Origin of the sequence: Mesorhizobium sp. B263B2A (assembly GCF_020165775.1) — a bacterium.
Lineage (GTDB): Bacteria > Pseudomonadota > Alphaproteobacteria > Rhizobiales > Rhizobiaceae > Mesorhizobium > Mesorhizobium opportunistum.
Map to the genome: position 1 here is coordinate 1 of NZ_JAIUIU010000028.1, position 57,671 is coordinate 57,671.

Below are 57,671 nucleotides of genomic sequence, written 5' to 3' on the forward strand. Positions count from 1 at the left end.
CCCGTATCGCCGGTCGCACCTGTGGCTCCCGTTGCACCAGTAGAGCCGGTTGCTCCGGTCGAGCCAGTCGCACCGGTTGCACCAGTCGAGCCCGTGGCTCCGGTGGAGCCTGTCGCTCCAGTATCGCCAGTTGCACCTGTGGCTCCGGTGGAGCCTGTCGCTCCAGTATCGCCAGTTGCACCTGTGGCTCCGGTTGCGCCTGTCGCTCCGGTACCACCGGTCGCACCGGTAGAGCCGGTTGCACCAGTCGAGCCAGTCGTACCAGTAGAGCCGGTCGCCCCGGTCGAACCTGTGGCACCTGTATCACCAGTTGCACCTGTGGCTCCGGTTGCGCCGGTCGAGCCAGTCGCACCGGTAGAGCCGGTTGCACCAGTCGAGCCCGTCGCTCCGGTCGAACCTGTGGCGCCAGACGAACCTGTGGCACCTGTATCGCCGGTCGCACCTGTGGCTCCGGTCGCGCCGGTTGCACCTGTCGAACCCGTGGCGCCGGTCGAGCCAGTTGCACCCGACGAGCCGCTTGCGCCAGTAGAGCCGGTCGCGCCTGTAGAGCCCGTGGCTCCGGTCGAGCCGGTTGCGCCAGTCGCGCCCGTTGCTCCGGTTGCGCCTGTGGGACCAGTGGGGCCTGGAGTGCCGGCACTGGCGACGCTTAAATTGCCTCCATCAAAATGATCGCCATTGTTGCTCGATCCGCCAACGGAATTGATGGGCGTGGTCAGAAAACTGAAATGATAAGTCGGCGGAACAGTGGGCGGTAGATCTTCAACAGAAGTTAGCGTACCGTACAAATGAAATCCTGAATCATAGACAAGATAATTATGAGTTATATCAGGAACAGTAACAGTTATAGAAAAGAGTGATCCGGCGGTCGGATCACCCGGAAGAACGAAACTTCCGACTATGACGTCGTCAGAAGTGGCAAGAGTGTTCTTGGTATCTGCTAAGTAAAATGTGTTAATGCTCTTTCCGGAGCCATCTATCGATCCAGTCAGCGTCAAATCACCTGCGGTAAGGACTCCCCCGTAATGCACCACCCCATTCTGGGTCAGGGGCGGCAGGGTTCTGGTCGCGTGTTCGGCCATCTCCCAAGAGCCACCTAGCTTGGCTGCGCCAACCAGCGATCTCGATGCGCGGACGTCCGCGCCGATGGCCTCTTCCAGCGCAGCCACGAAGGTCTCGCCAGCATTGCCCAACGCCGTCTCGCAGCTCCACAGACGCAGTTCGCCGTCCGCGGCAAGTGCCTTGCCGATCGCGGCAAAATCCTCGGCCTCTTCCTTCAGTGTGGCGGCCGACCATGCTCCCGCGGTGAAGCTAACCCGGCCAGGCGCGCCATGCGCCAAGACGTGCACCGCGTCGAGCCCGTCGTGCTGCGAGAGCGCGGCGGCAATCTGCCGTGCCGCCGGTCGGCGGCCATCCAGCACTATTGCCTGGACCTCGGGTCGCAAATTGCCAAGAACGGTCTGGAGGTCGGAGATCGAAGGATCGACAAAAAGAATTTCAGAGGCGCGGGCCATGACTGGCTCCTGTTGGCTTCGAATTCAGTTCAAGGGAAAACCGCCCATCGGCTTGGCCGGCGAGCGGTTGGGAGAAGGAGCTTGGGCGCAGTCATCGTCCAGACGGCCCGACGGCGCCGTCGGGACGTGCAACAGTGGGGCTCTCTACGCGGAGGAAGCTGCAGGTCTGGAAAGTCCCGGCATCGTCAAACGTGCCAATCGCCAATGAACCGGCCGCGGCCGGAACCTTGACGGTGACAGCGACGGCGAGGCTTCGCTTGACGGCCTTGGGAAGAATGACCTGACCGACGATGGCGCTCTTGGCCGTGTCCAGGATAAAATAAGGCACATTTTCTGTCGTGTCGCCGCTGGGCAAGACGCCTCTAACGGCAACTTCCATGACCGCAAACCCTGTTATGTAGCTCATCTGATCCTCCTTGGTCAGCGGCGACTGTGCCGCGCCGTCAATTTCTATTTGCCGCCGAGCGCCCGCCGCCCGACTAGGTCAACACATCTGGTGTTCGAAGTGCGTGCGACAGTGCATCGATGAAATTCGTTCCGGCGTCCGGCCGCGCGGCCGGCCGCTCGGCGCCGAGCATGATCGCCTCGGACTCCGGCCTTCCGTTTCGGAAATTCGTGCCGAGATCGGACATAGAGAGATCGATGAAAGAGAGTTCGTAAGCGCGGGGCCGAGGCGCGCCGGTCGACCATTCGGCCGATCGGTCCTCACGTCGCCTCGCCGCGATATTCCGTGGAGACCACTCAGAACGGGGCCTGCACGATCCTTGCGATAAGCACGCGATACTACTCGATTCACAACCCCACTCCCGTTACCTGACGCTGACGTCCCGGCGACAACTCTCGAGGGGATGGGAGACCGTCTGCCTCCATAAGGCGAGGGCATAGACACAACACATCGTTAGCGCGCCCCATGGACGCACTTCCAATCTGCGAAACGGCCCTGATAACCCAGACCCTCTGACTCAACTCCCTGAGAGAGACCTTCGCAGAAATTCGGGCATGCGGCCGTCCAATCTGCGGGCGCCCCTCAACACCGTATTTTAGTAAATTATAAAATTAGCAAGTTGTAAACTATTAATTAAGTATCTTCTAAATTAGCTGCTGGAATAATAACGGCGGTCGAGCAATACCGGCTGGCCGGATAGGAAAATCGTTCTGAAAATCAGATGCTTAACAGTCTCGCCTCGAAACCTGCCGGCTTCAGACCGCAGTTGAAGGTCTCCATCATCCAGGCAAATGCACAGGCGATCGCGATGCGGACAGGTTGGCACCGTGTCAGCGGACGTGGATGTCTCAACCTTGACGGCAGCCTGCAAATGGCGGCGAAATACACAACCTAAACCGGTCGGACCGAACGGAGCGGTAAATGCCGGCGGTTGCAGTTCGAACACGATCCTTTCACGATAGTGGTTGCCGCGCATGCTGCCGCGACGGCTGGCTGCTAACCACGATGGATAAGGTTAAGCGCGGTTTCCAGAGGACGACCTGCAAGATCCGTGAGAAGGAATGATCGGACTTTAGGAATATAGGCTGTTCCGGCGGCCGGACCGGCAAAAGGGTGGCGACAGCGGGGGGAAATGTATGAGCGATCGAAGCCTGGCAAATCCGCATCGAAGCGGATCCCGCAAGGCGCGGCGGCACGCCAACCGTCCCCATCACCAACAGTCATGTTGAGGGGCGATGGAGCGCGAATGACAAACGGCAAGCGGCTCTGCCTCAACATGATCGTCAAAAACGAGATGGCGAACCTGCAACGCTGTCTCGGGGCGGTTGTCGACCACATCGACTGCTGGGTCATCGGCGATACCGGCTCGACCGACGGGACCCAGGATTTCATCAAATCGTTCTTCGCTGCCCGCAACCTGCCGGGCGAGTTGCACGAATTCCCATTCCACGATTTCGAGCAGGCGCGCAACGCGGCACTTGATCACGCCTATGCTTCGCCACTCGCCTACGACTATCTGCTGTTTGACGACGCCGACATGGAGCTGATGGTCGAGGACGCGGGCTTCCGAGAGCAGCTCGACAGTTCGGGCTACCGGCTGCTGCAGCGGTCGGATTCGGGCCTCGCCTATTGGAATACGCGCCTGGTCAGGCGCGACGCCGGCGCGCGCTACCACGGCGTGACCCATGAATATCTCGACGTGCCCGAGGGTGTGAAGGAACTGCGCGGCGCCTGGTACAAGGACCACGCCAGCGGATCGAACCGCGTCGACAAATTCGAACGTGATGCCAGGCTTTTGCTGGCGGCCCTCGAAAAGGATCCGGAAAATCAGCGCTACTGGTTCTACCTGGCGCAATCCTATCGCGACGCCGGACGGACGGCGGAGGCCGCGGTGGCCTATGCCAAACGCGCCGCCATGGGCGGCTGGGACGAGGAGGCATGGAACGCTCGTCTGCAAGGGGCTCGCTGCCTGCGCAAACTCGGCGATGAGCCTGGCTTCATCGAGCAGGCGCTTGCCGCTTTCAATCAACGACCGCAGCGTGCCGAGCCGCTCTATGACCTGGCCCGGTTCTACCGCGACAAAGGTATGAACCACACCAGCGTACTGTTTTCGGAAGCGGGGCTGGCGATCAAGCGACCGGAGCAGGACATCCTGTTTATCGAGGATTACGTCTACACGACGGGCCTGCCGGAGGAGTTTGCGATCGCGGCAAACTATGCGCGCGACCCCGTACGCAAGGACCGTGGTTTCGCGGCATGCAACTGGCTGGCGCTGAACCGGACAATCGACGACGGACCGAGGGAACTGGCGTGGTCCAACCTGTTCTTCTATGTGCAGCCCGCCAAGACAATGATGCCGTCCTTCAGCGCGCGTCCGGTCGGCTTCACGGCGCCCGATGGCTATCGGCCATCAAACCCGTCGGTGGCTCGATTGGGCGACCAGATCGTGTTCTTGCAGCGGACGGTTAATTACACCCTGGCCGAAGACAACCTCCAATACGACACGCCGGGCGGCGCTCCGGTTCACACGCGCAATTTCCTGCTCCGATTGAGCGATGAACTTGCCATCCAGTCCGCAAGCGAGATTTTGCCGCCAGTTGACATGCCGGACCCCGCTAATGGCAGGGTTCTCGGATTCGAGGACATGCGCCTGTTCGCTTGGCGTGATGCGCTGTGGGGCGTCTCATGCGTACGCGAGCTGACAGAGGAGGGCTGGTGCGAGCAGGTCGTCGCGCGCATCGACGAGAGTGGCGCCTGCCGGCTGACGGACTGGCGCGTGCTCCATCCGACAGGGCCGCGTGTGCACGAGAAGAACTGGATGCCGCAAGTCAAGCCAGGCAGGACAGGGGCAGGGGCAGAGACGCTGCAGTTCATCTACCTCTGCAACCCCACCCGGATTGTGGACGAGCAGGGCTCGACTCTCAGCGAGACTTCTCCCGCGATTGCCGCCCAAAGTTTCAGGGGTGGAACCCAGCTGATCGCATTCGCCGGCGGATGGCTGGCGTTGATCCATGAAGTCCAGTGGCGGGCAGCGGAGAAGCGGCGTTACTATCTGCACCGGTTCGTCTGGTTCGATGAGGCCAATGCCTTGCGAAAAGTAAGTCGTCCATTCTTCTTCGACAAAAAGGGCGTCGAGTTCGCTGCCGGGCTGGCATGGCACCCCGACGAAAGGCGTTTGCTGATATCCTACAGCGTCACCGACAGCGAGTCCTGGATCGCCACCGTCGACGAGGCGGAGGTGAGGTCGCTGCTGGAGGACGTGAATGGCCTGCCATCGGGTGTGGCTGATACAGCGTCGAGGCTGACGCCGGCCGGTGGGCACAGCAGCCCGCCAACGAAATCAGAGATCAAGCCTGGCCGTGCCGAAGACGATGGGGCCATGGGTGATGCCAGCCAGACGGCGTCGCAAGGCAAGGACCTCGGCGCCAGCGGCATCAAGTCGACAGACGAAATCTTTCATGAGCTAGCGCCGTTTCTGCGCGACGTCGATTCTCCGCTGCAACGACGGGAAGGATCGCGCCAGTTCGACGCACGGATTTCCCGCTTCCTTGGCAGCGACGATACCGCACTTCCGCAGATCAACTGCTTCTACCAGGTGATGTCCGACAAGGCCGAGCATCGTACCTTGATTGCCGCCACCATGTCGATGCGGGCAGCGGGCCATCCGGTGCGGGTGTGGAGCTACGCACCGGAGAAGCTCGAATTCCTCGTCCCGTACGGGATCGAAGTCCGCAATGCCGACGACCTCATGCCGCGGGCCCTGTTCGAGCGGATCGTCGCCGGCTCCGAGATCAGGTATTTCAGCGATATCTTCCGCTACGCCCTGCTCTACGAGCATGGCGGGCTATGGATGGATTCAGACGTCATCCTGCTGCGGCCGTTCCCGTTTCGTGGCGATCATTTCTTCAATCTGCAATGGCGCGGATCGCACAAAGGTCATTTTGTCTGCGGCAACGTCATCTATGCCAGGCCCTACAGCAGTCATCTCAGGGCGCTGTACGAGTTGTCTATCGACCGCTTTCACGCAGCACACGGCAAGGAATTCGGAGACATCGGCCCCAAGCTGCTGTCCGACTACATTGCCTCCGACGCGGGAGCCGAACTGCGGGAATGGGTGTTCAGCCCGATGTTCTTCAACACGATCGATTGGAATGAGATCGACCGGTTCGAGAAGCCGATAACGGAACTGGCCGACTACCTGAGCGATGACCGTGTGTTCGGCATCCATCTGTGGACGGCACGCAACGAGGCCCGGCCGAGCGTCGAAGGGGCGCCACTGATCTCGTCGCTGATCAGCCCGCTCGACAGCTTTCCCACATTCACGAGCCTCGCCGATCGCTTCAACACCGACAAGAACAGGCACACCGGCAACCGTCACTGCTATGCGAGGATCTACGATCGCCTGCTGTCGCCCCGGCGCTTGTCCATGCAGCGGCTGATGGAGATCGGCCTGTGCCGTGGTTTGGCCGAGGGCAACCAGACCGAGACCCCATCAGTCTCGCTGTGGCAGAGCTATTTTCCGTTCTGCCAGGTGATCGGTGTCGACCTGACGGATTTTTCGCAGCTCAACAATAAACGGTTCAAGTCGTTTGTCGGCGACCAATCCAAGCTCGACGATCTGCGCGGCGTTGCCGCGAAGCTCGAGCCTGGATCGCTCGACGTGATCATCGACGACGGTAGCCACGCCTCGTTCGACGAGCAGTTGACGCTGCGCGAGTTCTTCCCACTGCTCGCCGAGGGTGGCTGGTATTTCCTCGAAGACCTCGACTGGCAGCCGCCGGGCGAGGACCTTGGCAAGATCACGCTGACCAAGACCCTGCTGCGCGAAATCAAGGAGCACGGCACGGCCGGCTCGGTCGATCCGCTGGGGGTGAGCGCGCTTGCCGATCAGTTCGCCGAGATCCTGTTCTTCGACAGCCACTATGAGTTGAACCGGGCGAAGCTGATGGGCGGCCTCGTGGCCATCCGCAAAGCGGGAGAGACGGAATCTGATGGCTGAGCCGAGGGGATTGAATGACGGTGGAGCTTTGACGGCCAGCGTCGCGGCTCGGGACTCGCTCGTGAACCTCCTCCGCATTCGTCGACCCAATAGAGAGCATGTTCCTAACGAGGACCTGGTCGGCCGTGCCTTATCATGTCCAATTCAGACAGGAGACCTGGAATGAACTCCGACGAACTCGGCCAGACACTAAACAAAACGTTTACCGGGGCCATAGACGCAATTTGGCAGCGAAAGGCACTGAATCGTCGGCTTGATATGCAGCTCGAGCATTATTGGATGGCAAAGAGAGCAAATAGCGCCAATCCGCTCGTGCGCAGTGGAGCAAAATACTTTTCGCAAAATGATGAAGACGGTATTCTAATAGAAATACTCCGGCGAATTGGCTTAGAGGAAGGCGTCGCTTTGGAGCTTGGTGTCGGAAATGGACTGGAGAACAACAGCCTTATTTTGTTGATGCTTGGATGGAAAGTGGCGTGGATCGGGAACGATGAGTTAAGTTTTACGCTGCCAGACAAATGCACAAATCTTCGTTTCTCAAAGAAATGGATAACGAAAGAGAATTGCGTTGAGGTGGTGTCTGGTAGCTTAGCATCTATAGATGCTCAGGGTGCGGACGTCATTAGCGTTGATCTTGATGGCAATGATATTTACATCTTGGAGACTCTTCTTGAGGCGGGCCACCGACCGGAAGTTTACGTTGTTGAATATAATGGAAAGTTTCCACCGCCGGTAAAATGGAGAATAAAATACGATTCGTCGTATTCTTGGGATGCCAGCGACTATCAAGGCGCGTCACTTCAGGAATTTATAGATGTGATGCGTTCAGCCGGATACGTATTAGTCTGCTGCAATGTCACTGGAGCTAACGCATTTTTTGTCAAATCGGATCGTCTCAACAAGTTCTCCGACGTTCCGACTGACATACAGGAATTATTTTTCCCTTCGGACTATAATTGGTTTTACCAACGGGGGCATTGGACTTCCCCAAAGACGATAGAGCAGTTTCTTAAAATATCTGATTGAAAATGGAAATAATTCGTGAATGGAGACATTTCTTAAATGGAGGGTTGGAGGCCGTGAACTTCTTCCTCGACCTCTAGTCCTCTAGGGAGTTGCGACTTCGTGAAGATCGCCGTCTACACCATCGCCTTGAACGAAGCCGAAAACGCTGAACGCTGGGCCAATTCGGTCGTCGACGCCGACCATCGCATTGTCGCCGACACCGGCAGTACCGACGACACGGTGGAACGGCTGACCGCTGCCGGCGTCACCGTGCACAGGATAGCGGTTCGCCCATGGCGTTTCGACGACGCCCGCAACGCCGCCATGGCGCTGATCCCTTCCGATGTCGATGTCTGCTGTACGATGGATATGGACCGGTTTCTTGAGCCCGGCTGGCGGCCAAAGCTCGAGGCTGTCTGGACGGCTGAGACGACAGCCCTTTATTGTCAGACGGTCTACAGAGCGAGCGTCAACGACCCGACGCCACTTCGCAACTGGCCAGCGAAAAACTTTCATCATCGCTGGGGGTATCGCTTCAGGCGGCCGGTCCACGAAGCTCTGGTCTTTACCGGAGAAATGGAAGTCGCCGCGAACAGCAGCGAAATCGTCATGTTCGAGGTACAGGATCTCGCCAAGCCAACGAGGAGTGGCTACCTGCCGCTGATGGAGGTGGCACATAAGGAAGACCCCGACGACGCGCAGATCTGTTTCTGGCTCGGGCGGGACTTGATGTGGGCCAACCAACCAGAGCGAGCCGTTCCGCTGCTCGAGCGCTATCTTGCGTTGCCGACAAGCAAGTGGGCGGAAGAACGCTCCGAGGCGATGCGCCACATCGCGCGCATGCGGCCGGAGCAAAAATTGTCCTGGCTGGACAGGGCCCGGATGGAAGCGCCGCACCGGCGCGAGATCTGGCTCGACCTGGCAGAGGAATTCCATGGCAAGGCCGACTGGCTGAACCTGTTTTGGGCCTGCATCAATGGGATCGAGAAGACACACCGCACCGGGAGTTATCTGGACGATCCGAACTGCTGGGGCTTTCGGCTGTTCGATCTGGCTGCGATCGCTGCTTGGCATCTCGGTGTGACGAATCGCGCGGTGGAGTGGGGCCAACAGGCGCTCGACCTCGATCCGAGCAATCAGCGGCTGAAGAACAATCTTGAATTTTTCACCCGGCTGCGAGAGGAGCGAAGGGCAGGAGCATGAGCGTTTCCATTCGTCGACCGGCGCGGCTTCTGACCGCATTCAACTCTGTCTTATACGTCGACCCGGCATCAGGCGAGTTGCGTCACGGGGCGATTGAGACCAGCCCGGCAAACCTGCATTTCGAAGCGAGCGACAAAGTGCCGGGCGGGTCATGGCGCGGGCAACTGGTTTATGTGAGCAACGGGTCTCCGGAGCCCTTGGTGTGCGGGCCGGAGCGATGCCTGTCCCCATCTCACCGGCTCAAGTCGGAACCGCCGACCGAGCCGACCGTTTTCGACCTTGTCTCGCTGGAGCGCGGGTTGCTGGCCCTCAAGTCCGAGGGCTTGTTCCTGTCATCCATACCGGATGGACAAGTCCGGCTATCCGCTCGAGTCTGCAGCACATGGGAGCTTTTTGTTGCATCTGAGGACTGGTGCACCGACGGCAGCATAAAGTCCTCAGGCAAAACTCAAGAATTCGATGTCAGGGGGATACAAGACTACATTGTTCATCCAACAATAAGAGCGGCCGCGAATACAACATCTGCACGATTTAAGTTGCTTATTTATGGGTACACAAAGTGGTCTCACGGGAGAGTTTACTACGACCTGTGCAAGCAGCTACATAATAAAGGGTTTATTGTTGATATAATGGATTGGCAAACAAACAACGACCATCATATTGAGGCGATATCAAAGTACTATGATCTGTATTTGACGTCCCTTGATGGAGTGTCTTCTCTTGTAGATAAATATGGGATACCGTATGATCAGATCATAGCTATCTCGCATCACGAGCTAGACATCCGAATGCTTGTCGAGCAGAAGGGGATTGAGGTTTTCGACAAGTTAGCTAACTACGGGGTTGTTAGTGAATACGTGTATGCAGCGTCGGTGATGCGCGGCGTACCGAGGATGCCGAAGGTGGCATCTCTCGGAATCGACTATCAGAGTTTCTTCGCTCCGTTGCCGGACCGTTTGACGACAGTTGGCTATGGCTCGTCGATGTCTGTCAAAACCTACGGGGTAGAATGGAAGCGGGGTGAATTAGCCGAGGCGGCGGCACGCGAGGCGGGGCTCGCGTTCAAGATAGCAGGCTCGACTGGAAGCCAAACTTCGTTTCACGACATGCCGCAATTTTACAGAACGGTTGACGCGCTTTTGACGAGTTCAGTCAGCGAAGCTGCGCAGCTGCCGGTGATGGAAGCAGCAGCAGCTGGCAGGCTGGTGATGGGCACGCCGGTTGGACATTTTCCCCTCAGGGCTTATCAGGGAGGTGGCATTCTCGCTCCTATAGAGGCCGACAAATTCAAGGCATTCGCCGTCAAGACCCTTAGTCACTACAGGGACCATCCAGGCGCGTTCGTCGAAAAGTGCGGATCCATCCAGGAAGCAGCACGGGCGTTTGATTGGGCGTATGCAATCAACGATTGGGTCGAACTGATAGAAAGCGCAGGGCAAAGCGCCCAGTTTGTTCGCCACACAAAATCCGCAACGTCTCTAGAAAATGCCAGGTTGCTCCGAAAAGCTGTGGTGTGCGACGTGGATTGGCTTAGTGCGTATATTACTAATGAGCATCACCATCTTATTGACCTTCTTAAAACCAGGCACGGCTTTGACATACTTGATTCGTCGAAATTGAACTTCGACGACGAGGAAATAATCTCGATGCTAAATTCCTATGATGCAGTGCTAGTCGCTTACCAGCGGGGGGCTCACATTCCTCTTCGTCGTGTTACTTCCTACAAATTGTTCAAAATGGACGACTTAGTAAGCCACAGTGATACTTATGACAAGCTTATCGCTTCTTACATAGCGGGAAGCGATACCATCATCAGTCCTTATGCTGACGAATTCAACAAATATTATTCTCACTCTGACGCGGTTTGGGTTCCATACTCATCATCGCTCGAAGGATGCCGGGGATATGTTGACTTAGATTTCAATGAAAATCCCATTGCGAAGATTTTAGTGTCTGGAAATGTCGCGTGGGATCGCCCATTTAGGCAGTACGCGGCGGGCCTTGGCAGTGAAAATATTGTGGTTTTGGATCATCCTGGTTACGGCCAGCGTTATGATGATGACAGTGCAGCTATTGTTAGAATATCCTATTTTAAAGAACTTTCAAAATATATTGGGTGTTTTTGTGACGGGCACACGATGGATGGTGGTGTAGTTCGTAGGTACGTTCTGCTCAAGAATTTCGAGATTGCATCTGTGGGATCACTACTACTCGCCGATCGCTTTATCGAAGCGGAGATGAAGGAGCTTGGCTTTGTGGATTATGAAAACTGCATTTTTTGCAGGAGCGACGATCTCTTGGAAAAAACGGCATGGATTGTGGATGAAGCGAACCGGCAGGAAGTCGACAGGATAAGGCGGGCCGGGATGCAGCTAGTCAGAGGGCAACACTTGACTCGGCATCGCGCGCAGCAAATCGACGATCTTGTAACAACCCGACTGCAGGAAAGATATACGAGCAGGTCGAAACAGTCAAACAAGTTTAATGATGTAAAGGCGACTGTGCGAAGTTTCGATCTATTCGATACGTTGGTGGCACGTAGGTGCGTTGAGCCCAGCGAGGTCTTTCAGATTGTTGAGATGCGCGCCAACCACGTTGGGTTTGCGGAAGCACGAATGAGAGCTGAAGCCGAGGTATGCGCCTCGCCTTATGTGCTACAGGACGTTTATCGGCGCCTATCAACGAGCCACGGCATCACCACAGAGACTGCCGACCGACTGATGAAGCTGGAACTGGCTGTTGAGGAGGAAATGCTGTTTCCAATCGCGGAGACTTGCTCCTCTTTCGCTCGGAACGACGTGATCGTATCGGATATGTACTTGCCGGAAGACTTTCTGATGCGAATCATTTCGGAGAAGTGCCTTCTGAAACCGAGTAAACTGTTTCTGTCCTCGCACGGAAAGCGGTCCGGCAGCATCTGGTCGGCGATCAAAGAAAAGGTGCATGTCGCGGAGCACATTGGTGACAACGAAGTTAGCGACGTAGCGTCTGCCCAAGCGTCGGGAATTTCGGCCCGCCTGTTCACAAGTGCGAAACAAACACCGGGCGAAATTGAGCTAAGTGCCTCCGGGTACGAATGGTTGGCCAACCTTGTTAGAGAAGCGAGGCTTAGATCATGGAATCCAGATAGAGAGTTGCGTCTATTGGAGTTGTGCCAAATCGAACTTAACTTCCCGGTTATCTTGCTGGCAACCCTAAGGCTTCTGCATCTGTCAAGGGAGCGGGGCTGGCGGCGGATTCTTTTTAGTGGTCGCGACTGCTACCTCTGGTACCAGTTATATCAGGCGCTTTTGCCTGGACTTAGTAATCCGCCAAGCGCTGCGTATTTTTATACGAGCCGAATTGCTCGGGTGCTGCCATCGGAGGGTTATTTGAAATACTTTCGGGAGATGTGTGGCGACGACCCGGCAGTGGTTGTCGACGTTTGCGGCACTGGCTGGTCATTGGATCGCCTGCTTCATCATACTGGTTCTTTGGCGGTCGATGCTTTCCTTATCCATCACATAGATACCGTTTCGTGGAGAGAGGAGTACGAAAGCTTTGCGCCGGTCACACGGAGGTCAGATGTGTTGTCGATGGTTCGGCGCGCGGTGCACAGCGACGAGGCGGAGGTGATGGAGGAGCTCAATCGCGCACCGCACCCTCAGGTTGAGGACGTGACTGAGGTAGACGGTCGATTTGAGCCCGTCTTCACCACGAGCGAAGGGGAAGGAGGAACGATCCGGGATGATATCCTTTCTGTGCATCATGGAGCCTTCCACTCGGCTGTCTCATTGCTCAGTTCCGCTCGCGTCGGTGAGATGCACGTTGGTGACCACCGCCTGATGGTGGAAAAAATCTATCGAAGATTTGAAGGGCAGCTGACTACGGTGGGGCACTTTCTGACGCAGAAGAGGCGTGAACAGGCTCGGTTTTGGAGCGTCCTGAAGCGTGTTAATTGAAAAACTGCCGGCTTTGGTTGTCTGAATGAAGCGCCGAGACCTCGCTAAGGTAATGCTCGGCCTAGCCGCCTCAACTGCAACCTTTGCGGGCCTTGCGCGTTGGTCGGCTTTGGCCACCGAGCGTATCCCCATGCTGAAGCGCATCTCGTCGCCCGCCCCCTCAGCCGACCTCCTCTCCGCTCCCATCGAACTCACCGGCGACTGGGGCCACATGCTGCCACGCGCGGCCGATCAAGTCGTCGAGCGCATGCGGCACGCCTGCCTGGATGGCGTTCGGCTCGTCTCCGACCGCCAGCCGACGCGGCTGCGTGTCGACGAGCACACTTCCGGCACGCCGGCCATCTGGCTGCATCCGGACGGCAGCAGCATGGCGTGGATCATCGTCGACATCGGCGAGCATGACTGGTCGAAGCTCGCCTATCAGTTCGGCCACGAACTCGGCCATATCACGGCAAACAGCTGGCAGGCCGACGCAAAGCCGGCGCCGCCGTGCCAGTGGCTCGAGGAGGCGATGGTGGAGGCGTTCTCGCTGCGCGGCCTGGGGCGCCTAGCGAAGGACTGGAAGGAGAGCCCGCCCTTTGCCGGCGACAACGCCTTCGGCGATGCCATTGCCGAATATCGACAGAACATTATCCAAGGCTATACCGCGCTCGCCGACAGCCAGGGGCTCACCAGCGACCCTGCGGCATGGTTCGCGGACCATCGCAGCGAAATCGAAATACCCGCCCTCAATCCATTCGCCCAGGCTATGTCGGTTACCATTCTCGCCGAGTACGACCGCGCGCCTGACTGCGTCGAGGCGCTGGGCGCACTCGACCGCTGGCCTGGACGGACCGGGATCCCGATCGCGGAGTATCTGAAACGATGGGAGGAAAGTTGTGCCGAGCTGCAAGCCTCGCCGCGACTGCCAGTCCGCCTGCGCGAGCTGTTGCGTGTCGCGTGACTAGTCATGAGGTGAGGGAACAAACCCACAACCTCTAGCTATTGCAAAGCAACTGCTCCTCTGCCTTCGAATGCTCTGCAACTTCCTCCATCATGCGCTATTCAAGCGTGGAATTGAGCGTTTGCAACGTGGCAGCGCAGGGAAGTGGGTAGCAGGACGCCGAGGTGTCGATATTGTGCGAGGATGGTGCCCTGGCTTCGACACTCGCCTGCGGTCTTAGTTCGCCGAGAATGTGCTACATATTGTGATACCTATTGTGATACAAATTTGATTTTTGAAAGAAAAAAGATAATAAAAACAATATCTTGGTGATGGTATCGATCCCAGCCAGCGGTACCATCGGCATAATCGCCAAGAGATGGAATCAAAACCTTGGTGCACCTGCCGGGCGGGCCGCCTCAACCGAGTAGGTCGGCGGCGACTTCGAGCGTGTTGCGGAACGACGTCTCGAGATGGTGTTCCATCGCTTGCGCTGCCCCCTCGGCGTCGTGGCGCTTGAGCGCGTGGAGGATGGCCTCGTGCTGCTCGATCGTCTGTTCGCCATAGCCGGGCTTGGGAATGGCGAGGTAACGGCCGCGATCCATCTGCGCCTTGGAGATGTCGACGGCGCGCCAGATCATCGGCAGGCCGCAGATCTCGGCGATGGTGCGGTGGAAGACATCGTCGAGTTGTATCGCGGTGGCATATCGGCCGCGCGATATGGCAAGCCGATGCGCCGCCATATTGTCTTCAAGCAGTTCGGCCGATGCCGGTGTCAGCTTGACGGCCGCGCGCCGCGCGCTCTCCATCTCCAGCGCCCGACGGATGACATAGGCTTCTTCCAGGTCGGCGCGGCTGATCGGCGCGACATAGGTGCCGGTCTGCGCCAGGATCTTGACGAGACCCTCGTCGCTGATGCGCTTGACGGCTTCCCGCACCGGAGTGCGTGAGACGCCGAGGGCTTCGGCGATCGCCACCTCGTTGATCACTTCCCCCGGCTTCATCTGCCCGACGACGATCAGGTTGCGGATCTTCTGATAGATCTGATCGCGGAGCGGGAGAGCCCGATTGAGGGTCGAAGGATCCAGGTCCATGGCAAATCCGTGGCTTCGTTCACCAGAAATGATCAGATTATACTAGAATGTAAATCGCGCTGCATCCAATGCGAGCCGTGGTTCGTCGACGATGGAAGGGGTTGCGCAGTCGCAATAGTCGCTATCCGCAGTGAGGAATTCGACCCGCAAGGGAAGGCTTGCACCGAGCCGCATGCCGATAGGCGAGCACTCCGGCCGAAGGCGGAGCGCGCTCAGCCGGGCCGCCTGCTCCGTCTTCCGCGGCGACTTGCGTGATTTGGCTGCTTAGCCGGGTGTGGCGGATCCAGGATGCAGCCGACGAGGGTCGCATCTGCAAAGGTTCGCGCTGCGGACATTCAATCGAAGAAGCCGGCGTCCTCTTCCTTGAGGTATTTCTTCGCGCCCGCGGCATCGATGTCGAGGCCCAATCCGGGGGCCTCGAGCAGGTCGATCATCGAGTCCTTCACGATCTGCGTCGGCAGGCCAACAACGATATCCTCCCACCAGGGATCGGAGGCGCTGGGATATTCGAAGGCGATATAGTTGGCGGGCAGTGTGGCGCAGACGTTGATCAGCGCGCCGAGGCCCAGCAGACCGTTTGCCGTGCCATGCGGCGCCATCATGATCGAATGCATGTAGGCATGCTCGGCCACCCATTTGAGCTCGGCGATGCCGCCGATATCGGCGGGGTCCGGGCCGATGACGCGGACCGCCTGTGTTTCGATCAGTTCCTTGAAATTATGGCGCAGGTAGATCTGCTCTCCCGTGTGGATGGGGGTGGAAGTGGATGTCGTGAGTTCGCGATAGGCCTGCGGATTGACCCATGGCACGTAGTCGCCCGTCAGCATGTCCTCGAGCCACATCAGATTGTATTTCTCCACCGCCTGCGCGAAGCGGATTGCGTCCGGCAGGAACCAGCCGGGGCCGCAATCCAGGGCAAGGGAGACCTTGTCGCCGAGCACCTCCTTCATGGCGATGACGCATTCGACCATGTGCGCCATGCCGCGCTCGCTGATCTGGCCCTGGTCCATCGCGCCGTGATAGGTCGGCGGCTGGCGCACGCCATAGTGGAAGTCGGGCACGCTGGTCTTCATGTTGGAGTGGAAGGAGATGCCTTGCTTGACCATGAAGAAGTTTTCCGGCCGCTCCATCATCCATTTGACGTCGGCCGCGTAGTCTTCGGGCTGGTCGCCGGTGCGCTTCTTGCGGATCGAGCCGTTATAGACCCGCACCTTGTCACGCACCTTGCCGCCGAGCAGCTTGTAGACCGGAACGCCTGCCGCCTTGCCGGCAATGTCCCAGAGCGCGTGCTCGATGGCACTGACGGCGGCACCGTAGGGCTTGAACGAACCGCGCTGGCGGATCTTCAGCATGCAGCGTTCGACATCGGTCGGGTCTTCACCGATCAGCGCCTCGCGAAAATGCAGGACCCAGGGTTTGAGATAGGGCTTGGTGTACTCGGCCTCGCCCAGGCCATAGAGGCCTTCATCGGTCACGATGCGGACGATGGGGTGTTTGCCGATGACGGCGCACCGGAGATCGGTGATCTTCATGACGTCCTCTATTTCACCGACGAGAAGTCGGTTGGCGCGAGAAACTGGCTGGAAATATTGGCCAGGATCGGGCCGTCGCGCTCGGACTCGTCGCGGACCTCGAGCCATGCCGGATCGGTGGTGAAGGCCTTCCATTTCACTTCGCGCTCGGCAAGGGATTCCCAGGCGACGAAATAGGTCAGTCGATTGCTGCTTTCGCCGACCACCGTGGTGAAGAAGCCGGCCTGGCGGATGCCGTGCTTATCCCACAGCGCCAAGGTATGGTCGTTGAAACGCTTGAGCAGCGCCGGCAGCTGGCCCGGCAGGCAGTCGTAAATGCGAAGTTCGTAGATCATAGTCGATCCTTGTGTTCACCTCTCCCTCCTGGAAGAGGTGTAGAGTCAGCTCCAGGTCCGATCCCAGGAATATTCGTCATCCCAGTGATCGGTCGGCTGCCAGATGCCTTTGACGCCTTCCTGCAGGTGCTGGCTGATGACTTCGTCGACCACGTCGTCGATGCCCAGCCCCGGTTTGTCCGGCACGGCGATGAACCCGTCCTTGACCAGCGGCTTGGGTAGGCCCGTGACGATATCGTCCCACCAGTCCACTTCGACGCTGTGATATTCGAGCGCCATGAAGTTTTCCGTCGCCACCGCGACATGCGCGGCGGCCATCGCGGCGATCGGGCTTTCCGCCATGTGGATGGCCATCGCGACGCCATGGTCCTGCGCCGCGTCGCCGATCTTCTTGGTCTCGAGGATGCCGCCCGAGGTCAGCAGGTCCGGATGGATGACCGAGATGCCCGCCTTGAGCAGCGGCTCGAAGTCTTCCTTGAGGTAGATGTCCTCGCCCGTGCAGATCGGCACCGAAGTCGCCTGCTGCAGCTGCCGATACTGCTCGGTGTACTGCCAGGGGATCACGTCCTCGAGCCATGCTGGGGCATATTTCTCGATCCGTCGGGCGAGGCGGATGCCGTCCTGCAGCGAGATGTGGCCGACATGGTCGATGGCGAGCGGGATTTCGTAGCCGATCACCTCGCGGACCTCGTGGATATATCGGTCGAGCAGGTCGATGCCCTTTTCGGTGAAATGGAGGCCGGTGAAGGGATGCGGCACGTTCTGCGCGTCATAGGCTGCGTTGCGCGCCCGGCGCTCGTCCAGCGTGCGTGCCCGGCCGCGAGCGGCATGCCCGCGGAAACCCTCGAGCACGCCGGCCGGCGCGACCACCGCGCCTGGGATGTGGGAGATCTGCGTCAGCCCGAGGTCCATCTTAAGGAAGGTGAAACCGAGATCCATCCGCGCCTTGAGCCGCTTGCCGGTCTCGGTGCCACTGGGCTTCTCCGCGTCGGTATCGCAATAGACACGCACCTTGTCGCGGAACCGTCCCCCAAGCATCTGGTAGATCGGCACGCCATAGGCCTTGCCGGCAAGGTCCCAGAGCGCGATCTCGACCGCCGAGACACCGCCACCCTGCCGCCCGTGGCCGCCAAATTGCTTGATGCGGCGGAACAGACGGTCGACGTCGCAGGGGTTCTCGCCCAGCAACCTGCTCTTGAGCATCAGCGCATAGGTCGCGCTGGCGCCGTCGCGCACTTCGCCCAGGCCGACAATGCCCTGATTGGTGTAGATCTTGATGAGCGCCGAAGTGAACGGCGCGCCGACGATCTCGGCGACGCGCAGGTCGGTGATGCGCAGGTCGGAAGGTTTGGAGTTCGTGTTGATCCGATTGAGAGCCTCGCCGGCTCCGTCCGTCTTTGGCATGACTTGTCCTCGTTCTGGTCGGGGCTTGTCGCCCCAAACGCTGGCAGGCATGGAGCCTTGCTAGCTCAGCTCAATCTCATGGGCCTGCAGGTAGTCGCGGTTCATCTCGACACCGAGACCAGGCTTCGCCGTCAGCTTGAGGCTGCCGTTCGAAACGTCGAGCGGTCTGTCGATGAGATGATCGTATTTGCCCAGGTTCCACTCCGACGTTTCGAGCTTGTAGAAATTGGGAACAGTCATCATCACCTGCGCTCCCGCGACCACGTTGATCGGGCCCGCGGCGTCATGTGGCGAGACCGGGATGTAGTAGGCCTCGCAGAGGGTTGAAATCTTCTTGAGCTCGGTAATACCGCCGGTCCAGGTGACGTCCGGCATGATGTAGTCGGCGAGCCTGTTCTCGAGAACCGGCACGAAATCCCATTTCGTGTGGCCGCGCTCGCCCCACGAGATAGCGGCACTGACCTTCTCACGCACCTGCTTGAGGGCATTCAGGCTCTCGGGCGGACAAGGCTCCTCGAACCAGTCGATCTGGCCGGCTTCCTCGAGGCTCCGGCAGAGGCGAATGGCGGTGGGGACATCGAAGCGGCCATGCGCATCGATGAGGATGTCGACGTCAGGGCCTGCCGTTTCGCGGATCAGCGCCGTAAGTTCGGCCGCTTCGCGCTCGTCCTTGCGGGTCATGCTGCCGTCGAGATAGCCGTCCCGCTGTTCACGCGCCAAGCCATCGGCGGTGCGACCTTGGTGGGGGAAAGGATCGAACTTTAGCCCGGTATGTCCGGATTCGACGATGTCCAAGATTTCGCGGACCACCGCGTCCTTGCTGGTGAACTGCGCCTGGTTGGGATGAGTGTAGAGGGCGATTTCATCACGCACCGGCCCGCCCAGCAACTCATAGATCGGTTTGCCCAAGACTTTGCCCCGGATGTCCCATAGCGCTATGTCGATGGCGCTCACGCATTCGACGGCGGCGCCGCGGCTTCCCATGTAGGTGAAGCTGCGGAAAATCTTGTGCCAGAGATGCTCGATACGCGCTGGATCCTCACCTGTCATGGCGACACCGATCTGCCGCAGGATCGTGCAAAGAGCGCGGTTGGCGAGCCTTGTCGTGGTGGTGATTTCTCCCCAGCCGCTTACCCCTTCGTCGGTCGTCACCTCGACGAACAGGTACTCTCCCCAATAGGAAGCATCGGACTTGATCAGCCACGGCCGAACGCTGGTGATTTTCATCTCAACTCCCTTGTCTGAAATGTCGGGGCACGACGTTCTGGACTTGACCTCTCGTCCTATCCGGCCCGAGCGGCGTTGCGCGCACGCATCTGTTCGAGAACATGCCGGCCGGAGCCCTCGACATGGCGGGAAACGAGTTCGGCCGCCTTGTCGGCTTCTCCCGCTTTTACCAGCGCAATGAGTTCGCGGTGCTCGCGCATGATTGCGGCCCGCCGCGCGAGCGTGAAATTGAAACGCCTGCTCACGGCTCGCAGCACTTCGCGATGCTTCCACCAAAGCTCGGCGGCATGGCGGTTGTAATGCCGCTGGTACATCACGGTGTGGAAGGCGGTATCCAGCTCGCTGTGCCTGAACGTGTCGGCGAAGTTGTTCTCTTCGATCAAGCCCTGGAGACGTTCGAGTTCGGTGATGTCCTCACCGGTGGCCATATTCACGAACCATCGCGTCAGGGCAGGCTCGATCAAGACACCGATCTCGTAGATATCGCGGACGAAATCCTGATCTATGGGTCGCACACGCGCCCCGCGGTTGGCGACAAAGGTGACAAAGCCCTCCCCACGCAACAGCTGCAGCGCCTCGCGCACGGGATTGGTCGAGGTCCCGTGGCGCCGGGCGAGATCGGTCACCACTAGCCGCTCGTTGGCGGCGAGCCGTCCCTCGATGATGTCTTCCCTGATCCGCTCGTAAAGCGAGGCGCCCTCGCTGGAAGCCCCGATGGGATCGATCCCATCGGGTGGCATGGCTTTGAAATCATCTATTTCGGCCAAGGCCGGCTCCTCAGGTCAATACACACTTTGCCCGATATCACACACGGCTTTCACAAACAATGTACGATCCTGTGCGTTGACAGACAATCAACGATCTGAAAACGTACTAAATGGTCGAGAGGGTACACCCGTGCCGAAAAAGGGCATCCTCGCGATCGCAGGGCGGAGAACCAGGGAGGATACCTATGACGAGGATTACGCTCGGCAGTGCGGTCCTGCGCGGCACTGTCGTCGGTGTTTTGACGGCATCGCTGATGTCCACATCGGCGCTTGGTGCGCCGCCGGTCGACCTGAGCAAGTGGTCGCCGGAGTATGTGCGCTCGATTGCAGGCACACAGGAGTTCGACACCGCCGCCGATTGCGGCAAGGTCACCCCGCTCGATTACAAGGGGCGACTGACGTTCTGGTATCAGGGCGTCTTCGAGGGCGACCCCGACCTTCTGCGCCAGTACTACAAGGATTTCTTCGCCACCTTCCGCAAGACCTACCCGAACATCCAGCTTGAGGATCAGGCGCTCACCTATAATGATCTCCTGGACAAGTTCCGCACGGCGCTGCTTGGCAATGCAGCGCCAATGGCGGTTCGCTTGCAGATCCTGGGTGGCACCGAGTTCGCCTCGAAGGGCTATCTGCAGCCGCTCAAGCCCGAGGATGTCGGATATTCGACCGAGGATTTCTGGCCCGGCGCCATGAAAGCCGTGACCTGGGACGGTGTGACCTACGGCATCCCAACCAACAATGAAACCATGGCGTTTATCTGGAATGCCGACATTTTCAAGCGCGCAGGTCTCGATCCGGACAAGGCTCCGGCAACCTGGGACGACGTCGTGAAGTACTCCAAGCAAATCCACGACAAGCTCGGCATCGCCGGTTACGGCCTCGTGGCGCGCAAGAATGCCGGCAATACCCCATATCGCTTCATGCCTCAGTTGTGGGCCTATGGCGGCGGCGTCTTCGACGAAACCGCGGCGAACCCGACCTATAAGCAGATCGAGCTCGACAGCCCGCAGAGCAAGGCCGCGCTGCAAGCCTCTTACGACATGTATGTCCGCGACAAGTCGGTTCCGGTTTCGGCGCTCACCAACCAGCAGGCCGACAACCAGCCGCTGTTCCTCGCCGGCCAGCTTGGCATGATGATCTCGCACCCGTCCGATTACAATGTCATGCTCGATCTGCAGGCGAAGGCGACAGGCGCCGACAAGGACAAGGCGCAGACCGTCATCGACAATATGCGCTACGGGCTGATCCCGACCGGCCCCGACGGCAAGCGCGCCGTCGTGTTCGGCGGCTCGAACATCCACATCCTGAAGCCCGAATATGTCGAGGGCGGCAAGGTCGACGAGCCGGCCGCGAAGGCCATCATCTGCATGTGGACCAGTCCCGAATGGTCACTGAAAATGGCCTATGCGGGTTCGAACCCGGGCAACCTTAACGGCTTCAAGACCAAATGGATGAAGGAGCGTCTGGACAGCATCAAGTTCCTCGACGTCACGACCTCCATGCTGCCATACGGCATCCCGTTCCCGGCGCTGCCGCAATCTCCCGAGATCATGAACATCATCGTCCCGGACATGCTCCAAAATGCCCTCACCGGAGCAATGACCGTCGACCAGGCAGCGGACGACGCGGCCAAGAAGGTGAAAGACCTGATGGGCGGCGGACTCTAGCCGAAGCCTGACCTGCGATCTTGCCGGTTGCGCTTAGAGCGCAACCGGTTCTTTCCGAAAACAAGGGCCCGCCAAAGTGACGATCGTGACCGGCAAGACCGGGGCTCGCGGGAGATTGCGACCCCTGCTGCGCAAGATTTGGGAGCATCGCGCCGACTACGCGTACGTGCTTCCCGCGATTGCCGTCATGCTGATCGTCATAGCCTATCCGATCTACTACACGATCGAGCTGTCGTTCTTCAACACGCCGCCTGGCCTGCAGCTCCGCGACAAGATCTTCATCGGCGTCGACAACTACACCGCCATCCTCACCAGCCCGGTGTTCTGGAAGGTCACCTCGAACACCCTTATCTGGACACTGGCATCCACCTTCCTCTCCTTTGTCCTGGGATTTGGCTGCGCGCTGGCCCTCCATCGCGACTTCATCGGTCGGGGTGTGCTGCGCGCCATCCTGATCATTCCCTGGGTTATCAGCGCCGTCGCCGCATCCTACATCTGGAAGTGGATCTACCATTCGGACTTCGGGATCATCGGCGCGGTGCTGGTCGGCCTCGGATGGGCCGACCGGCCGCCGAATTTCATCGACAGCGTCAGCACGGTGCTGCCCTCCCTGATCGTCGTCAATATCTGGCGGGAGTTCCCGTTCGCCATGATCATGATGATGGCCGGTCTGCAGACCGTCCCGGACCAGTTGCTGCGCGCTGCAAAGGTCGACGGAGCCAGCGCATGGCAGCGCTTCTGGCACGTCACCTTCCCGCACCTTAGAAACGTCTCGACGGTGACGATCCTTCTGCTGGCAGTAGCCAACTTCAATTCCTTCATCATCCCCTGGATCATGACCGGCGGCGGGCCGTCGAACGCGTCGCACATCTGGATCACGCACATTTATGAGCTTGCCTTCGGCCGGCAGCGCTGGGGCGTCGCATCGGCCTACTCGGTGCTTCTGTTCTTCATTCTGATGACGCTCGGCTACTTTTACGTTCGCGCGCTAAGCGGAAACGACCGGAAGGATGAGAGCGCATGAGCACGATTGCCGAGACAGCCGCTCGAGGCCATACCCGTCGCCGCATACGCGTTGACGGATGGCGGTGGAGCGGGCGCATCTTCCTCGTGTTCATGCTGCTCTACACCGCATTGCCGATGATCTGGATGCTGATCACCTCGATCAAATCCGGCTTTGCCGCGATGCAATTCCCGCCGCAATGGTGGCCGGACGAGCCTACTCTCGCCAGCTACCAGAAGCTGCTCGATCCGCAGAACAGTGTCGGCCAGGACTTCCTCCGCTTCTTCTGGAACAGCCTTTACGTCTCCACTGCCACGACCGTCCTTTCGGTGATCGTGGCGGTTCCCGCGGCCTACGCCTTTTCGCGCTTCACCTTCCCGGGCCGGAACTTCCTGTTCTTCGCCGTCTTGCTTCGCAACATGTTCCCCGCGGTGATCTTTCTGGTGCCGCTCTTCATCCTGATGCGCGCGATCGGGCTGGTGAACACGCATGGCTCGCTCATCCTCACCTACCTCACATTCGGACTGCCGCTGGCGATCTGGCTGCTCAAGGGCTTCTACGACAACATCCCGGTGCAGCTCGAGCAGGCGGCGCGTATTGACGGAGCGACGCGGTTCCAGGCCTTCATCCTGATCGTGATGCCACTCTCGGCACCAGGGATCATCGCCACCGCGATCTATTCCTTCATCGGCGCGTGGAACGAGTACATCTACGCCTACACCTTCCTCTCCAAGAACGAGCAGTTGACCCTGCCGGTCGGCATCCAGCGCTTCTTCTCGGAGAACACGACGGACTTTCCGGGTCTGATGGCGGCCAGCTTCATGATGAGTGTGCCCGTCGTGGTGCTGTTCCTCGTCCTGCAACGATACTTCGTACGCGCCCTCACAGAAGGCGCCGTCAAGCACTAGGGAGTTGCCGATGGCCCATGTGGTCCTCAAAGATCTCGTCAAGACTTATGGCAGCTTCAAAGCCGTCAACGATGTTTCGTTGACGGTCAATGACGGCGAGTTCGTTGCGCTCGTCGGCCCTTCGGGCTGCGGCAAGACGACCACGCTCAATCTCGTCGCCGGGCTGATCCCGATCACATCCGGCGACATCGTCATCGGGGACCGGGTGGTCAACGACCTCGACCCCAAGGACCGGGACATCGCGATGGTGTTTCAGAACTACGCGCTCTACCCGCAGAAATCGGTCTACAAGAACCTGGCGTTCCCGCTGCAGATGCGCAGATTGCCCAAGGACGAGATCGACAGGAAGGTCAGGGAAGCCGCGCGCGTGCTCGACATGACGCAGTTGCTCGAGCGCAAGCCGCGCGAACTTTCAGGCGGACAACAGCAGCGCGTGGCCCTGGGCCGCGCTCTCGTTCGAGATCCGGCGGTGTTCCTGATGGACGAACCGCTCTCCAACCTCGACGCCAAGCTGCGCGTGCAGATGCGGTCGGAGATCAAGCGCTTCCACCAGGATCTCAAGGCGACGATCGTCTATGTGACGCACGACCAGCTCGAGGCCGTGACCATGGCAGACAGGATGGCCGTGATGAACGGCGGATACCTGCAACAATACGATTCACCGGCGCAAGTTTTCGCGCATCCAGCCAACATATTCGTGGCGAGCTTCGTCGGCAGCCCTGCGATGAGCCTTATTCCACTACAGGCATCGACGGCCAATGGCGACACCGTCCTTTCGAGCCCTGAGGGCTGGAGCCTTGAACTGTCGCAACCCAACGCGCGCAAGGTCCAGGGAGCGACTAGCAGGAAGGTCGTTCTCGGTGCGCGACACTCGACCATCAAGCTGCACAAGAGCGCGGTCCACGGCGCCATTCCGGCCAAGGCCTATACGGTGGAACCAACCGGAGACATCACCTTCGTGCAGGCGTTTCTCTCCGGTGCCATCGTCAACATCAGCGTGTCGCCCAACATCGCCGTCACACCCGACGAGCAGATCTGGCTCGAGTTCGATCAGGAGCGCATTCACCTGTTCGATGGCGAAACGGAGATGGCCCTCGAGGGCAACTGAGAGAGGGCGGGTTCATTGGGTGGGCTGCATTGGGGGTGGGCTGGATGACCGAGAAGTTTAAGATCACCGCGATCAAGCCCTATCCAGTGTGGGTGGGGACCCGCAACCAGATGCTGGTCAAGGTCGAGACCGACCAAGGCATCTTCGGCTGGGGTGAGAGCGGCTTGAGCGGTCGCGAGAAGGCAGTGGCCGGCGCGATCGAGCATTATCGCGAGTTTCTTGTCGGCCGCGACCCGATGCAGGTCGGGCGGATCTGGCAGGAGGTTTATCGCAGCCAGTACTTCGAAGGCGGCCGCGTTCTGCAGGCAGCGATTTCCGCTATCGACATCGCCCTTCACGACATCAAGGGCAAGGCGCTGGGGGTGCCGGTCTACGAGCTGCTGGGCGGCAAGCAGCGCGACCGCGTCCCCACCTTCGCCTCGACCGGCGACGAGGCCGAGGGCGATGCTGCCATCGAGCGAGCCCGCGAACTCTGCGCACAGGGTTGGCAGGCGATCCGCTTCTTCCCCGTAGGGCAAAGCAGCAAGGATATCTTCGAGCCGCGCGCGTCGATCGGGGCTACCGCGCATATGCTGAACAGAGCGCGCGAGGCGCTGGGCGGCGATGTCGTCCTCGGCATCGACTATCACCATCGGCTGTCGGTGGCCGAGGCGGCTAGCTTCTGCAACAAGCTCGGCCGCGGCGTGCTTGATTTTCTCGAGGAGCCGATACGGGCCGAGACGCCGGAGGCCTACGAATCCCTGCGCACCATGACCGACATCCCCTTTGCCATCGGCGAGGAATTTGCCAGCAAATGGGATTTCCTGCCCTACATCGAGCGCGGCATCCACCAGTTCAACCGGATCGATGTCTGCAATGTCGGCGGGCTCACAGAGGCGATGAAAGTAGCTGGCTGGAGCGAGGCGCATTATGTGGACCTGATGCCGCACAATCCGCTTGGTCCGGTGTGCACCGCCGCGACCGTGCATCTCGCCGCCGCGGTACCGAACTTCGCGTGGCTCGAGACCAGGGCACCCGAAAGAAAGCTGGGTTTCGACAATTCCGACTTCTTCCCCGTGCAACCGCGGCTCGACGGCCCGGATTATCCGGTCGGCGATCTGCCGGGGCTCGGCATCGAAGTCAACGAAGCGGTCGTCCAGGCGCAGAGCCTGCGCTTCTGGGAAGCGCCTCACCTCAAGCGCCGCGACGGTTCTGTTACGAACTGGTAATTCCCTGCAAACGGAGTCCGACAATGACGCATATCCCCGATATCACGCGGCCGCGCAAGGATCTGATCGACGCGCTAAGGGAGATCGGCGCCGCGACGGTTGCCGGCACGCTTGGCCACATGGGCTTCCGCAATCCGCACATGGTCGGTCCGGTGGCGCAGAACCACGGAAAATCGATCGTAGGGCCGGCGCTGACGCTGCAATTCCTGCCGCAGCGGCCGGACCTTTTCAACGAGGGAGAATATGCCGATCCGGAGACGCAATTGCACCGGCACGTGCTTTACCACGCGCAGGAAGGCGACGTGGTGGTGGTCGATGCGCGCGGCGACATGAGCTCGGGCGTCTTCGGCGATATGATGTCGACCTATTTCAAGGGCAGGGGCGGCGCGGGTATCGTCATCGACGGATGCATGCGCGACAGGCCCAATGTCGAGAAGCTCGATCTGCCTCTGTGGCTGCGCGGCTGGACGCCCAACTATCATGTGCAGACCAGCATCTATCCCAACGCGGTCAACGTTCCGATTGCCTGCGGCGGCGTCACGGTGCTCCCCGGCGACATCATCATCGCCGACGATGACGGAGCGGTGGTGCTTCCTGTCGCAATGGCCGCAAAAGTGATCGAAGAATCACAGAAGCATCACGACTGGGAGGAGTTCTCACGAATGAAGCTGATGCAGGGTGCTCCGCTGCAGCGCTACTACCCACTGCATGACGATGCCCGAGGCGAATATGAGGAGTGGCGCAAAACCAATCGCCCGGCGGATTGACCTTGGAAATACCCGACATGGGCGGCAGCTATCGGTCGTGCCACTCCGATCCCGACGAGAACGACGAGGCCCGGTCCGTGCCACTGGATCGACATGTGATCGCAGGCGGGTGATCGCAAGTTGAAGCAATCGGACAATTGACGACACTCATATCGCGCCTAGCTTTTCCTGCGTCGGCTGCAATAGCAACGCGGGCATAGTCGCGTCTCGCTGGCTGGCTGGCCTGCCAAAAAGGAGGCGCAGTCTTGAAACGCTTCTGGATAGGCGTTTTCGTCGTTGTCATTGCTGGCGCCGCCGGACTGTTCGCTTACGCCTGGAAGCCGGCGATCGATCCGGTCGAACCACCGCAACGATCCGCCTTCGACCAGGCACTGATCGAGAAGGGCGCGGTGCTGGCCTCCGTCGGCAATTGCACATCCTGCCACACCAAGCCGGGCGATAAGTCCTTTGCCGGCGGGCTTGCCGTGCCGACGCCGTTCGGCACGATCTATTCCACCAACATCACGCCCGACCCCGAGACAGGCATCGGCCGCTGGTCACAGGCCGCCTTCACACGCGCCATGCGCGAAGGGGTCGACCGTGCCGGCAACCACCTGTATCCGGCTTTCCCCTACGACCATTTCACGCTGGTCTCGGACGAGGACAACAGCGCGCTCTATGCCTATCTGATGACACGCCGGCCGGTGAACAAGCGCCCGCCCGCCAATGAATTGCCGTTCCCGCTCAATGTGCGCCTGGTGCTGGCCGGCTGGAAGCTGCTGTTCTTCGACAAGGGGTCCTATCAAACTGTCGCCTCGCAAAGTGCGGAGTGGAATCGTGGCGCCTATCTCGTCAACGGGCTTGGGCATTGCGGTGCCTGCCACACGCCGCGCAACATGCTCGGCGCCGAGAAGGCGGGATCGCATCTCGCCGGTGGCGAGGCCGAGGGCTGGACTGCCTTTGCGCTCGATGCCAGCACGACGGCGCCGGTGCCGTGGACACATGACAGCCTGTTCGCTTACCTGCGCCGGGGCTGGCATGCCGAGCATGGCGTCGCCAACGGCCCGATGGGCGAGGTGACCGGCAATCTCGGCCGGCTTCCGGACGCCGACATCAGCGCCATGGCCACCTATATCGCGTCGCAGATGGGCGAACCGTCGCCGCGGCGCGTCACGAAAGCACAGGAGATCCGCAAAAAGCTCTCCACGGATGCCGGCGCGATACCGATCCCGGTGTCGGCAACGGCGGCGACGCCCTCCGGACGCGGCGCGGTGGTCTACCAGGCGGCCTGCGCTACCTGCCATGACGGCAGCCGCCCGCAGCCGTTCGGCGGCATGGATTTCCATCTGTCGAGCGCGGTCAACGCGCCCGGCCCGCAGAACGTCATCAACACCGTGCTGTTCGGCCTGCCGGCGGCAAGCGGGCGTCAGAGCGCCATCATGCCGGGTTTCGCGGCCACGCTGAGCGACGACCAGGTGACGGACCTGCTCGCCTATCTGCGCGAGGCCTTCGCCGGCCAGCCGGCATGGCCCGATGCCACTGAGCGACTGGCCGCCACCAGGAACGGCAAATACCAGGTCAGCGTGCGCCCCTCCGACGGCATCGAGCGCGGCCCGGACAATGTAGGAGCCCAAGACAGATGAAGCTCAATGTTAACGGCGTCCCGCACGACGTCGAAGCCGACCCCGCGACGCCACTGCTCTACGTGCTGCGCAACGAGCTCAAGCTCAATGGCGCCAAGTTCGGCTGCGGGCTCGGCCAGTGCGGTGCCTGCACCGTGATGGTCGACGGCAAGGCGGTCTTTTCGTGCCTGACGCCAGCGATGCTGGTGGAGGGGCGCCAGGTCAAGACGGTGGAGGGGCTGGGCACGATAGACGAGCCGGGGCCGATGCAGGCCGCCTTCATCGAGGAGCAGGCGGCGCAGTGCGGCTACTGCATTGCGGGCATGATGATGCGGGCACAAGCCCTGCTCGAGGCCAAGCCGGATGCCGGCGATGCCGAGATAAGGCAGGCGCTGGAGCCGAACCTTTGCCGTTGCGGCACTCACATGCGCATCCTGCGCGCCGTCGCCCGCGCCCGCGAAAAGATGAAGCCAGGATCGGCAGCCTCGGCGGCTACTACGGGGAGGGCATCATGAACGCTCCGCATTTTCCCGATCTGACGCGGCGAGGCTTCCTGACAGGCGCCGGCGCGCTGGTCGTATCCTTTGCCATTCCGGTCCATGCACAGGAGGCCGCGACGCCGGCGCCCGCGCCCGCGCCCGCAAAGCCGTCGACCCTGCCGGGCAGCCTTGCCGACACGCCGTCGCTGGATGCCTGGATCCGCATCGATGCCGACGGTTCGATCACCGTCTTCACCGGCAAGGCCGAGCTTGGCCAGGGCACCAAGACCTCGCTGCGCCAGATCGCGGCAGAGGAGCTGGAGGTCGAGCCGGCGGCGATCAGGCTGATCACCGCCGACACCGCGCTGACGCCCGATGAGGGCTACACCGCCGGCAGCCAGACGATCCAGAACAGCGGCACGGCGATCCGTCATGCTTCGGCGCAAGTGCGACAGATACTTGTGGCCAAGGCCGGTGAGAAGCTCGGCGTGCCCGCCGACCAGTTGAAGGCGCAAGCCGGCAAGGTGGTCGGGCCGGATGGCGCCGCACTCGGTTATGGCGAACTTGTCGTGACCGATTTCCTGCATGTCGATGCCGCCGCCGACACCAGGCTGAAGGCGCCGGAGACCTATCATGCGATCGGCAAGCCCTTCGCCCGGGTCGATATTCCGGCCAAGGTGACCGGCGGCGAAGCTTTCGTCCAGGACATGCGGCTGCCCGGCATGGTGCATGCCCGTGTCGTGCGGCCGCCGAGCTATTCGGCAAAGCTCACCGGTTTCAAGGAGGCGGCCGTCAAGGCGATGCCGGGCGTGGTCGCGGTGGTGCATGACGGCGATTTCCTGGCGGTGGTCGCCAAGGAAGAGTTCCAGGCGGTGAAGGCCATGCGCGCCATGGCGGCCACGGCGACCTGGCAGGAAGGGGCCGCGCTGCCGGACCAGGACCAGCTTGCGGCTTTCCTTGAGAAATCGGTTGCCGAAGTCGGCACCGTAACCTCGGTCGGCGCTGAGGCGGCGCCGGGTGCAAGGACTGTTGAAGCGCAGTTTACCCGTGCCTATCAGATGCACGGTTCGATCGGCCCCTCCAGTGCCGTCGCCATGGTCGACAACGGTCTGACGACGGTGTGGACGCATACGCAAGGCGTCTATCCCGATCGCAAGGCGATTGCGCAGATGCTTGGAGTGCCGCCGGAAAAGGTACGCTGCATCCACACCGAGGGCTCAGGCTGCTACGGCCACAATGGCGCCGACGACGCGGCCGCCGATGCCGCGCTGATCGCACAGGCGCTGCCCCGCACGCCGGTGCGCGTGCAATGGATGCGCGACCAGGAACATCTGTGGGAGCCCTATGGTCCGGCCATGCTGACCAAGGCCAGCGCCACGCTCGACGAGAAGGGCAGCATCGTCAGCTGGCACTATGACCTGTGGAGCAACAACCACGGCACAAGGCCGGGTTCGGCCGGTTCGCTGATTGCCGGGCGGCTGATGGCAAAGCATTTTCCGCCCGATCCCGCCAAGCTGCAGATATCGCCGCTCGGCAATGGCGACCGCAACGCCATCCCGCTCTACGATGTGCCGAACCAGCGCGTGAACTGGCATTTCGTCGCCGACATGCCGGTGCGCGTCTCGGCGTTGCGCGGCCTCGGCGCCTATTGCAACGTCTTCTCCATCGAAAGCTTCATGGACGAACTGGCGCTGGTAGCCAAGGCGGACCGGGTCGAGTACCGGCTGCGGCACCTGAAGGATCCGCGCGCCAGGAAGGTGATCGAGGTGGCGGCCGAGAAATTCGGCTGGAGCGACGACCCGATGCCGGAAGGCCGGGGCAGGGGATTTGCCTTCGCCAAGTACAAGAACCATGCCGCCTATCTCGCCATCGCGCTGGAAGCGGACGTGGACCGCGACAGTGGCGCCATCGCCATCTCGCATGTCGTGTGCGCGGTCGATTGCGGCGAGGCGGTGGCCCCGGATTCCATCGTCAACCAGACCGAAGGCGGCATCTTGCAATCGTTGAGCTGGACGCTTTACGAGGCCGTCCATTTCAACGACACCCGCATCCTCAGCGCCGACTGGTCGGCCTATCCGATCCTGCGCTTCAGCGCCGTGCCCGACAGCGTCGAGGTGCACGTCGTCGACAATCCGGGCTCGCCCTATCTCGGCGTCGCGGAAGCAGCGCAGGGGCCAACGGCAGGCGCAATCGCCAATGCGTTCCGGCACGCCACGGGAAAGCGCATCCACGACCTTCCCTATACGCGTGAACGGGTGAAGGCTGTGTTGGGGGTTTAGGAGGCCGAACGAAGGCAACCGATGGGCTCGTGCGCTGAGGCAGGACGCTTCAATGTCAAGAAGGACTGGGTCAAGAAGGACTGGGTCAAGAAGGACTGGGTCAAGAAGGACTGGGTCAGGAAGGACTGGATCGATGACGGATCTCGAACCGAAGGCGTTTTCGCTCGCAGGCGTCGTCATGAAGCGGCTGGTTGGCGGCGAACAGACGGAAGGCGTGCTTTGTCTCCTCGAAAACAGAAGTGACGGGCAGACGAAGACGCCGATCCATGTCCATGCAAACGACGACGAGACGGTCTATGTCATCGAGGGGCAATTGACTGCGATTGTGGATGGCGAGGTCCAAACGCTCTCGCCGGGCGAGGGCATGTTTCTAAAACGAGGCATCCCGCACCAGCTCATGAATCCTGGCAGTCAGCCCGTCCGTTACATCCTGATAGGCACGCCCAGTGGATTCGACCGGTTTCTCGCCGAAGGCGGCCGTGAGCTTCGGAAGGGAGAGGCGGCCAGGCCGCCGACTCCCGCCGATATCGAGCGGCTCAAAGCGGCCGCGCCGAGGTTTGGGATCACGCTTCTGCGCGACTGGCCGGCGAGAAATTAGCGGCCTCGGATTGGCTGTCGACAAGCCAGTCATGAAGGCTGCGGGCGAAGCTTCGCGGCACGATGAGTTCACATGCGGTCTCGCCGGTGCGCAGCAAGAGCACCGGCACATGATGGAAGGACGTCTGCACAGCGCGACCCGGAGCGGTCGTCGGCGCGTGCCAGTCGACGGCGATGCAGGTCGAGAGCACGCTCGCGATGTCGACCCCGGCCAGGCTGAAACGCACGCGGCCTTCGCCAAGGGCAACCGAACAGCCGAGATCCGGATCGATCGCAAGGGACGGCTCCGGCGCGCTGTCGTCGAGAGCAAGCCAGAGACGGCGGGGTGCGATGCGGATGATGAGAAGCCCGTTGTGACGCACCGTCTCGCCGACCGAGGCGGGAAGGTCCACGCCGAGTGACGCGGACAGCCTCGTTTCGAATTGCCCGAGCGTCCCGTCCCAGCCCTCGATCTGGATGAGTCGGCAGTCGGCAACGGACAGGCTGAAATCCGGGCTAGCCATGCAGCCGTTCTCCCTGCGGATCGAGGAACACTGGCGAGACGATGCGGGCACGCACCGTTTCAGCCTTCATCGGATAGACGGCCAAGACCTCGCTCCCTTCCGCCGCGACATCGCCGGCAAGCAGGGCCAGCCCGACATAGTGGCCGCGTTCGGGACTGTAGGTGACGGAGGTGACACGCCCGCGACCATGGCCGTGAGCCTTCTCGCCCGGCAGGAACAGGATGGCGCCGCCGCGCAGCCGCTTTCCATCCTCGATGCATTCAAGGCCGACCAGGCGTTGCCGGTCAGGCGCCGTGAAGGCGGGGCGTCGCCGCAGCACATCGCCGACGAAGCCGTTGCGCTTGCCGACCATGCGGCCGAGGCCGAGATCGTCGGGTGTGGTGCGCCCGTCGATTTCAGGTCCGGCGACATGGCCTTTCTCGACGCGCAACGCACCGAGGGCCTCGACGCCGTAAGGCTTCAGGTCGAACGCCCGGCCCGTTTCGAGCAAATGGCTCCAGAGTTGCGCACCGGCAGTCGCGCCAACATAGATTTCATAGGCGCGCTCGCCGGAGTAGCTGAGGCGCAGGATGCGCAGCGCGCGGCCTTCCCATTCGCTTTCGAGCAACCCCATATGCGGCAGCGCTGCGTTGGAAACGTCGAGCGCCGGAAACGCAGCCGCCAGGATGGCACGGCTGTTCGGTCCAGCGGCCGACATCGCCGCCCATTCGTCGCTCACCGAGGTAACGGCGACGCGCAGGTCCGGCCAGGCCGCATCGAGCAGGAATTCGAGCCGCGACAGAACATCGGCGGCCTTGGCCGTCGAGGTGGTCATGAAGAACCGGTTTTCGGCCAGCCGCGTCGTCGTGCCGTCATCGAGGACGATGCCGTCATCGCGCAGCATGACGCCATAGCGGGCGCGTCCGACCGGCAGTTTGGCAAAGCCGTTGGCATAGACGCGGTCGAGAAAAATCGCCGCATCGGGACCCTGGACGTCGATCTTGCCCAGGGTGGAGATATCCATCAGGCCTGCCGCCTGGCGCACCTGCCGCATTTCGGCGACATAGGCTTCGTTCACATCGGCCCCGGATTGCCGGTAGAACCAGGGCCGCATCCACAGACCGACCTCCAGCATGTCGGCGCCGTTGGCCTGATGCCAATCGTGCATCGGCGTGCGGCGAAACGGCTTGAAATGATGGCCGGTGGCGCGTCCGGCAAGCGCACCGATGGCGATCGGCGTGAAGGGCGGACGAAAGGTCGTGGTGCCGGTCTCGGGAACCGTTGCGACGCGCAGCGCGGCCATCGCGGACAGTGCGGCGAAATTGCTGGTCTTGCCCTGGTCGGTGCCCATGCCGAGCGTCGTATAGCGCTTCAGGTGCTCGACCGCTTCATAGCCTTCGCGATGGGCGAGCTCAATGTCCTTCGTGGTGACGTCCATCTGGAAATCGACGAAGGCTTTTCCGCGGTGGGCCGGAGAGACGTCGCGAGGCACGGCCGTGATGGTCTCGCCCAGATCGAGCCTCCTGGGACCCGGCACCGGCGTCGACTTGCCGCAGAAGGATGCCGATTCGATGCCGGCGCGATGGCCGTCCTCGATGGCATCGGGGGTTGCGTAGATTCCCATCATAGCGCCGGCGCCGAACCGGTCGGCTGGAAAGCAGCCCGGCACGAAGCCGTCGATGTCATCGCGATATCGGGGCTTGATGCCGAGATGCGAGGTGAGATGCACGGTCGGCGACCAGCCGCCGGACATGCAGACCAGATCACAAGCGGTCTCGAACCGGCCATCCGGTCCGCTGAGCGTTGCACGCTTGACAGCATGGCCGCCATGCAAACCGGCAATGCGGCTCCCGGTCCGCACGACGACACCGAGGCGGGTCGCCTCCGAGGCAAGCGCCGCGGACACAGTGGCGCGCATGTCCACCACCGTCACCTCGGCACCGGCACCTGCAAGGTCGAAGGCGGTGCGCCAGACGCCGTCATTGGTGGCGGCGACGATGATCTTCCTGCCCGGCAGAACGGCGAAGCGGTTGAGATAGGCCCGGGCGGCCGAGGCAAGCATGACGCCGGGCCGGTCGTTGTTCGGAAACACCATTGGGCGCTCGATGGCACCGGTGGCGAAAACGATCGAACGAGCGCGCAGCATTGTGACGGTCTGCCGGGCTCCGCCGGCCGGGCTGGCCTGGTCGCGTTGCTCGACCAGGCCAATGACATTGCCGTCATAGAGGCCGAAAGCGCTGGTCCGCTTCATCAAGGTGACGGTCTCGAAGCTCTCCAGTTCGGCCTGGACCTGGCTCAGCCATGCGGCCGCCTTGCCGTCGGTCCGTTCCGCCAGCAGTTGGCCGCCGAGCAGGAAATCCTGCTCGATGAGTGCGACCCGCGCGCCGGCCGCGGCCGCGGCGCGCGCCGCCGACAAGCCGGCCGGACCGCCGCCGATGACCGCGACATCGGCAAAGGCATGGCGAACCTCGTAGCGGTCCGGGTCCGGCTCGGTGCCGGCCCGGCCGAGGCCGGCGGCTCTGCGGATGAAATGCTCGTAGACCATCCAGGCGCGCCGTGTCGGACCCATGAAGGTCTTGTAATAGAAGCCAGCCGAAAGGAATGGCGCGAACAGGCCATTGATGCTTTGCACGTCGAAGGCGAGTGACGGCCAGCGGTTCTGGCTTTCCGCGGCCATGCCGTCGCCAAGCTCCAGCATCGTGGCCGGCAGGTTCGGCTCGCGCCTCCCGCCAGTCCCGAGCGTGACCAGTGCGTTCGGCTCCTCCGGCCCGGCGGAGAGGATGCCGCGCGGCCGATGGTATTTGAAGCTGCGCCCAACCAGCGGGACGTTGTTGGCGAGCAGCGCGGATGCAAGCGTGTCGCCGCGATATCCGGCCAGTTTTCGGCCGTCGAAGCTGAATTCGATGGGGCGGGAGCGGTCGATGCGGCCGCCGGCAGGCAGGCGCTTGTTGTGGGCGTTCATGCTTGTGATGTCCTGGCGAAGGCGACCGAGGAAATGACGTGGTTGCGCGTGTCGCGCTCGACCACCAGCCACTGCCGGCAGCCGATCACATGCTGCCAAAACTCACGGTGGAGCCCCGCCGGGTTTTTCCGGACATAGACATAGGCGTACCACGCCTCCGGATCTGGATCGTCATGGGCCGGGCGCCTGACGGAGGCGTCGCCGCCATAGCGGAACTCGTCATGGTCGCGCGGACCGCAGCAGGGGCATTCGATGCGCAGCATTTTCCTCATCGCCTCCTATTGCAGCCAGGCGGAAGGGCCGGCGCCGGCCTCATCCAGGGTGCGGCCGGTCCGGAAACGGTCGAGCCCGTAGGCGGCGATCAACGGATGCGGTTTGCCGGTGGCGATTGTGTGGGCAAAGCACCAGCCGGAAGCCGGCGTTGCCTTGAAGCCGCCATAGCACCAGCCGCCATTGAGATAGAGACCGTCGATCGGCGTCGGGCAGATGATCGGGCTGGCATCCGGGGTCATGTCCATGACGCCGCCCCAATGCCGCAGCAGACGAATGCGCGAGATGCACGGCATCAAGGCGATCGCCGCCTCGGCCACCTCGCGCACGACGCCGAGATTGCCGCGCTGGGCATACGAATTGTAGCCATCGAGATTGCCGCCGAAGACCAGCCCGCCCTTGTCCGACTGGCTGACATAGAAATGATCGGCCCCATAGGCGACGACATGGTCCACCAGCGGCTTCAGCGGTTCGGTGACGAAGGCCTGCAGGACATGGCTTTCGATCGGCAGTTCAAGGCCGGCCTTGGCGCCGAGGATGGATGTGTGGCCGGCGACCGCGAGGCCGATCTTGCCGGCGCCGATCCGGCCTTTCGTTGTCTCGACGCCGACGATCCGCTCGCCGTCGCGGACAAAGCCCGTCACCTCGCAGTTCTGGACGATGTCGATGCCATGGCCATCGGCCGCGCGCGCATAGCCCCAGGCGACGGCATCATGCCGCGCCGTACCTGCGCGGCCTTGGAAGATGGCGCCATGGATCGGAAAGCGTGCGGTGTCGGAGAAGTCTAGATAGGGCACCAGCCGGCGCACCTCGTCACGGTCGAGGATATCGGCGTCGATGCCGTTCAGCCGCATGACGTTGGCGCGGTGGCTGAAGCCGTCGAGCTGGTCGGCTGAATGGGCAGTGACGAGCTGGCCGCGCTGCGAGAACATGACGTTGAAGTTCAGCGCCCGCGACATGCCCTCCCAGAGCTTCATCGAGAATTCGTAGAACTGGGTGTTGCCGTCGAGCAGGTAGTTGGAGCGGATGACGGTGGTGTTGCGGCCGACATTGCCGCCGCCGATATAGCCTTTTTCGAGCACGGCGACATTGCGGATGCCATGGTTCTCGGCGAGGTAGAAAGCGGTGGCGAGACCGTGTCCGCCACCGCCGATGACGATCACGTCGTAGGACGGTTTGGGCTCCGCCGGCCGCCAGGCGCGCTGCCAGTTCTTCTGGCCCGACAGCGCATTGCGGAAAATCGAGAATGCCGAATAGCGCGCCATGACGTGCAGGCCTATCGAACGATCGGGCCGGCCGGCGTGCGGGTCAGCACTTCGGCGCCCGCATCGGTCAAAAGCACGGTGTTGGAGACGAAGTCGTCGCCACGGCCGGTGCCCATCAGCCAGGACAGGATGTGGAAGCTCATCCCCGTCTCGATCTCGAGATCGGAATCGTGCCGCAGCCCGGTCACCGAATTGCCGCCGGTCCACGATGGCGGCTGGCCGGCGCCGACAAGATAGCCGCAGTGATGGCGGCGATAGTGGGAAAGCCCCGCCTCGTCAGCGACGGCCTGCCAGGCGGCGTAGACATCGCGCGCCTTGGCCCCCGGACGCAGGGCCTTGACGACCGCGTCGAACGCCCTGGCGGTCACTTCTGCCATCGCGGCGTCCTCGTTGCCGATGTGGCCGATGCGAACGAGCCGGCCGAGCGGCGCGTGGTAGCGCGAGATGCAGCCGGACAGTTCGACGAAAACCGGCTCGCCCTTGCGATAGATGCCGTCGCCCCACGTCGTATGCTCCTCGCCAAGCCGCGCGGCCGGGCGGATGAACGGGCCGAAGCCCGGCGCATGGCCGCCGGCACGGATCATCGCCGAGACACATAGGGCGGCGACTTCCTGTTCGGCGGCGCCGTCCGCGATCGCCGCGATAGCGGCTTGGGCGGCTGCGTCGGTCACCGCGGCGGCCCGCCGCATCAAGGCCTGTTCCTCGGTGCTCTTTACCCGCCGCATCCTGTCGACCAGGCCGGAGACGTCGCTCCATCTGGCATCGACCTGCGCCTGCAACGATACGGCAAGCCCATGGCTCAGGCCCGCCGTCCAGGATTCGAGACCGATCCGCTTGCCGGAGAGACCGAGTTCCGCCAGCACCCGCGCGGCAAGATCCGCTGCCGTTTCGCTATCGGAATGGCCGCGGAATTCCGCCGCCGTCACCTGTTTCTCGATGGTTACCCTTTCCATCGAACGGGTGACCAGTACGGGCTTGCCTTGGAGCGGGACGATCAGCAGGTGAGGGGCAAAATACCCCCAGTGATCGAGCCCGGTGAGATAGAAGACGTTCTCCGGCGAAGCGAAGACCGCGCCATCGAGTTCGCGCTCGGCCAGAGCCTTGCGGATCCTGGCGAGACGGCCGGCGATTTCGGCTTCGGAAAAGGGATTGCGATCCATCAGGTGTCCTCGTGCTTGCTGTTGCCGGCTTCGTCGCCGGCATGGTCCCTCGACAGGCCAATCGACAATGATGAGTTCGCGCGCCACGTCGCCGAGGCGTTCGTGAGTGCCCCCGGATGGTTCGCGCCCGTCACCTACGCTGTCCACCCCTTCGCAGCGGCCAAATTGCCTAGATTGTGCACAACTTGGCGGTAAATCATCGCGTCGATGCCGAATTTTCAAAGGTTTCTGCGACTTGGCTTGCACAATCTCTAGGGCAGTTGTATACGTCTGGTCAAGCGCGTTTGAGCCTCGAAGAAGGTCGTTGCGCTGGGAACCATCATCGGTTGTTCAACGGGAGAAAAGCATGCTGAAATCATCGATCTCGCGCCGCATCGTCGTGAAGGCGGCCGCCTGTCTTGCGCTTGCCGCCACGTCGCTTGCGTCGCTGCCCGCTCATGCGGAGACCACACTCGAACGGGCCAAGAAGGACGGCTACATCCGCGTCGGCTTCGCCAATGAGGCACCGTTCGGCTTCGCCACGCCCGACGGCAAGCTGACCGGCGAGGCGCCGGAAGTCGCCAAGGCGGTGCTCGCCAAGATGGGCATTCCGCAGGTCGACGGCGTGCTGACCGAATTCGGCTCGCTCATCCCGGGTCTCAAGGCCGGCCGCTTCGACATCATCGCAGCCGGCATGTTCATCAATCCGAAGCGTTGCGCCGAGATCAATTTCTCCGAACCGTCCTACGGCATCGGCCAGGCCATGCTGGTGGTCAAGGGCAATCCCAAGGGCGTGAAGGACTACTCCAGCATCAAGGACAATCCGGACCTCAAGCTCGCTGTCATGGCCGGCGCTGTCGAAGGCGGCTACGCCAAGGACGCGGGTGTTGCCGCGGGGCAGATCGTCTCGTTGCCCGACCAGTCCAGTCTGGTCGCGGCTGTCCAGGCCGGCCGCGCCGACGCCGCCGCACTGACCGCGCTTTCGATCGCCGACATGGCCAAGAAGGCCGACGGCGTGGAATCGACGAAACCATTTGGCGAGGTTAACGGCAAGTCGGTGAAGGGCCATGGCGGCTTCGGCTTCCGCAAGGAAGACACCGATCTGCAAGAGGCCTTCAACGCCGAGCTGAAGAAATTCCTCGGCTCGCCTGAGCATATCGCCCTGGTCGAGCCGCTTGGCTTCGGCAAGGACTACCTGCCGAACAAGACCACCGCCGAGCTCTGCGCCGGCAAATAGGGTCCCAACTGCTGGGGGGCGCCAAGGCGCCGCCCCTTTTTCGGAGACGCAGATGGGAATCCGCACGCTTGTAGCGATGCTGGCGGTTGCACTCGCCGTCATCGGTGTCCTGGCGACACAGCAGGCCTACAGCCTGTTTCTGCCTGGTCTGCTGCAGGGCGCGGTCTTGACGATCGAGATCGCCATCCTTGGCAGCCTGCTCGCCGTCGTCATGGGCGTGCTTGCCGCGCTCGCCCGGCTTTACGGCCCGGCGCCGCTCAGATGGCTGGCAACAGTCTATGTCGAGATCTTTCGCGGCACCTCGGCGCTGGTGCAACTGTTCTGGCTGTTTTTCGTGCTGCCGCAATTCGGCGTCACGCTGAACGCATTCCTGGTCGCCGTCATGGCGCTTGGCCTGAACGTCGGCGCTTACGGATCGGAGGTCGTACGCGGCGCGATCCTGTCGGTAGCCCGCGGCCAGTGGGAGGCATGCACGGCATTGAACCTCTCCCGCCCGCAAATGCTGCGCCGGATCATCCTCCCGCAGGCTTTCGTCGCCATGATCCCGCCTTGGGGCAACCTGTTCATCGAGCTTCTCAAATCGACTTCGTTGGTCTCGCTGATCACGCTCTCCGACCTTGCCTTCAAGGCGCAGCAGATGAACCAGAACACGTTCAAGACCATTCCGATCTTCACGCTCGTCCTGCTGATGTATCTCGCCATGTCGCTGGTCCTCACCATCGGCATGCGGCTGCTCGAACGGCGTGCATCGGCCGGTCTGGCGCGGGGGAAGGCAGCATGATCTGGGACTGGAGCTTCACCCTCGAAATCCTGCCGGTGCTGGCGCAGGCAGCCATCGTTTCGGTGGAGGCGACGCTGATCGGCTTCGTGCTCGCCGCCACCCTCGGCCTGGTGCTGGCCGTCGTGCGCATTGCGGTGCCATGGACCGGCTGGACGATTTCGGTGCTGGTCGAGCTGATCCGTTCGACACCGCTGCTCATCCAGATATTCTTCATCTACTTCGTTTTCCCGAAATTCGGCCTGGTGCTCGATGCCTTCACCGCCGGGGTGCTTGCCATCGGCATCCATTACGCCGCCTATTGCTCCGAGGTCTATCGCGCCGGTTTCGACAACATCCATCGCGGCCAGTGGGAAGCCTCGATCGCACTTAATCTGTCGGCCTGGACGACGTTCCGCGACGTCATCATCCCGCAGGCGATCCCGCCAATCGTTCCGGCGCTCGGCAACTACCTCGTCGCCCTGTTCAAGGAGACGCCGCTGCTTTCCGCGATCGCCGTGATGGAGCTGATGCAGACCGCCAAGATCATCGGTTCCGACACTTTCCGCTACACCGAGCCGATCACGCTGGTCGGCCTGTTCTTCCTTGCCATGAGCCTGGTGTCGGCCGCGCTCATCCGCGCTCTCGAACGCCTGCTCAACCGGAGGTCCACGCGATGACGGAACAACCGATGGTCCGTTTCGAGAATGTTTCGAAACGCTACGGCTCGGTCACCGTTCTCGACGGGCTCAATCTTGAAATCGCGCGTGGCGAAAAAGTCTCGGTCATCGGCCCGTCCGGCTCCGGCAAGACGACGGTGCTGCGCATGCTGATGACGCTGGAGACGATCAATGACGGCGTCATCTGGGTCGAGGGCGAACCGCTGACCCACATGAAGAAGAACGGCAAGCTCGTGCCTGCCGACCTTGCCCATATTCGCCGTATCAGGGCGAAGATCGGCATGGTGTTCCAGTCCTTCAATCTGTTCCCGCATATGACGGCGATGGCCAACTGCATCGAGGCGCCGATGACGGTGCTTGGCATGAAGCGGTCGGATGCCGAGGCGCGCGCGGCCGAGCTGCTGGAACTGGTGGGGCTGGCCCAGAAGAAGGATCACTACCCGTCCCAGTTGTCCGGTGGCCAGCAGCAGCGCGTCGCCATCGCCAGGGCGCTGGCCATGCGGCCCAAGATCATGCTGTTCGACGAGGTCACGTCGGCCCTCGACCCGGAGCTTGTCGGCGAAGTGCTGCAGGTGATAAGGCAGATCGGTCGCGAGCACGATCTGACGATGCTGATGGTCACCCACCAGATGGGTTTCGCCAAGGAGTTTTCCGATCGCGTCTGCTTCTTCTACCAAGGCAAGATTTGCGAACAGGGGCCGCCTAGCGAACTGTTCGGGGCACCCAAGAACGAGCGGACACGGCAATTCCTGCATGCTGTCCTGGAGGCTGGATGACGCTTGAGACAGATGCCACGCCCCTAGCCGTGCCCCTGCGCCCGCTCTCGGCGCGCGAGCGGTTCGAGCGCATCTACCGGATCTTGCGCGACCGCATCTGCCTGCTGGACTATGCTCCGGGAAGCCATCTCTCCGAGGAAGAACTGGCCCAGGAATTCGAGATCAGCCGGACACCGGTTCGACGTGTGCTGGCGCGGCTGGAATCCGAGGGTCTCGTTCAATCCGTCCATGGCGTCGGCACGATCGTCACCGATGTCGATATCGAGGAATTGCAGCAGGTCTACCATCTGAGGCTGGAATTGGCGCTGCTCGTCGGCAAGCTTTCGCCGATCCCGCGCACAGCGGAGGATCTCGATCGGATTAGGGCGCTTATCGCGCGCTGCGACTCCGATATCCTCAACCCCGATCAGCGCGCCTTTCTTCGCCTCAATATGGATTTCTTCTACGAACTCACCGCGATGACCGGCAACCAGCCGCTGCGCGAGATCAGCGAGCGCCTGTATTTTCAGGTCGCGCGGGTCGTCCTGAAGATGATGCCGCAGCTCGGCCTTGTCGAAGAATTCACTGCCTTTCGCCGGGAAATGGAGGAGGTCCTGGCCGCTGCGGAAATCGGAGATTGGGAGTCGATCGGCCATATAAGGCGCGCCCATATCTCGATGAGCTTTCGCCGCATGATGCGCCACGCGGGCGAGATCACCGATTTCGACAAAAATGCGTGATCGGCGGTTCGTGATCGGCGCACCGGTCAGCGATCGATCTCCCCAAACACGATATCGAGCGATCCGATGATCGCTGCAACATCGGCGATCATGTGCCCGCGGGACAGGAAATCCATCGCCTGCAGATGCGCAAAGGACGGCGCGCGGATCTTGCACCGATAGGGAACATTGCTGCCGTTCGAAACCAGATAGACGCCGAACTCGCCTTTCGGAGCCTCGACCGCGGCGTAGACCTCTCCGGCCGGCACGCGATGCCCTTCGGTATAAAGTTTGAAATGCTGGATGGTCGCTTCCATCGATCGTTTCATCCGGGCGCGCGGCGGCGGCGTGATCTTCTGGTTCGGGATGGCCACGGGCCCCTGGCCTTCCGGCAACCGCAGCTTGTCCAGGCATTGCTTCATGATCCGGACCGATTGGCGCATTTCCTCCATGCGAACGAGGTAGCGATCATAGCAGTCTCCATTCTTGCCGACCGGAATGTCGAAATCCATTTCGGGGTAACATTCGTACGGCTGTGCCTTGCGCAGGTCCCATGACGCCCCCGATCCACGCACCATGACGCCGGAAAAACCCCAGGCCCAGGCATCATCCAGCGAGATGGCGCCGACATCGACATTTCGTTGCTTGAAAATACGACTGCCGGTGAGCAGATCGTCGAGATTTTCGCAGACCTTGAGGAACGGGTCGCAGAAGGCCCAGATGTCGTCGAGAAGCTTCGGAGGCAGGTCCTGATGCACGCCGCCGATCCTGAAATAGTTCGCATGCATGCGGGCGCCGGAGGCACGCTCGTAGAAGACCATCAGCTTCTCGCGCTCCGCAAATCCCCAGAGCGGCGGTGTCAGCGCGCCAATATCCATGGCCTGTGTCGTGACATTGAGGAGATGCGACAGAAGCCGGCCGATTTCGCAAAACAGGACGCGGATGAGCTGTCCGCGCCTGGGCACCGATATTTCGAGCAATTTCTCGGCGGCAAGGCAGAAGGCATGCTCCTGGTTCATCGGCGCGACATAGTCGAGCCGGTCGAAATAGGGCAGGGCCTGCAGATAGTTCTTATACTCGATCAGTTTCTCGGTGCCGCGGTGAAGCAGCCCGATATGCGGATCGGCGCGGTCGACGATCTCGCCATCCAGTTCGAGCACCAGCCGAAGAACGCCGTGCGCGGAAGGATGCTGCGGTCCGAAATTGATGGTGAAGTTGCGAACGGCGGCTTCGGCCATGACGGCTCTCTGCAAGTGCGTTTATTGGCAAGTGCGTTTATTGGTTTCGCAGCGTGATTCGGCCGGCGCCGCTCAAGTCGTCGTCTGGATGATCAGCGTCAAAGTGCCATCACCATCGATGTTCGCCGCGACGACCTGCGAGGAGTTGAGCCCGTTTGCCCTCAATACCGAGCTTGCCTGAGGCGAAGCATCGATGGAGTTTTGCAGCCGAAGCAAGTCCTTCGCGCTGGTCTGATTGATCACGGCATCCGCCTGTGCCTTGATTTCTGCAGGCAAATCCTCGACCGCGACAACGGCGACGCCGGTGAAATTCAAATCAGGAGAGCCTTGATCGGGCAGCGTCTGCTCCGGTTGGACTTCCCCCTGCGGTGACGTCATCTGGGGGAGCTGCGGCGCGATGGTTTGCCCATGGATGGGCTGAGTGATGACCGCCCCGGAAAGTGCGATGGCTATCGTCAAAATCCGCATGGTCGCTCCTTCATCCTCTCGAGAGACATCGAAAGAAACCCCTATGCCGGGGGGATGGTTCCGCAACTCTGACCACATCGGGACGTTTTTGCCCGGCAAACGTCTGATGGGATTTGGGAGGAATGCGGCTAGCGCTTTCCGGCCTTCGGTGTTGGAGACCGCAGCAGCAGAGCGAGCGGCACGAGGATCGCCGTTGCTACCGCGCAATACCGAAAGACATCGACATAGGCGAGCAGTGAGGCCTGGCGCGCTATCAGCTGCCCGATCCAGCCGATCGCCTGCTGTTTTGCCTCGACCATAGGCGAGCCTTGAGCCACGAAGTGCTCGGTCGCCTGACGCAGCACCTGCTGGTAGGCCGGCGACGACTGTGCCGTGTGGCCGACGAGGTGTGCCTGGTGGAGTTGCGCGTTTTGGGCGATCACCGTGTTGGACAAGGATACGCCGATGCTGCCGCCGATATTGCGGGCGACATTGATCAGCGCCGATGCCTGGTTGGTCTGCTGCGGCGCCAGCCCGACATAGGCCGCGGTCGAAATGGGGATGAACAGGAACGGCAGGCCGATCATCAGGAAAACGCGCGCAAAGGCAAAAAAGCGGAAGCTGGCGTCCGGGGTCAGCGCCGTCATATGCCACAGGGCGATGGCGACAGCGGACATCCCCGCCATGATCAGGTATTTGGGTTGGACGATGCTGCCGGCAAATCCGGAAATCGGCATGAGTATCAGCATGGCGATGCCGCCCGGCATCATCGAGAGGCCCGACAGGGTCGCCGTATAGTCAAAGGCGGTCTGCTGCAGCTGCGGCATCAGCTGCGTGGTGCTGAACAGCACCGCGCCCACGGCCATCATCACCAGGAACGACGTGCCGAACTGGCGGCTGAACAGCAAGCGGATGTCGACGACCGGATCGCGGTGGTTGAACTCCCAGGGGATCAGCAGCAGGAACGAGATCGCCGAAATCACCGCGAAGGTCGTGATGAAGGCCGACGCGAACCAATCGTTGCGTTGGCCCTCGTCGAGAAAGATTTCCAGACAGCCAAGCGCGGTGGCCACCAGAACGAACCCGACCCAATCTATTCTGAGGCCGCCTTTCAATCGCTCCAGGCGTTCGCGTTCAAGCACATCAGGTTCGACGACCAGCCACTGCACCAGGGCCAGTGACATGATGCCGAACGGGACGTTGATGAAGAAGATCCAATGCCAGGAGAAATGATCGGTCAGCCAGCCGCCGATGGTCGGCCCCACCGTCGGCGCGACGATGACGGCGATGCCGTAGAGCGCGAACGCCTGAGAGCGTTTTTCGGGCGGGAAGGTGTCGGCGAGAATCGACTGTTCGCTGGGTGCCATGCCACCGCCGCCGAGGCCCTGCAGGATCCTGAAGACGATCAGCAGTTCCAGGTTGGGCGCCAGCCCGCACAGCAGCGATGCGATGGTGAAGGTCGCCACGCAAAGCATGTAGTAACGCTTGCGGCCGATGACGCTGGCCAGCCAGCCGCTGACCGGGATGATCACCGAATTCGCCACCAGATAGGTGGTGATCACCCAGGTGCTTTCATCCATACCGGCCGCCAGGCTGCCGGCGATGTTGCGCAGCGCGACGTTGGCGATGGAGGTGTCGAGCACCAGCATGAAGGTGGCGATCGAGACGACGATTGCAATCAGCCAGGGATTGCGCCCACCGGCGGCGGATCTGCTTTCGCTTTGCGCGCCGGCCATCTCGCCACTCACCGCACCTTGACGGTCGGCACCACCGACAGGCCCGGTCCCAGCAGCACGCCCGGCGGTTTGTCGAAGACGATCTTGACCGGCACGCGCTGCACGACCTTGACGAAGTTGCCGGTGGCATTCTCGGCCGGCAGCAGGCTGAAGGCGGTGCCGCTGCCCGCCTGGATACTGTCGACGCGGCCATGGAAGGATTTTTCAGGATAGGCGTCGATGTCGATGTCGACCGGCTGTCCAGGCCGCATCAGATCGAGCTGCGTTTCCTTGAAATTGGCCTTCACCCAGACCTCGTCGGGAACGAACATCATCAGCACCTGGCCGGGCTGGGCATAGGTGCCCTGGCCAACCGAGATGCTGGTTGCATGCCCGGCAACCGGCGCGGTGATTGCGGTGCGCGACAACGTGGTGTGCGCCTGGTCCTGGCTCGCCTTGGCTTGGTTGAGCTTGGCTTCGGCGCTCTTGTCCCGTGCCTGCAGGACCACGATCTGGCTCTTGGCGGCAGCCGCGTTGGCTTGGGCGCTGTCGAGAGCAGCCTGATCCTGGCGCAGCGTTGAAGCGGCCTGCTGGGCCTGCTGCTGCGTGGCCGTGCCCTTGGCCAGGAGCTCGCGGTTGCGCCGATCCTCGGCCTTGGCGAAATCGAGCGCCGCCTGGGCCTGGACCACCTGTTTCTGCGCGGCGTCGATCTTTGCGTTCTGAGCTTCGATCTGGGCTTGGACGTCGGCAATCTCGGCCTGTGCCGCGGCCACGCCTGCGTCGGCCTGCTTGAGGTTAGCCTGATAGTCGGCGTCGTCGATGCGCAACAGGATATCGCCCGCCTTGACCGGCTGGTTGTCCGTTACGGCGACGTCGGTGATACGGCCTGATATCTCGGCGCCGATGGTCACCGTGCGGGCGTCGATGAAGGCGTCATCGGTCGATTCATACTGGCGGGCGTTCAGCCACCACATGACGAGCCCCGCCGCGACCAGCAGCAGGACAATCAGGATAGCGATTGACAGGTAGGGACGCCGCCGCGGGAGGCTCAGCAGGCCAGGCTTCGCCTGCCCTGCGTTCTTGTCGCCCGCCTCATTCTCCGGGGGGTCGGTTTGCGCCGCAGCCCCTTTGCGTTTGGGCGAAGGGCGTGGCTTCGCCCGGCTCGAAGCTTCGCGCTTTTTGTACGTTTCATCCGGTTCTTTTGTCTGGGTTTTCGCGTCCACGGGAAAACTCTCGAGCAAAGGGTGCCGCCCGCTTTGTGGAGCCGAGTCAACGGCAGCTGGCCATAAAAGTTCCTGACGAAGGGTGCGACGGGCGCATTGCAGGTCTATTCTTCAGGTGCGGTGGCGGGGGCGGTGTAGCGGCGGCGCACGGCATCGAGCACCTGCTTGCGACTCTCCTCGGCCGACAGCGTTTTGTCCTTCTCCGCTTCGGCGGTTTCGCGCGCCAGGTCCTTGTCCCTGATCTGGTTGCGGAACCATTTGGAATAGTCGCCGGCACGCAAGTGAAACTCCCAGGTCTTGTCGTCTATGCCTTCGGCGATCTGGGCGAAAATCATCAGATTGTGAGCCCTGAGGTTCATTGCGTCGTCTGGGCCGTGGAAATAGAAGCTGCCTGCCTCATCGAGCTGGCCTTCGGCATATTTGCGGCTGTGCCGCTTCAGCGATTGGCGTGGCTCGACGACCTTGACCGTGGCGATTTTCTTGCGTTTCTGGGGCCGCCAGAACAACACGCGCTCGCCCTTGGGCGAGGACATGTCCTTTGGCGGGTCGATGCCGATTTCGCGGCAGAAGACCTTCACGACGTTCTTCGCCTTGGGGCCAAGGGCAACAATGGCTGTTACCAGTCGCAGCGCATCGGTCGAGATCGCTTCGGGATGGACCGTGATCAGGACCGTGCCCGGCAATTCCAGTGACAGGACCGCACGCGTATCTTCGCGCCGCTTGGGAAGAAGATGGTGCGCTTCATCGATGACCAGCCAGTGCGGTCTGGCCGTCCGGCGGCGGAAACTGCCGAGGTCGGGCAAAAGGTCGACAAAGAAGTCCGGCCGCTCGTTGACGCGCAGCGCCAGCCCGTTGACGACGACATTGCTGTCGGCCTTGGCGATCAAGTCCAGCACTTGCGCTTTTGTCGGTGCGCTTGATCCGTCGCCCATCCGGACGGCGCCCTCGAGGCCGTCATAGTCGCCCTCGGGATCGAACACGCAGAACTGAAATCCGCTCTCGACGAAGCGTTCCGTCAGCGCCGTGGCCAAGGTGGATTTGCCGATGCCCGAACTGCCGGCGATCAGCACCGTATCGGTCGGCGACAAATAGACATCGTCGCCGGCGGCCGATCCCAGAACAATGCCGTCATGCCGTCTCGAAACGATCTCGTGATCGTGTTTGATCAGTTTGTCGACCAGTTGCTCGACGCCTTTGCCGCGTGCGCCTGGCATGACCAGATCGGCGGTGTTCTTGACGGCGGGAATCGCGTTGTCCACGGCGACGCTGCAGCCGCACGCTTGCAAGAAGGCATGGTCGTTTTCGGCGTCGCCGACGCCGACGACATTGTGTGGCGAGAGCCGAAGATCCTGAAGCGCGACGATCAGTCCGGTGGCCTTGTTGATGCCGCTCGGCAGAACCATCACCGCGCCCTTGTTGAAGATGATTTCGAGCTCCAGGCCGGTCTCCTTGATGACGTCGAGCACTGTCGCCTGATGCGGCTCCCATGTCGCCACGATCGAGCGCCCCACCGAAAGCGGCTTGACGCCGAGCTTCTTCAGCCGGGCGACGAATTTGGGATCCGGCGCGGGCGAGATCGCCCGCTCTTCCTCGCTTGCCGGCGTGTAGATCAAGGCGCCATTTTCAGCGACCACCTTGTCGAACAGGCTGACTTCGGGAAAGACGCGTTTGAGATCGGGCAGTTCGCGCCCGGTGACCAGAACCAGCTTGCGGCCGCTTTTCTTGAACCGCTCCAGGGCAGCGAGCGTTTTCTTGGAGACGATCCCGTCATGAGCCAGCGTGCCGTCATAGTCAGTCGCCAAGGCGATGAAGTACATTCCGCCCGCCTTTCATCGTTGCCAGGTTGCGTTGAACTCAGGCTAGAACGAATGATCGGGATAAAGGCTCCCATTCGCAGGAGCGCCGGGAATCATTGGTTTCCCAAAAGAGTGGTGGTGTCCTTGCCTCTGAGATCCGGGCGGTCTCCGAATTGGTCGTCCATGGCGCGTTTCAGATGCTCGACCTGTCGCCATTCAGTTACGAGCGCATACCGCGCAATGAATCCTTTCTGGAAGAAGCGGTGATCTGAGCATCGTCCCAGCGGAGCGCGGTCAGTCTACCTGTCACGTGGATTGCCGAATTTTGCGTCGCGCTTCCTTGAATAACGATCGATGCGCGGCAGCTTGTCGTCAAATGCGACCCAGGGCAGCCTGAGCTCCCAATAGGCGTGAGCTTGTGGGCGCAACCCTTCAGGTCTGTCGAAGAAGCCGATCGTCAGATAGAGTTCGTCCGGCAGGCCTTCGTCGCTGTAGCCGATGGAACTCCCGCAGTCGGGGCAGAAGGTACGGACCACGCCGGGTGTCCTCGAAAAGCTTGTCGGAGTTCCCTTCAAAAGCCGGAATTGGTCGGGCCGATACCCGACCCAGACCGTGAGCGGACCGCCAATGGCCCTACGGCAATCGTCGTCGTGGTCGTAGCAAATCCAGAAAGGCTCGCCGTCCATGGCGGCGGCTATCGCACCGCAGAAGCAAGTCCCTGTCTCGCGCCGCGTCATCCGTCACTCCCTGGTGCCGAAGCATCCGTCGCGTTCCGATCTCCCGGATTGGCCATGCGGCCGCTCCCGGGAAAGGGCAAATCCCTGATATCAGGCGTCGTGATGCTCGGGCATGTTTTTGAGCTGATCCTTGGTCCAGTTGGTCACCGCGTGGACATCGCCATCTTCATCGCGCATGAAATCCAACTGGCTCGCGGGGACGGCCACCGGCTTGGCGCCGATGCCGAGAAATCCGCCGACATCGATCACCACCTGACTGCCGGCTCCGGAACCATGAACATGGGAAACGGTGCCGACCTTGTTGTCGTCAGTGTCGTATATCGTGGCGTCTTGCAAAATGGCAGGCGTCAATTCTGCGCTCGTGAGGCGGACGTGATTGGTGTGGTCCATCGTTCAAGTCTCCTGTTGGGACGGGATAGTTGAACCACCCAGCGAGGCAATCGTTCCGAACGATTTTGGTGGTCTCGGATGGATGGACTGCAGAGCCGCCCGAATTGAGCCATGGCCCGATTTGACTCGCCAAGGTCTGTACGAAATCGTACAAAGAGAAAATGGTTCGCGCGACGCTTGGGAGAGGCGATCGCGCTTTGGCCGGCACGAGGATGTCATGGCGAAAGAACCTGAGCGCCCGGGGCTGACGGCAGAGACGGTGCGCGCTCTTGCGCGGGATTCGGGCGCTACGGAACAGCAGATACGTGAAATAATATCGCTGGTCGGCTTCGATCGCGCCTCCATCCTGCGCGAGGCTCGTCTTGTGGCCAAGGATGGATAGCCCGCGAAGCCGCGATTTTTCCACAGCAGTAAATGTCGGTTTTATACCAACGCGCTAGCCCTCCTAGTGCTGTGTGAAGCGCAGTCTATGGTTCGTCACCGTCCGCTCGTTCGACGGGCGCGGCCGGCTAAGAGATGCGAGTGCTCTTGCCCAAGGGAGAGAGTCTCGTGGATCACCAGATCCTGCAAGCCAAGAGCGAATTGTTGCGCCGGATGAGCGTGGACGATTTCGCGCGGCTGAAGCCGCATCTCCAGAGCGTCTTCCTGGAGCTGCGCGCGCCGCTGGAAACCGCGGGTCAAAAGATTGAAGCTGTCTACTTTCTTGAAAGCGGGCTGGCATCGGTGGTGGCGAAGACATCGGCGAAGACCGAAGCAGAAGTGGGCATAATTGGCTTCGAAGGAATGACCGGCTCGGCGCTGGTGATGGGGGACGAACAGGCGAACTTCGACTGTTACGTGCAGTCGACGAGTGAAGCGATCCGCATACCGGCTGCCCCATTCGTCGAAGCCCTGGAGGATAGCCCGACGCTGCGGCCGTTTCTGTTGCGCTATGTCCAATATCTTCACGTCCAGACCAGCTACACGGCAGCGATCAACGCGCGGCAAAGCCTGGAAGTTCGCCTGGCCAGGTGGCTTTTGATGTGCGGCGACCGCACTGTCGGCGACAGGCTCGTGATAACCCATGAATTTCTGTCCATCATGCTCGGCGTCAGGCGCCCTGGAGTGACTGTCGGGCTGCAGATGATCGAGAGCTACGGGTATATTCGTGCGCGTCGCGGAGAAATCACGATCCGTAGTCGTGATGGCCTGCTGACGTTGGCGCGAGAGGCTTATGGACCACCCGAAGCCCAATATCGCCGGCTGGTCGGGGACCTGGGCTCAAAGAACCCCGCAAGACAGGAACGGCCTCCCACGTAAGCGTTGAGGGAAGGGGACGAACGCGTCTCCGGCTGGGATCGGATCAGGTCGCTTTGCGAGTGGCCGACGCGATGATGCCGGTGAGACACCATTGCCTAAGCCCGCGTCGGCCACTGCGGCATGAATTGGGGATGCCGCGTGGCCAATCTAGCGTTCCGCAAAAAGCCTGCAACGAACGATCGAGGTTTGGTAAGAACTGTACATAGCCGGGCAACGCATTGCATGCCGGGCAAATGGGTCACACGGCCTGTTCGATGCCGTGGAGATCGCGGCCTCTCCCGCGATCGCGCTCAGAAACTCGCCACAGGTTCTGCACCTGACAGCTGTTCTTCCGCCGAGCGGAACATGTCCTCGAATGCCAGCTCGGTTTCAAACACGGTGCTTCCGACACTGATCGCCAGGACGTCCTCGCTGCCCTTGGGCGCGAAATAGACCCGCGCGACGCCTGCCCGGATCCGCTCACCAATGTCCTTGGCCTCGGCTTCGGTCGCTCCGGGGAGGAAGACGCCGAACATCGATGTTCCTATGCGCCCCACCATATCCTCCTTGCGGACAGCGGACTGTATGGCCGAGGCAACGAGCCGCAAGGCCTCATCGCCCCAGCCGGGGCCGAAGCGAAGATTGATGGATCGAAGATGTTCGGCGTGGATCGCCAGGAAGGCGCCCGAGCGTGGCCCCGACGCCGATGGCCTGGCTGTGCGCCGCTCGATCATCGAGGTGAAAACCGGACCATTCAGGCAGCCTGTCACCCTGTCATAGGTTCCAGACCTGTTGAGTTCCCGCCGGTAGCCGCGGATCTGGGTCTGCTTCCAGCCGATCAGCACGAAAAGCGGCAGCCCAATGATCAGCGGCAACAGCACCGCGGTGACCATGCTGCGCCCGAACGGCGTCAGGGCCTCGCTGAACAACAGCAGGTAGTTGAGGCCGACGGAGAGGCCAAGGCTCCCGGCTGTCCCCAGAAGGGTGAGCCAGGCGACGCTCTTCCACGCTGGGACGGTGGCGGTCGCTGCGGTTTGTGCCATTGGCAATCTCCTGTCAGATCAGCCAATATAGCCGGGCACCGCGCAATTTCAGTTTCGGCAAACCATACAATTTGATCGATGTGGAAGCCTCCTCGATCCTGGCAGCCTATTGCGGAGGGCCGAAGATCCCCATCTGCGTCTCCTCGGCGACCGCCTGCGCCTTGCCATAGATGCCGGTCGGCAGCGCCATCGCCCAGCCGTTGGACACAAGCCAGGCGCCGGCGTCCTGCTTGCCCAGACTGCACGGCGCGGCGATGGCGAAACGCTCGATGTCCGGCGGTACGAAACATTTCAGCGCGCGTCCCCGCAGCCAGGAGTTGAAGGCGGCACGTGCGCGCTGGCCGCAAGGCCAGGCGACATCGTGAAACGAGCAGGTCCTCTCCGGCTCGATGCTCGCGACGCCACCGATGATCACTTTGCGTCCCATGGATTCGAAAGTCGCCGACGACGTGGCGACCGGACGGAAGAGCAGGGTTTCGCGCCAGTCACGGGGCCTCGGCCTTTTGGGGGGCACGGCGAGACCCAGATCGCCGAGCGGCGGCCGGGCTTCGGCCCGCTCGATTTCGGACAAGTCGATCGGCGGCGGCGCGACGAGGCTCTCGGCAACCCTGCGCGCGTCTCGCCATGGACCGTCGGGAACGGCCGCGACCACAGGGGTTGGATGGTTGCCGGCACGCTCCATTTGGGGCGCGGGGGCAGGCCGGTCGATCGCAAGCAAGGCTCCGGCCTGCATGATCAGGACAATCCCGAGCACGAGCTCGAAGCCTCCGACCGCGATAACCCAGCGTATGCGCCCGGGCATGCCCATCACGCCGGCGCAGCGTTCGAGCAAGGCCCCGTCACCGGCCGTTCAGAAACCAGAGGTCGATTTGGCAACCAGTTTGAGCGCACCTTTCTGAACCTGATAGAACGGCATCGATCTTTGGCTGGATCCGTCGGCCCGAAAGCGGAACAGGCCGGTCGATCCGCGAAATCCGTTCGGGTTTTCGAGAACCTGTTTGCTGAAACCGTCGGGTCCGACCGCGCTGGCAATTCCCGCTGTCAGGGCAACCATATCATAAGCGTAGGCTACATTGACGTCGGCGGGATAATTGTACGTCGTCCTGAAGCGGTCGGCGATCGGCCCGGTTTCGCTCGAATCGAGCGTGGCGATATACGCGCCTTCAAACAAGGGATCGATGGGGTGCTCCAGCCAGCGGTTCGTTCCCACGACAGAGATCGCTTTTCCCGGAATGCCCTTCGATTTGAGGGCGGCAAGCACGGGGGAGGGGCTGCTGTCACCGCTGGCAACGATGACCGCGTCGGGGGTGTCCACGAGCGAGCCCATCTCGTCGACCGCCTTCGCGGCACCGTCGCCCGAATAGGGGACAGTGACCGCCAGCGTGGCGCCATAGATGCTGAGGCCGTTGGCGACCCGTTTCTCGACGGCGGCGGCGTTTTGGCCACCCGCGACAAGCAATACGAACTTCTTGCTGCCTTTGGCGGCAAGCCCCGCCGCACCTGCCGCCGCGCTGTCCGCTTCGCTGAGCGGCACGGCATAAACCCCGGCACTGCCGGCGAAATTGTCGGCAAGTGCCAGAACCGGTGGCCGTTTCGATCCCGACAGCGTGGCGATGTGCTGAGCCGCCGGCAGCTCGGTTGGGCCGATGACGACTTTCACCCCGGTGGTGATGGCATGTACCGCCAGTTTGCCGGCCTGTGTGCTGTCGCCCTTCGTGTCTTCTATCGTCAGAGTGAGCAATCCATTGCCGATATCCGCCATCGCCAGCTTGGCCGCATCGCGCATCTTGCGGCCGTTTTCGCCTGCCGTTCCGGGTGCCGACAACGGCAGCAGCATCGTGACTTTTGCCGAACCGGTGCCTAGCGATTGGGTCGCCTGGGCTGGACCGGCACCGCCATTCTGCCCCGCCGGCGTGGCCTGCTCGGCGGGCGCGGCAATTGCCGCCGGATCGAGCACCTCGGTGACGTTGCCTTTCGACTGGCAGCCCGACAATGTCAGGGCGAGCGCGAAGGCGATTGCCGACGTCCGCGCACAGTAGACCTTTCGGCCAGCTTCCATGATTGTCCCGCCCTGTCTGCCGCCGGCTTGTTCTTCCCGGTCTGGTCTGCCACGCATGTTACGGCGGACTTGTCGCGCCGTCCTGTTGTTCTTTAGCCGCCGAAGAGCCGAGCCCTCAGGGCCCGCCAACTCGTTCGTCAGGCTCGGCGGTCGCGCGGGCCTGTCCGTCGAAGCTGACGAGGGACATCGTTCCATGGGAGGTCGTTCCAGCCCGTTGGTGCGAGCGGTCGCGACAATTTGGGCAAGAGCGGCCAACGCGATCGTTGCGGCGATCGCCCTCAACAAGGATCCGTCGGCTGGCATGATGGCCAACAGGCGCAAATTTGCCTATCCGGTCAGTGCATGTACTCGACCATGCGATCGTGAAAACACTCGCATTTGTTGAGCGTGTCCTCGTCCTTGTAGTTCGTCTTCAGATAGCCATAGGCCATGCCGCAGGCGACCTTGGCTTCCGACGCCCAGACGAAGACCGGCCGCGACGAGTTGATCCACTCCGAGCTGTTGGCCGCGGCGACGGATTCGTCCATCAGCTTCACCACCTGGGCCTTGAGATCGACGATGTTGTCGTTCAGCACCAGGTTGGAAGTGCCGACGGTCCGGCAATAGTCGCCCGTCGGGCCTTCGATGATGTCGGCGGCATTGAGCCCCGTCGACAAGATCGACAGTAGACCAGCCCCGAAAGCCACCCGCAAAATTCTATTCATGTTGCTCACCCCGTCCCTTTCGCCTTTAGGCCACGTCCTGCTTGGTACCATGGCTGTCATCATAAAGTATTTTCACCGCCTCGGCGGCACTGTGGAATGTATAATTCTCCAGCACGGCGACCGTGTGGTAGTTGTCGCCGCCGCCATTGGTATCGACCTTGACTTCCGCATTCGCCGCATTGGTTGACGACTGCGCGATCTCGAGATAGCCGCCGGCTTCGAGGTCGGTGACGCCGGCCAGGCCCTTGAGCAATGCAGAAAGATCGATCTTGTCGCCCTGAGCGCCGTCGTGGAAATCGGCGATCAGGTCGGTAACCTCGAGCGAGCCGACGGCGAAGGTCTTCGTGCCATCGGAGGCAACGGACGTTTGCGCGGGGGCAACGAGCGACGTGTCGAGTTCGACCTCGACGTAGTTGCCGGTCGTGCCGTCGGCCATGTGGAAGGTTCCTGTTCCAGTCACGGTCTGCCCATCGATTTCGCTGATCGTGGTATTCGCCGCTGTGCTGATGGACACGACACCATTGTCGGTGAGGTGCGACAATTCTCCGGTGTCGCTGATGCCGTTGGCATTGGCGTCCTTCCAGATCAGCAGGCTGCTGAACGCGGTGTCGTTGTGGTCGATGACGCCGTCATGGTTGCTGTCGAGCGAGGCCAGCGCGGCCGCGCCGTCGGCAAAATGACCGCCGCCGAAGTTCGGTGTGAAGAGCTCCGTGCCATCGTCGATCTTGCCGTCATGGTTGAGATCCATCGCCAGCATGCCGTCGTTCGAGGTGTTCCAGGCAATCTGGTCCTTCGCACCGTCGCCGTTGATGTCGAACTGGACGCCGTGGCCAATATCGGAGAAGGCGAAGCCGTCATGGTTCAGGTCGAGGATGATGGGATCGGTAGCGCTGTTGTGAACGACAAAATCTGTGCTCGTGAGCGCGGTAAGCTGCCCTTGCGTGGTGATGTTGTCGAGGGTTGCGACCTGGATGCGACCAGTGGCGTCATTCCAATTTGTGTCGAACCAGAGTTCGCCATGCCCGGTGGTCGCGTTGAAGACAAGCACATAGGTGTTGGCCGCCAACGCGGCTGTCGTGGTCGTGATTTGCGTCGACGTCTGCGCAGTGTCGATTCTCACGACATGCGCCGAGTCCCCGGCTGTGAGAGCCGAGATCGAGGCCCGTATCGAAAAGTCGCCTGCATTGAGCGTCGTGCCGGCAGAGGTTCCGATCGTATTGATGAAATTGACGCTGCCGCTTCCGGTCGAGCCGGTATCCAGCAAGCCAATCTTGTCGGTGCCAGCCACAAAGTCCTTGATGGTATCCGTTCCGGTATTGGTTGCCAGCCGGAACTGATCGGCACCGGTGCCGCCAATGAGAACATCGTTCCCTGCGCCGCCGCAGATCGTATCGTCGCCGGCGCCGCCGACTAGAGTATCGGCACCGGAAGTGCCGACCAAATGGTCATTTTGGGAAGTCCCGGCAATAGCTTCAACCGTCAGCTGACTGCCTGCTGCACCATCGATGTGAACATTGAAGGTTTGCGTGGCGGTATCGCCGTCGTGATCCGTAGTAGTTACTTTGATGTTGTTAAAGTCGATACTTGGCGGCGCAATTACAGTCTGGGAACCGACCTCAACACCATTCAAACGATACCCACCGCCGCCATTGGAGCTGTCGCTAATGACTTTCACGCCGTAGATGGCATTGCCGGCTACATAGTTGCCGGTGCCCGCGGCAGCCGACCAGTCAAGATTGCTGACCTGTATGACGCTGCCGGATGTCGTACTGAGCGACACCTGATCGTAAGTCGTCATGGTGGCATCGAGGTAAACGATGACCGTGATGTTGGCCGCCTGCATATTACCCGTGTAGCCCTGGGTTGTGAACTTGAAATCATCAATGCCATTGGGCGTGGTATTGTTGCTGTCATCGACGAATGTGAATTTTATGGATTCGCCAGCATCGTTTGCCTGGCCGGCACCTCCTTTGACAGCCCAGCCCTGTGAACTGGCATTCACCTGATCCGAACTTTGGCCCGGGGTGGCATTGCCGTCATCGCCGGTCACAACAATGTTGAAGTTGGTCGCCGCGCCCAAATTCACGAGCAGCGAACCTGCCGGCCCTCCGGCGGATGCCGCACTCCCGGCGACCGTATTGAAGACGACGTTGCCTGGCCGGTGCAGCACTTCCAGCGAGTCGGTACCGTCGGCATTCAGCGTCAGCTTGCCGACGACATTGTTCCCCTCCATCAGGTTCAATACGATCTGGGATGCCGAGCTGGAGGCAACTTGCACATTCTGCCCTGTCGCCGAAATGCTGCCAAACCCGTCCGCCCCGTACTGCCATTCGGCAAACTGGCCGGTGTAGGTGGTAGCCGCAGCCGGGTTGAGCGCTGATAGGCTGACAATGCCATCGCCGTTGCCGTCATTGACTAGGGTGAAGGCCGGCACGTCATCAACGACGTCGATCTTGACCGTGCCGTGAACCGTGTTGCCGTTCGTATCCTGCGCCGTGTAGTTGAAGCTTTCTGCACTCGCCAGCGTGTTGGCGCCCTGCACCGCGCCGCTATCGAACGGCGACGTCAGCGTATAGGTCCAGGCGCCGCTGGCCTGCAGTTGGAACACGCCATGCGCCGTGGTGGTGCTGATCGGCGTGTAAGTGATGCCGGTGCCTGTAACTGCCAGCTGGCCCGTCACCGTCTCGGCCGTGCTCGAAGGATTGGAGCCTGTCACAGTGCCACCGGCAAGGTCGGAGCCGTCCTTCGCCAAATCGAGCGCGGCTTCGTTGAC

At 61.4% G+C, this 57,671-nt stretch carries 50 protein-coding genes (1 of these 50 running past the window's edge); 23 read left to right on the forward strand and 27 right to left on the reverse strand.

Annotated elements, in window-relative coordinates; genetic code table 11:
• The 4 genes from LB568_RS28720 to LB568_RS28735 all read right to left on the reverse strand — a co-directional run.
• Positions 1 to 1,511 (reverse strand): DUF4347 domain-containing protein (locus tag LB568_RS28720; protein WP_224731881.1); only part of this gene is annotated, 1,511 nt, incomplete at its 3' end.
• A gap of 91 nt (positions 1,512 to 1,602) precedes the next feature.
• Positions 1,603 to 1,917, reverse strand: coding sequence for a hypothetical protein (locus LB568_RS28725; RefSeq protein ID WP_224731882.1), 315 nt, complete (start codon positions 1,915 to 1,917; stop codon positions 1,603 to 1,605).
• Between the two features lie 73 nt (positions 1,918 to 1,990).
• On the reverse strand, positions 1,991 to 2,143 hold the full coding sequence (locus tag LB568_RS28730; protein ID WP_224731883.1) for a hypothetical protein: 153 nt from the start codon (positions 2,141 to 2,143) through the stop codon (positions 1,991 to 1,993).
• A 462-nt stretch (positions 2,144 to 2,605) separates the two neighbouring features.
• Entirely contained in the window at positions 2,606 to 2,932 is a 327-nt protein-coding gene (locus LB568_RS28735) for a hypothetical protein (RefSeq protein ID WP_224731884.1), read from the reverse strand.
• A 270-nt stretch (positions 2,933 to 3,202) separates the two neighbouring features.
• On the opposite strand from LB568_RS28735, the gene LB568_RS28740 reads away from it, so the two are divergent.
• The 5 genes from LB568_RS28740 (at position 3,203) to LB568_RS28760 (ending at position 14,047) form a co-directional block, all read left to right on the forward strand.
• A complete protein-coding gene (locus LB568_RS28740) occupies positions 3,203 to 6,955 on the forward strand; it encodes a glycosyltransferase (RefSeq protein WP_224731885.1) in 3,753 nt (1,250 codons plus the stop codon).
• A gap of 162 nt (positions 6,956 to 7,117) precedes the next feature.
• A complete protein-coding gene (locus tag LB568_RS28745; RefSeq protein ID WP_224731886.1) occupies positions 7,118 to 7,981 on the forward strand; it encodes a hypothetical protein in 864 nt (287 codons plus the stop codon).
• 99 nt (positions 7,982 to 8,080) lie between these two features.
• Positions 8,081 to 9,163: a glycosyltransferase gene (locus LB568_RS28750; RefSeq protein ID WP_224731887.1), complete on the forward strand. Its 1,083-nt coding sequence runs from the start codon at positions 8,081 to 8,083 to the stop codon at positions 9,161 to 9,163.
• A complete protein-coding gene (locus LB568_RS28755) occupies positions 9,160 to 13,104 on the forward strand; it encodes a glycosyltransferase (protein ID WP_224731888.1) in 3,945 nt (1,314 codons plus the stop codon). The genes LB568_RS28750 and LB568_RS28755 overlap by 4 nt, the downstream gene beginning before the upstream one ends.
• A 130-nt stretch (positions 13,105 to 13,234) precedes the next feature.
• Entirely contained in the window at positions 13,235 to 14,047 is an 813-nt protein-coding gene (locus LB568_RS28760) for a hypothetical protein (protein WP_224731889.1), read from the forward strand.
• 398 nt (positions 14,048 to 14,445) lie between these two features.
• On the opposite strand, the gene LB568_RS28765 is transcribed toward LB568_RS28760, so the two are convergent.
• The 6 genes from LB568_RS28765 to LB568_RS28790 form a co-directional block, all read right to left on the reverse strand.
• A complete protein-coding gene (locus tag LB568_RS28765; protein WP_224731890.1) occupies positions 14,446 to 15,120 on the reverse strand; it encodes a GntR family transcriptional regulator in 675 nt (224 codons plus the stop codon).
• Between the two features lie 335 nt (positions 15,121 to 15,455).
• Positions 15,456 to 16,652: a mandelate racemase/muconate lactonizing enzyme family protein gene (locus LB568_RS28770; protein ID WP_224731891.1), complete on the reverse strand. Its 1,197-nt coding sequence runs from the start codon at positions 16,650 to 16,652 to the stop codon at positions 15,456 to 15,458.
• An 8-nt stretch (positions 16,653 to 16,660) separates the two neighbouring features.
• Complete coding sequence (locus tag LB568_RS28775) at positions 16,661 to 16,987, reverse strand: NIPSNAP family protein (RefSeq protein WP_224731892.1); 327 nt, start codon at positions 16,985 to 16,987, stop codon at positions 16,661 to 16,663.
• Positions 16,988 to 17,032: 45 nt separating this feature from the next.
• Positions 17,033 to 18,391 (reverse strand): mandelate racemase/muconate lactonizing enzyme family protein, encoded by a 1,359-nt coding sequence (locus LB568_RS28780; protein ID WP_224731893.1) that lies wholly within the window; start codon positions 18,389 to 18,391, stop codon positions 17,033 to 17,035.
• A gap of 60 nt (positions 18,392 to 18,451) precedes the next feature.
• On the reverse strand, positions 18,452 to 19,618 hold the full coding sequence (locus LB568_RS28785) for a mandelate racemase/muconate lactonizing enzyme family protein (RefSeq protein WP_224731894.1): 1,167 nt from the start codon (positions 19,616 to 19,618) through the stop codon (positions 18,452 to 18,454).
• 56 nt (positions 19,619 to 19,674) lie between these two features.
• Positions 19,675 to 20,385, reverse strand: coding sequence for a GntR family transcriptional regulator (locus LB568_RS28790; RefSeq protein ID WP_224731895.1), 711 nt, complete (start codon positions 20,383 to 20,385; stop codon positions 19,675 to 19,677).
• A 185-nt stretch (positions 20,386 to 20,570) separates the two neighbouring features.
• Here LB568_RS28790 and LB568_RS28795 point away from each other — a divergent pair, with 185 nt between their 5' ends.
• From LB568_RS28795 to LB568_RS28840, 10 genes are all read left to right on the forward strand, one after another.
• Positions 20,571 to 22,052, forward strand: a complete 1,482-nt coding sequence (locus LB568_RS28795; protein WP_224731896.1) for an ABC transporter substrate-binding protein — start codon at positions 20,571 to 20,573, stop codon at positions 22,050 to 22,052.
• 76 nt (positions 22,053 to 22,128) lie between these two features.
• On the forward strand, positions 22,129 to 23,076 hold the full coding sequence (locus LB568_RS28800) for a carbohydrate ABC transporter permease (protein WP_013893757.1): 948 nt from the start codon (positions 22,129 to 22,131) through the stop codon (positions 23,074 to 23,076).
• Positions 23,073 to 23,963: a carbohydrate ABC transporter permease gene (locus LB568_RS28805; protein WP_013893758.1), complete on the forward strand. Its 891-nt coding sequence runs from the start codon at positions 23,073 to 23,075 to the stop codon at positions 23,961 to 23,963. Before LB568_RS28800 ends, LB568_RS28805 begins: the two co-directional genes overlap by 4 nt.
• A 10-nt stretch (positions 23,964 to 23,973) precedes the next feature.
• Entirely contained in the window at positions 23,974 to 25,071 is a 1,098-nt protein-coding gene (locus tag LB568_RS28810; RefSeq protein ID WP_224731897.1) for an ABC transporter ATP-binding protein, read from the forward strand.
• 44 nt (positions 25,072 to 25,115) lie between these two features.
• On the forward strand, positions 25,116 to 26,279 hold the full coding sequence (locus LB568_RS28815; protein ID WP_224731898.1) for a mandelate racemase/muconate lactonizing enzyme family protein: 1,164 nt from the start codon (positions 25,116 to 25,118) through the stop codon (positions 26,277 to 26,279).
• Positions 26,280 to 26,302: 23 nt separating this feature from the next.
• Positions 26,303 to 27,046 carry a ribonuclease activity regulator RraA gene (locus tag LB568_RS28820; RefSeq protein WP_224731899.1) on the forward strand — a complete coding sequence of 248 codons (744 nt, stop codon included), beginning with the start codon at positions 26,303 to 26,305 and terminating at the stop codon, positions 27,044 to 27,046.
• Positions 27,047 to 27,291: 245 nt separating this feature from the next.
• Positions 27,292 to 28,668, forward strand: coding sequence for a c-type cytochrome (locus LB568_RS28825; protein WP_224731900.1), 1,377 nt, complete (start codon positions 27,292 to 27,294; stop codon positions 28,666 to 28,668).
• Positions 28,665 to 29,162 carry a (2Fe-2S)-binding protein gene (locus tag LB568_RS28830; RefSeq protein WP_013893762.1) on the forward strand — a complete coding sequence of 166 codons (498 nt, stop codon included), beginning with the start codon at positions 28,665 to 28,667 and terminating at the stop codon, positions 29,160 to 29,162. Before LB568_RS28825 ends, LB568_RS28830 begins: the two co-directional genes overlap by 4 nt.
• Positions 29,159 to 31,405, forward strand: a complete 2,247-nt coding sequence (locus LB568_RS28835) for a xanthine dehydrogenase family protein molybdopterin-binding subunit (protein WP_224731901.1) — start codon at positions 29,159 to 29,161, stop codon at positions 31,403 to 31,405. Before LB568_RS28830 ends, LB568_RS28835 begins: the two co-directional genes overlap by 4 nt.
• Before the next feature lie 133 nt (positions 31,406 to 31,538).
• Entirely contained in the window at positions 31,539 to 32,003 is a 465-nt protein-coding gene (locus LB568_RS28840; RefSeq protein WP_013893764.1) for a cupin domain-containing protein, read from the forward strand.
• Here the strand turns inward: LB568_RS28840 and LB568_RS28845 are convergent.
• The 5 genes from LB568_RS28845 to LB568_RS28865 are packed head-to-tail and all read right to left on the reverse strand — an operon-like array spanning position 31,969 to position 38,141.
• Positions 31,969 to 32,505: a sarcosine oxidase subunit gamma gene (locus LB568_RS28845; RefSeq protein ID WP_224731902.1), complete on the reverse strand. Its 537-nt coding sequence runs from the start codon at positions 32,503 to 32,505 to the stop codon at positions 31,969 to 31,971. The genes LB568_RS28840 and LB568_RS28845 overlap by 35 nt on opposite strands.
• Entirely contained in the window at positions 32,498 to 35,446 is a 2,949-nt protein-coding gene (locus tag LB568_RS28850) for a sarcosine oxidase subunit alpha family protein (RefSeq protein WP_224731903.1), read from the reverse strand. The genes LB568_RS28845 and LB568_RS28850 overlap by 8 nt, the downstream gene beginning before the upstream one ends.
• Complete coding sequence (locus tag LB568_RS28855; protein WP_140780816.1) at positions 35,443 to 35,709, reverse strand: sarcosine oxidase subunit delta; 267 nt, start codon at positions 35,707 to 35,709, stop codon at positions 35,443 to 35,445. Before LB568_RS28855 ends, LB568_RS28850 begins: the two co-directional genes overlap by 4 nt.
• Positions 35,710 to 35,724: 15 nt before the next feature.
• Positions 35,725 to 36,981, reverse strand: a complete 1,257-nt coding sequence (locus LB568_RS28860; protein ID WP_224731904.1) for a sarcosine oxidase subunit beta family protein — start codon at positions 36,979 to 36,981, stop codon at positions 35,725 to 35,727.
• A gap of 11 nt (positions 36,982 to 36,992) precedes the next feature.
• On the reverse strand, positions 36,993 to 38,141 hold the full coding sequence (locus tag LB568_RS28865; RefSeq protein ID WP_140780817.1) for a M24 family metallopeptidase: 1,149 nt from the start codon (positions 38,139 to 38,141) through the stop codon (positions 36,993 to 36,995).
• A 346-nt stretch (positions 38,142 to 38,487) separates the two neighbouring features.
• On the opposite strand from LB568_RS28865, the gene ehuB reads away from it, so the two are divergent.
• From ehuB to LB568_RS28890, 5 genes are read left to right on the forward strand one after another with little or no spacing between them, the layout of a single operon-like run.
• Positions 38,488 to 39,357 (forward strand): ectoine/hydroxyectoine ABC transporter substrate-binding protein EhuB, encoded by an 870-nt coding sequence (gene ehuB, locus LB568_RS28870; RefSeq protein WP_224731905.1) that lies wholly within the window; start codon positions 38,488 to 38,490, stop codon positions 39,355 to 39,357.
• Positions 39,358 to 39,409: 52 nt separating this feature from the next.
• Entirely contained in the window at positions 39,410 to 40,138 is a 729-nt protein-coding gene (ehuC, locus tag LB568_RS28875) for an ectoine/hydroxyectoine ABC transporter permease subunit EhuC (protein WP_224731906.1), read from the forward strand.
• Complete coding sequence (gene ehuD, locus LB568_RS28880) at positions 40,135 to 40,794, forward strand: ectoine/hydroxyectoine ABC transporter permease subunit EhuD (RefSeq protein WP_224731907.1); 660 nt, start codon at positions 40,135 to 40,137, stop codon at positions 40,792 to 40,794. The genes ehuC and ehuD overlap by 4 nt, the downstream gene beginning before the upstream one ends.
• Complete coding sequence (ehuA, locus tag LB568_RS28885; protein WP_318013304.1) at positions 40,791 to 41,570, forward strand: ectoine/hydroxyectoine ABC transporter ATP-binding protein EhuA; 780 nt, start codon at positions 40,791 to 40,793, stop codon at positions 41,568 to 41,570. The genes ehuD and ehuA overlap by 4 nt, the downstream gene beginning before the upstream one ends.
• The gene (locus LB568_RS28890; protein WP_013893774.1) at positions 41,567 to 42,289 is read left to right on the forward strand and encodes a GntR family transcriptional regulator; all 723 of its coding nucleotides are present in this window, start codon (positions 41,567 to 41,569) and stop codon (positions 42,287 to 42,289) included. The genes ehuA and LB568_RS28890 overlap by 4 nt, the downstream gene beginning before the upstream one ends.
• A 26-nt stretch (positions 42,290 to 42,315) precedes the next feature.
• Here the strand turns inward: LB568_RS28890 and LB568_RS28895 are convergent, their stop codons facing one another.
• The 5 genes from LB568_RS28895 to LB568_RS28915 all read right to left on the reverse strand — a co-directional run bounded on the left by LB568_RS28895 (position 42,316) and on the right by LB568_RS28915 (position 48,708).
• Entirely contained in the window at positions 42,316 to 43,506 is a 1,191-nt protein-coding gene (locus LB568_RS28895) for an NADH-quinone oxidoreductase subunit D (RefSeq protein ID WP_013893775.1), read from the reverse strand.
• A gap of 72 nt (positions 43,507 to 43,578) precedes the next feature.
• A complete protein-coding gene (locus tag LB568_RS28900) occupies positions 43,579 to 43,974 on the reverse strand; it encodes a hypothetical protein (protein WP_140572671.1) in 396 nt (131 codons plus the stop codon).
• A 128-nt stretch (positions 43,975 to 44,102) separates the two neighbouring features.
• Entirely contained in the window at positions 44,103 to 45,689 is a 1,587-nt protein-coding gene (locus tag LB568_RS28905; protein ID WP_140572672.1) for a DHA2 family efflux MFS transporter permease subunit, read from the reverse strand.
• An 8-nt stretch (positions 45,690 to 45,697) separates the two neighbouring features.
• The gene (locus tag LB568_RS28910; protein ID WP_224731908.1) at positions 45,698 to 46,642 is read right to left on the reverse strand and encodes an HlyD family secretion protein; all 945 of its coding nucleotides are present in this window, start codon (positions 46,640 to 46,642) and stop codon (positions 45,698 to 45,700) included.
• Between the two features lie 353 nt (positions 46,643 to 46,995).
• Positions 46,996 to 48,708 (reverse strand): HAD-IIB family hydrolase, encoded by a 1,713-nt coding sequence (locus LB568_RS28915; RefSeq protein WP_224731909.1) that lies wholly within the window; start codon positions 48,706 to 48,708, stop codon positions 46,996 to 46,998.
• Between the two features lie 95 nt (positions 48,709 to 48,803).
• Here LB568_RS28915 and LB568_RS28920 point away from each other — a divergent pair, with 95 nt between their 5' ends.
• Positions 48,804 to 48,959 (forward strand): hypothetical protein, encoded by a 156-nt coding sequence (locus tag LB568_RS28920; RefSeq protein ID WP_224731910.1) that lies wholly within the window; start codon positions 48,804 to 48,806, stop codon positions 48,957 to 48,959.
• Between the two features lie 27 nt (positions 48,960 to 48,986).
• On the opposite strand, the gene LB568_RS28925 is transcribed toward LB568_RS28920, so the two are convergent.
• Positions 48,987 to 49,424: a GFA family protein gene (locus LB568_RS28925; protein ID WP_318013305.1), complete on the reverse strand. Its 438-nt coding sequence runs from the start codon at positions 49,422 to 49,424 to the stop codon at positions 48,987 to 48,989.
• Between the two features lie 90 nt (positions 49,425 to 49,514).
• A complete protein-coding gene (locus LB568_RS28930) occupies positions 49,515 to 49,814 on the reverse strand; it encodes a PRC-barrel domain-containing protein (protein WP_224731911.1) in 300 nt (99 codons plus the stop codon).
• Positions 49,815 to 50,031: 217 nt separating this feature from the next.
• Between LB568_RS28930 and LB568_RS28935 the strand changes: the two genes are divergently transcribed.
• Both LB568_RS28935 and LB568_RS28940 read left to right on the forward strand, forming a co-directional pair.
• On the forward strand, positions 50,032 to 50,196 hold the full coding sequence (locus LB568_RS28935; protein ID WP_013893799.1) for a hypothetical protein: 165 nt from the start codon (positions 50,032 to 50,034) through the stop codon (positions 50,194 to 50,196).
• A gap of 134 nt (positions 50,197 to 50,330) precedes the next feature.
• On the forward strand, positions 50,331 to 51,113 hold the full coding sequence (locus LB568_RS28940) for a Crp/Fnr family transcriptional regulator (RefSeq protein WP_181180402.1): 783 nt from the start codon (positions 50,331 to 50,333) through the stop codon (positions 51,111 to 51,113).
• Positions 51,114 to 51,403: 290 nt separating this feature from the next.
• Here LB568_RS28940 and LB568_RS28945 read toward each other — a convergent pair whose 3' ends face one another.
• From LB568_RS28945 to LB568_RS28965, 5 genes are all read right to left on the reverse strand, one after another.
• Entirely contained in the window at positions 51,404 to 52,135 is a 732-nt protein-coding gene (locus LB568_RS28945) for a GGDEF domain-containing protein (RefSeq protein ID WP_224731912.1), read from the reverse strand.
• A gap of 106 nt (positions 52,136 to 52,241) precedes the next feature.
• Positions 52,242 to 52,967, reverse strand: a complete 726-nt coding sequence (locus LB568_RS28950) for a thermonuclease family protein (protein ID WP_224731913.1) — start codon at positions 52,965 to 52,967, stop codon at positions 52,242 to 52,244.
• A gap of 18 nt (positions 52,968 to 52,985) precedes the next feature.
• Positions 52,986 to 54,515, reverse strand: a complete 1,530-nt coding sequence (locus LB568_RS28955; RefSeq protein ID WP_224731914.1) for an ABC transporter substrate-binding protein — start codon at positions 54,513 to 54,515, stop codon at positions 52,986 to 52,988.
• A gap of 14 nt (positions 54,516 to 54,529) precedes the next feature.
• Positions 54,530 to 54,898, reverse strand: a complete 369-nt coding sequence (locus LB568_RS28960; protein ID WP_224731915.1) for a hypothetical protein — start codon at positions 54,896 to 54,898, stop codon at positions 54,530 to 54,532.
• Between the two features lie 25 nt (positions 54,899 to 54,923).
• The coding region annotated (locus LB568_RS28965; protein WP_224731916.1) for a beta strand repeat-containing protein crosses the window boundary (this coding region is incomplete at its 5' end): on the reverse strand, positions 54,924 to 57,671 show 2,748 of its 3,351 nt. 603 nt of the annotated region lie beyond the right edge of the window.

Excerpts from the sequence above, each read along its gene's own strand:
- LB568_RS28740 (WP_224731885.1), top strand. The coding sequence starts at position 3,203 with ATGACAAACGGCAAGCGGCTCTGCCTCAACATGATCGTCAAAAACGAG.
- LB568_RS28910 (WP_224731908.1), bottom strand. The coding sequence starts at position 46,642 with ATGTGGTGGCTGAACGCCCGCCAGTATGAATCGACCGATGACGCCTTC.
- LB568_RS28780 (WP_224731893.1), bottom strand. The coding sequence starts at position 18,391 with ATGCCAAAGACGGACGGAGCCGGCGAGGCTCTCAATCGGATCAACACG.
- LB568_RS28895 (WP_013893775.1), bottom strand. The coding sequence starts at position 43,506 with ATGGCCGAAGCCGCCGTTCGCAACTTCACCATCAATTTCGGACCGCAG.
- LB568_RS28745 (WP_224731886.1), top strand. The coding sequence starts at position 7,118 with ATGAACTCCGACGAACTCGGCCAGACACTAAACAAAACGTTTACCGGG.
- ehuB (WP_224731905.1), top strand. The coding sequence starts at position 38,488 with ATGCTGAAATCATCGATCTCGCGCCGCATCGTCGTGAAGGCGGCCGCC.
- LB568_RS28855 (WP_140780816.1), bottom strand. The coding sequence starts at position 35,709 with ATGCTGCGCATCGAATGCCCCTGCTGCGGTCCGCGCGACCATGACGAG.
- LB568_RS28730 (WP_224731883.1), bottom strand. The coding sequence starts at position 2,143 with ATGTCCGATCTCGGCACGAATTTCCGAAACGGAAGGCCGGAGTCCGAG.
- LB568_RS28930 (WP_224731911.1), bottom strand. The coding sequence starts at position 49,814 with ATGGACCACACCAATCACGTCCGCCTCACGAGCGCAGAATTGACGCCT.
- ehuD (WP_224731907.1), top strand. The coding sequence starts at position 40,135 with ATGATCTGGGACTGGAGCTTCACCCTCGAAATCCTGCCGGTGCTGGCG.
- LB568_RS28905 (WP_140572672.1), bottom strand. The coding sequence starts at position 45,689 with ATGGCCGGCGCGCAAAGCGAAAGCAGATCCGCCGCCGGTGGGCGCAAT.
- LB568_RS28860 (WP_224731904.1), bottom strand. The coding sequence starts at position 36,981 with ATGGCGCGCTATTCGGCATTCTCGATTTTCCGCAATGCGCTGTCGGGC.
- LB568_RS28900 (WP_140572671.1), bottom strand. The coding sequence starts at position 43,974 with ATGCGGATTTTGACGATAGCCATCGCACTTTCCGGGGCGGTCATCACT.
- LB568_RS28835 (WP_224731901.1), top strand. The coding sequence starts at position 29,159 with ATGAACGCTCCGCATTTTCCCGATCTGACGCGGCGAGGCTTCCTGACA.
- LB568_RS28775 (WP_224731892.1), bottom strand. The coding sequence starts at position 16,987 with ATGATCTACGAACTTCGCATTTACGACTGCCTGCCGGGCCAGCTGCCG.
- LB568_RS28945 (WP_224731912.1), bottom strand. The coding sequence starts at position 52,135 with ATGGCACAAACCGCAGCGACCGCCACCGTCCCAGCGTGGAAGAGCGTC.
- LB568_RS28795 (WP_224731896.1), top strand. The coding sequence starts at position 20,571 with ATGACGAGGATTACGCTCGGCAGTGCGGTCCTGCGCGGCACTGTCGTC.
- ehuA (WP_318013304.1), top strand. The coding sequence starts at position 40,791 with ATGACGGAACAACCGATGGTCCGTTTCGAGAATGTTTCGAAACGCTAC.
- LB568_RS28725 (WP_224731882.1), bottom strand. The coding sequence starts at position 1,917 with ATGAGCTACATAACAGGGTTTGCGGTCATGGAAGTTGCCGTTAGAGGC.
- LB568_RS28960 (WP_224731915.1), bottom strand. The coding sequence starts at position 54,898 with ATGAATAGAATTTTGCGGGTGGCTTTCGGGGCTGGTCTACTGTCGATC.
- LB568_RS28850 (WP_224731903.1), bottom strand. The coding sequence starts at position 35,446 with ATGAACGCCCACAACAAGCGCCTGCCTGCCGGCGGCCGCATCGACCGC.
- LB568_RS28805 (WP_013893758.1), top strand. The coding sequence starts at position 23,073 with ATGAGCACGATTGCCGAGACAGCCGCTCGAGGCCATACCCGTCGCCGC.
- LB568_RS28865 (WP_140780817.1), bottom strand. The coding sequence starts at position 38,141 with ATGGATCGCAATCCCTTTTCCGAAGCCGAAATCGCCGGCCGTCTCGCC.
- LB568_RS28890 (WP_013893774.1), top strand. The coding sequence starts at position 41,567 with ATGACGCTTGAGACAGATGCCACGCCCCTAGCCGTGCCCCTGCGCCCG.
- LB568_RS28815 (WP_224731898.1), top strand. The coding sequence starts at position 25,116 with ATGACCGAGAAGTTTAAGATCACCGCGATCAAGCCCTATCCAGTGTGG.
- LB568_RS28845 (WP_224731902.1), bottom strand. The coding sequence starts at position 32,505 with ATGGCTAGCCCGGATTTCAGCCTGTCCGTTGCCGACTGCCGACTCATC.
- LB568_RS28810 (WP_224731897.1), top strand. The coding sequence starts at position 23,974 with ATGGCCCATGTGGTCCTCAAAGATCTCGTCAAGACTTATGGCAGCTTC.
- ehuC (WP_224731906.1), top strand. The coding sequence starts at position 39,410 with ATGGGAATCCGCACGCTTGTAGCGATGCTGGCGGTTGCACTCGCCGTC.
- LB568_RS28765 (WP_224731890.1), bottom strand. The coding sequence starts at position 15,120 with ATGGACCTGGATCCTTCGACCCTCAATCGGGCTCTCCCGCTCCGCGAT.
- LB568_RS28925 (WP_318013305.1), bottom strand. The coding sequence starts at position 49,424 with ATGACGCGGCGCGAGACAGGGACTTGCTTCTGCGGTGCGATAGCCGCC.
- LB568_RS28840 (WP_013893764.1), top strand. The coding sequence starts at position 31,539 with ATGACGGATCTCGAACCGAAGGCGTTTTCGCTCGCAGGCGTCGTCATG.
- LB568_RS28915 (WP_224731909.1), bottom strand. The coding sequence starts at position 48,708 with ATGTACTTCATCGCCTTGGCGACTGACTATGACGGCACGCTGGCTCAT.
- LB568_RS28770 (WP_224731891.1), bottom strand. The coding sequence starts at position 16,652 with ATGAAGATCACCGATCTCCGGTGCGCCGTCATCGGCAAACACCCCATC.
- LB568_RS28785 (WP_224731894.1), bottom strand. The coding sequence starts at position 19,618 with ATGAAAATCACCAGCGTTCGGCCGTGGCTGATCAAGTCCGATGCTTCC.
- LB568_RS28760 (WP_224731889.1), top strand. The coding sequence starts at position 13,235 with ATGCTGAAGCGCATCTCGTCGCCCGCCCCCTCAGCCGACCTCCTCTCC.
- LB568_RS28935 (WP_013893799.1), top strand. The coding sequence starts at position 50,032 with ATGGCGAAAGAACCTGAGCGCCCGGGGCTGACGGCAGAGACGGTGCGC.
- LB568_RS28940 (WP_181180402.1), top strand. The coding sequence starts at position 50,331 with ATGCGAGTGCTCTTGCCCAAGGGAGAGAGTCTCGTGGATCACCAGATC.
- LB568_RS28830 (WP_013893762.1), top strand. The coding sequence starts at position 28,665 with ATGAAGCTCAATGTTAACGGCGTCCCGCACGACGTCGAAGCCGACCCC.
- LB568_RS28735 (WP_224731884.1), bottom strand. The coding sequence starts at position 2,932 with ATGCGCGGCAACCACTATCGTGAAAGGATCGTGTTCGAACTGCAACCG.
- LB568_RS28820 (WP_224731899.1), top strand. The coding sequence starts at position 26,303 with ATGACGCATATCCCCGATATCACGCGGCCGCGCAAGGATCTGATCGAC.
- LB568_RS28755 (WP_224731888.1), top strand. The coding sequence starts at position 9,160 with ATGAGCGTTTCCATTCGTCGACCGGCGCGGCTTCTGACCGCATTCAAC.